Below are 55660 nucleotides of genomic sequence, written 5' to 3'. Positions count from 1 at the left end.
TCGTACGTCGCCGCGGTGACCGGAACAGCCTGGCGGGTGACCGAGTCACGCGGCACACCGGCGTCGTCGAGCGCGAAGTTGAGCATCTTCTCGCTCGTGCCGCCGACGGAACCCATGCCGATGGTCTTGCCCTCCATGTCCTCCGCGGACTCGATGGCGTTGCCCTCGGTCGAGATGATGCGGAGGTTGGAGCGGTAGGCCTGGGTGCCGATCGCGACGATCGGCTGCCCCGACTCCATGCCCGGCATGACATCGACGGTGCTCACGCGCGTGATCGGCGTCGCGCCGCCGAGGAGGGTCTGGATGGCGGCGGAGGTGCCCTGCACGGGCTGCAGCTGCACGTCGAGGCCGTGCTCTTCGAAGATGCCCGACGAGTAGGCGTACATCTCCGGGGTGAAGGTGAACGACTGGAGCGGAAGGAACGAGACGACGACGATGTCGGTGAGGTCGGCCGGCGTGTCGCCGTCGCCGTCCGGACCCGTCGTGTCGCCGGTGCAGCCCGCGAGGGCGAGGGCGGTCGCCGCGGCGAGCGCAGCCGCGCCGAATCGCAGGCGTGTGGAGGAACTCTTCACTGCTGTGACCATGTCGACTCCTATGTCGGGGTGATCCGCCCGCCGCGTCTTCGCGGACGGTTCCTTGAGTCTGCCGACGGGTGCCCAGGTCGCCTACGGCTCTTTTCACTCGCTGAAAGCGCTGCCCCTCAACCCTACGTGCATAGTGGTTTTGAGCACCGTGACCGTGCCCGAATCACCGTCGACGCGCACCAGATCGCCCGTGCGGACGACGTCGAGCGGAGCCGGGAACGCCTCGACGACGGTCGGGATGCGGGTGACGATCGCCCCGAGCACCGCCTTCGTCGTGACGACGTCGAAGACGAACGCGGCGGGCGCCGTGCCCATGAGCCGCGTGCTCTGGAAGAAGCCCGACCACCCCGAGGAGCCCTTCGCGCCCGGGAAGACGAGCACTTTGCCGGTGAAGCACACGCCGAACAACTCGTGACGCGGCTCGATGACGGTGCCGGTGGCCACGTCGATGCCGCCGAACCCCGAGATCGGGTCGCGCGTCACGAGCGCCTCCGCCTCGACGACGCCGGGCACGATTCCGCGGCCGCGCAGCACGAGGCCGGTGCGATCGTCGGTCGAGCTCATGCCAGCCCGCCCGTCCAGCGGCCGGTGACCGCGGCATCCAGGCATTCGTCGAGCGTGCCGAACCAGGCCTCGATGCCCAGGATGGCGGGGAGGTAGTGCGCCTGCTTCGCCGAGTCGGTCGCGAACACCTTCGTGCCGGGCGGCGCCGCCTTCGACATCGCCGGGCACGAGTCGGTGAGAACATAGCCGCCGGCCCGGGTGATCGCGCGCGTGTACCCGTTGCGCGCCGACATCGAGGCGAGCGCGCGCGGCGTCATCACCCAGAGCTGCACGCTCTCGTGCAGCCGTCGACCCTCGAGCCGATAGGCGATCTGCGCGAGCTGGTCGAGGGACGCGTGCGGGCAGCCGAGCAGGATGAAGTCGACGTCGGTGCTCGAGCCCTGCGCGTTGAGGGTCTCGTACACCCAGCGCCGCTCGGCGGCGCCGTAGACGATCGGCTCCGGGATCGCTCCGCCGTCGAACGCCGCCTCGAGGGTCGGCGCCTCGGGGGTGATGCCCGGCAGGTGGTAGAGCTCGACCCCGCCCGACGTCGCCGTCGCCGCCCCGAAGTGCTTGAGGTCGGTGAGATCGGGCTGCGCGAGGTCGCCGATCACCGCGGGCCGGGCCTCCTGAACGGCCTCGCCGACGAAGTAGCCGAACATCCCCCAGTCCTGGAAGGTCTCGACGCGGGTGTCGGCGCGGACGACGTGGGTCGCGAGCCGGTTCTCGGGCAGGTGGAGCCCCCAGTACGGGATCTTCCCCGTCAGGCCCGCGGCACCCGTGGAGGCGCCGCCCTCGCAGTTGGTGCGGGCCCCGAGCACCGAGTTGGCGTACACGACCGCCGAGGACTCCATCCAGGCGCAGTGCTCGCCGCGGACGGGCAGGTTGCCGACCTGGTACGGCGTGCAGGTCGCGAGGATGTTGACGCCCCGCTCCGAGAAGTACGACTCCGCGTCGCCCTGTAGCTCGATCGACTGCTTCGCGTACCCCGTCAGGCCGTCGGCATCATCGGAGAACCCGTGCTGCAGCTGACACGTCGGCACCTTCATCCGCGGGATGTCGAACTCCTCGTCGGAGTCGAGGTTGATGACGGCGTACGCCTTCGCCCAGCCGCCCTCGCGCACGAGCTGCGCCTTCGCGGGTGACGGCTGCGTCATCGTGCCGGCGACGTTGCGCGTCTCGACGAGGCGCTCGGCGCCGAGCGCCTCGCCGTAGCGCACGAGCAGGTCCATCGCGGCGGCGACGGCACCACCCTCGGCGCCGTCGCGCATCCGCTTCTCCTCGTCGGTGAGGCGCATGATGCCTGCCGGCTACCGCACCTTCGACTGCGAGAACGGGATCGGCCGCGGCGGGTTCAGCGTGAACACCTCGACGACGGCGGAGACTCCCGCATTGTCGGCACCCGCGACCACGATCTGCACGCTCGACGGGTGACTCAGCACACGCACGACGTCGGGCGCGTCGGAACTGCTCGCGGTGTCGGGCGTCGAGTCGGGGTGGCTCGACGCCAGGCGCCAGCGCGTCTTGTTCGAGAGTGCGTCCTTGCCGACGCGCGCGAGGTCGGCGCGTGAGCGGGTCGCGTTGTCGAAGATGAAGTTCCGCAGGTCGTCCTTGCTCCAGCCCGCGCCCGCGAAGAGGGCGGCGTGCTCGGGGGTGAGCACGAGCAGGGTCGACGTGTACTCGTGGATGAGCGCACCCGAGCGGGCGATCGTGTCGACGAAGTCGAGAGCGAGCTGCTCGGGAGTCATCGTGTGCCGGGCCTCGATGTGCACGACCGAGCGGATGACGAACGCCGTCACGACGCTCTCGTCGGCCGCGTGGCCGTGCTCGACGGCGAACGACGGCCATGGGCTCTGCTCCTCGTTCTCGCCGAAGGCGGCCGAGAACTTCGAGGGGTTGCCCTGCGTGGCCTGGTCGAGCTTGTGCGGGTGCAGGCCGAAGACGTTGATGCAGCCGAGGCGGATGGCCCGCCCGATGGTCGCGTTCGCGCGGTGGCCCGAGCCGAAGATGTTGCCGGTGCTGTTGAGCTCGATCGCGGTGCGGATCGGGCCGTTGACGACGAGGAACGGCGCGGTGCCCGTGGTCGACTGCCAGATGCCGCGCGCCGGGTGCGGCTCGAGGGCGATCGCCTCCCACGCGGCGAGCACGACCGGGAGGTACTCGGCCTTGCAGCCGGCGAGCGCGGCGTTGATCGCGGCGGTGCGCACGGTGAGCGAGCGGTTGAGGTGCGGGATCGTGAACAGCACCTCGTCTGGGTCGCGATCGACGGCCGCGAGGAACTCCGCGAGGACCGACTCGGTGACCGGCACGACCGGCAGGCCGTCGGTCCACTCCTGGTCGAAGTAGTACTCGAGCGTCTCGCGGATGCCCGCCACCTCGACCTCGGGCGCCGTCGCCTCTGTCACCGTCATGTCGCACTCACTCCTTCGTCGGGATGCCGCTTGCGACGATGACACGGGGTGTCTGAGGCCCGCGCCGGCGATTTCACCCTCCGAAAAGCCGCGCGTCGTCGGCGAGCCGACACCGGCAGGATACGGAAGCATTGATCCCGGCAAGGAAGCCTTCCGATGACAGACACCGCATACGCCCACACGACGATCGACGAGGTGGCCTCGCTCAAGGGCACCGCGTTCGGGCCGTCGACCTGGCGACCGATCCCGCAAGAGGACATCGACCTCTACGCGCAACTCTCGGGCGACGACAATCCCATCCACGTGGATGCCGAGGCCGCCGCGCGCTCACCGTTCGGAGGCCGCATCGCCCACGGGATGCTGACGCTCAGCATGGTCGTGCCGCACCTGCGCGAGATCTACAAGGTGGCGGGCACCTCGACCGGCATCGTCTACGGCTTCAACAGGATCCGCTTCCCCTCCCCCGTGCGGTCCGGCGCGAATGTACGCGTGCGCGGCACGGTCGCCGAGGTCGAGGAGGTCCCGGGCGGCTACCAGGTGACCCTCGCGCTCGTGTTCGAGACGGAGGGCTCGGAGAAGCCCGCCGTCGTGGCCGAGCTCGTGCTGAGGCACTACCGATGACCGGGACGCGGCTCGAGGGCAAGGTCGCGATCGTCACCGGCTCCGGCGGCGGTCTGGGGCGGGCCTACGCGCTCGCGATCGCCGACGCGGGGGGCTCCGTCGTGGTCAACGACGTGGATGCCGCGGCCGCCACGAGCACCGTCGCCGAGATCGAGGCGCGCGGCGGACGGGCGATCGCCACGATCGGCCCCGTCGGCCCGAGCGCCACGGCCGAGCAGCTCGTAGCCGACGCGGTCTCCGCCTTCGGCCGGCTCGACGTGCTCGTCGCGAACGCGGGCGTGCTGCGCGACAAGGTGCTGTGGAAGATGGGCGACGACGACTTCGACGCCGTCGTCGCGACCCACCTGCGGGGAACCTTCACGACCGGCCGCGCGGCGGCGATCCGCATGAAGGAGCAGGGCGACGGCGGCCGCATCGTCGTCATCGGCTCGCCCGCGGGCCAATACGGCAGCTTCGGCCAGACGAACTACGCGGCCGTCAAGGCGGGTCTCGTCGCGATGGCCCGCACCTGGTCGCTCGAGCTCGCGCGAGACCGCATCACCGCGAACGCCGTCATCCCGGTGGCGCTCTCCCCGATGACCGCGACGATCCCCGACCTCGCGGAGGCCTACGAGCGCTTCCGCGCCGGCGACCCGATCCCGCACGAGCTGCGCCACGGCCGCGGCCTCGGCAGCCCCGACGATGTCGCCCCGCTCATCGTGTGGCTCGCCTCCGACGACTCCGCCGACGTGACGGGTCAGGCGATCGGGATCGGCGGCGACCGGCTCACGCTGTTCTCGCACCCCGAGGTCATCGCGACGGACTACGCCGACGGCGGCTGGTCGGCCGACGGCATCGGCGCCGCATGGCGGACGACGTTCGCGGCGAGCGCGCAGCAGTCGGGCCCGCCGTCGCGACGGGCGGGCTGACATGACGGACGACACCCAGCCGGAACGCATCCACTACTCCGACCTCTGGCAGGGCATCGCCGGGGCCGTGCCCCATCGGCCCGCGATCGTCGCGGGCGACGACACGCTCAGCTGGGGGCGTCTCGCGGCGGAAGCGGGGGCGCTCGCGCGGCACCTCGCCGATCGCGGGCTCAGCGTCGGGGATGCCGCGGCCACGCTGCTCTACAACCGGCCCGAGTTCCTCGCCTTCATGTGGGCGTGCTTCGGTCTCGGCGTCGCTCCCGTCGCCCTCAACTACCGCTATCGCGCGGCCGAGGTGCGGGCGCTCCTGCTCGACTCCGACGCGCGGGTCTTCCTCGTGCCGGCGTCGCTCGGCGCGATCGCCGCCGAGGCCGCCGAGGGTCTCGACGTCGAGCTCGTCGTCGTCGACGACGGCGGGCCCGCCGTACCCGGCGCGACGCGCTACGCCGACGTCGTCGCGGCCGGCGGCGAGCTGCCCGTCGCTGCTCCGGCGGGTGGCGACCTGCGCCTCTACACGGGCGGCACGACGGGTGCTCCGAAAGCCGTCGTCTGGGATCTCGACAGCCTCCTCGTCGCGCGACGTGCGTCGACGTGGGGTCTCATCGGCCTGACGCCTCCCGAGACGCTCGCGGACGCCGTCGCGATCGCCGTCGACCCGGCGACGCCCCCGACCGTCACCTTGCCGATGAGCCCGCTGCTGCACGGAACGGCGCAGTCGATGACGCTCGGCACCCTCGCCGTCGGCGGCACCGTCGTGCTGCAGCCGAGCGCGAGCGTCGACGTCGGCGACGCCTACCGCCTCATCCTCGAGCACCGCGTGACGCGCGTCATCGTCGCGGGCGACGCCCTCGCCCTCCCCCTGGCCGACGTCGCGGAGGCGTCCGGCGGCCTGCCGACCGTGCGCTGGATCTACAGTTCCGGCATGCGGTTCACCGATCCCGTGAAGCGGCGCCTGCACGCGCTCGGCGACCTCACGATCATCGACATGCTCGCCGCGAGCGAGGGCGGCCCGTTCGCGCTCGGTGTCTCACGCTCCGCCGCCGACATCCCCGCACCGCTGCAGCTCACGCCGGGCGCCGTGCTGCTCGACGAGGAGCACCGCGAGCTCGAGCCCACGGCCGGAACCCTCGGCATCCTCGGCTTCCGCGGCATCCTCCCCCGCGGCTACTACGGCGACCCGCAGAAGACCGCCGAGACGTTCCTCGAGATCGGCGAGCACCGCTACATCGTTCCCGGCGACTGGGCGCGCGCGAACGGCGACGGCACGATCGAGCTGCTCGGGCGGCTCTCCGCCGTCGTCAACACGGGAGGCGAGAAGGTGTTCCCGGCCGAGGTCGAGGAGGCGCTGCTCGCGCATCCCGATGTCGCCGATGCCGTCGTGTTCGGGCTGCCGGATCCGCGGTTCGGCGAGGTCGTCAGCGCGACAGTCGCCCCGGCCGACGGCCGCGAGATCGACCGCGACGCGGTGCTGGCTTTCGTCGCCGAGCGGCTCGCCGGGTTCAAGAAGCCGCGCCACCTGTTCGTGCGGCCGAGCCTCGAGCGCACGCCGACCGGCAAGGTCGAGCTCGCCCGAGTGAAAGAGGATGCCCTCCGCGAGCTGCAGGGAGCAGTCTCGTGATTCGGTGGTCGAGTAGCGGGCGGAGCCCGCGTGTCGAGACCCCCGCGCTCGGTCTCGACACGCGCCTCCGGCGCTACTCGACCACCGAGAGAAAGGTGACCTCGTGACCTTCGACCCCGCGGCGGTGCGCGCGATCGACATGCACGTGCACGTGTCGATCGACTCCACGGGACGCACGGCGTCGCCACCCGCCCTCCGCGAGGCCCTCGCGGCGTACTTCAAGAGCACCCAGGAGCCGCTCACCGTCGACGAGACCGCCCAGTACTACCGCGAGCGCGGGATCGCGGCGGTCGTGTTCACGGTCGACGCGACGACGAATCTCGGGCACGCGCCCAACAGCGTCGACGAGATCGTCGAGGGAGCGCTCCGTCACGCCGACGTGCTCATCCCGTTCGGCAGCGTCGACCCGCTCCAGGGCGCCGCGGCCGTCGACGAGGCGCGACGACAGGCGGCGCTCGGGGTGCGCGGGTTCAAGTTCCACCCGTCGGTGCAGGCATTCGACCCGTCCGACCCGGCATACATTCCGCTCTGGGCATGCATCGAGGAGCTCGGCCTTCCGGTGCTCGTGCACACCGGGCAGACGGGCGCCGGTGCGCGGCTCCCGGGCGGCTGGGGGTTCCGGCTCTCGCTGTCGAATCCGATGCTGCTCGACGACGTGGCGGCGCGGCATCCCGACCTGCAGGTGATCATGGCGCACCCGAGCGTGCCGTGGCAGGACGAGGCGATCTCGGTCGCGACCCACAAGGGCAACGCGTGGATCGACCTGTCGGGCTGGTCGGCGAAGTACTTCGCGCCGAACCTCGTGCGCGCCGCCCGCACCTACCTCAACGACAAGATGCTCTTCGGCTCCGACTTCCCGGCGCTGACGCCGGAGCGGTGGCTCGACGACTTCGCCGCGCTCGAGTTCCCCGAGGACGCCACGCAGGCGATCCTCAAGGACAACGCCGTGAGACTCTTGGGCCTGTGACCGGCGAACCTCCCACCGACGTGCTCGGCTACTACGCCGAGCTGCTCACCGACGCCGAACGCGCGAAGCTGCAGGCGCTGCGCGACACCCTCGAGGAGCACGCGCGGCCGCACCTCGCCGACTGGTGGGAGGACGCCCACTGCCCCGAGCACCTCCGCCCGCTGCTCGTCGACCTCGACCTCGAGCTCGACGGCGCGAGCGACTACTACACGGGGTTCAAGCACTTCGAGTTCTCGCGTTTCGATTCGTCGATCGCGGTGCTCTACGGGGGCCAGGCGGGCATGTTCCGCACGGTCGTGCGCGAGGGCGGGTCGCCCGAGCAGGTGCAGGCGATGGATGCCGACATCCGCTCGTTCACGCTCACCGGGTGTTTCGCGCTCACCGAGCCGGGGCACGGGTCGGACGTCGCCGCGGGCATGGAGACCGTCGCCACGCGCGACGGCGACGACTGGGTGATCTCGGGTCACAAGCGCTGGAACGGCAACGCCGCGATCGCCGACGTGCTGCTCGTCGTGGCGAAGGATGCCGCCGACGGCGCGGCGAAGATCTTCGTCGTGCCGCGCACCGCGCCCGGGGTGACGATCGACGACATCCGCGGCAAGATCGCGCTGCGCATGGTGCGCAACGGCGACATCCGGCTCGACGGCGTGCGCGTGCCCGAATCGGCGCGGCTGCAACGCATCGACTCGTTCCGCGACGTCTCGCGCATCCTCGCGCAGCTGCGGTACGTCGTCGGCTGGAACGCCGCGGGCATGCAGACCGGCGCGTACGAGGCGGCGCTGCGCTATGCCCTCGCGCGCGAGCAGTTCGGGCGGCCGATCGCGGGGTTCCAGCTCGTGCAGGAGAAGCTCGCCCGCATGCTCGGCAACGCCTCGGCGACGCTCGCCCTCGCCGTGCGGCTCACCGACCTCAAGGGCCGCGGTGAGCTCACGGATGCGGTCGCCGCGATGGCGAAGTCGTGGGCGGCCGACCGCGTGCGCGAGACGGTCGCCCTCGGTCGCGAGATCGCCGGTGCCGAGGGCATCCGCGTGCAGCACGACGTCGCGCGGTACTTCGCCGACGCCGAGGCGGTCTACACCTACGAGGGCACCCACGAGATGAACTCGCTCATCGTCGGCCGGGCGATCACGGGCCACTCCGCCTTCACCCGCTGAGCACTCGGTGGTCGAGTAGCCGCCGAAGGCGGCGTGTCGGCACTCGGTGGTCGAGTAGCCGCCGAAGGCGGCGTGTCGAGACCCCTACGACGCCGCGTCGAAGCCGGCGGCGGTGAGCGCTCGCGACACCGAGGTCGCGGTGATGCGCACGATGTCGATCATGCCCTTCACATGCGGGTCGCCATCGGTGAGCGCGACGGAGACGGCGGCGACGACGCGGCCGTCCATCCCGCGGATCGGCGCCGCGACGCCGACGTGGGCGGCATCCACCTGGCGGTCGCTCACCGCGTAGCCGGTGCGGCGGATGTCGGCGAGCACGCGCTCGAGGGTCGCGCGATCGGTGTAGGTCTTCGGGGTGTAGGCCGTCAGCGGCCCGCTGAGCACCTCTTCGCGGACGTCGTCGGGCGCGTGCGCGAGCAGCACCTGCCCGATCGCCGTCACGTGCAGCTGGTAGCGACCGCCCATGACGGGGCGTCGCACGCTGCGACGGGGATTGCAGAAGCGTTCGATCGACACGAGCTCGGTGCCTTCGCGGATGGCGAGGTGGGCGGCGTACCCGGTCGTCTCGTAGAGGTCGAGCAGGTACGGCCGGGCGATGCGCTGGAGTCCGACGGAGCGCGGCGCACGGGACGCCACCTCCCAGAGTCGCAGCCCGATGCGGTAGCGGTTCTCGCCGTCGCGCTCGAGCGCTCCCCATTCGACGAGGCGTTGCACGATGCGGTAGCAGGTCGCGATCGGCAGCCCGCTGTTGCGGCTGATGTCGGAGAGCGCCTGTCGAGATCGGTTGCCCTGGAACGTGCCCAGGATCGAGAGTGCGCGATCGACCACCGAGCGTGAGTTCGCTTCGGAATCGAGGACCTTGACCGACGCCATCGTCATGTTCGTCACGCTACTCCGCGTGTACGCACTGTCAACCAGGCGTACGCTCTGCGTCCCGCTTGGGGAGTCAGGCTCCCGCGAGCACGAAGAAACCGAGCACGGCGACGGCACCGGCGAGCGCGAAGAGTCCCATGTTCAGGTACGGCTTCTCGCCGCGGCGGGCGTGCACGACGAATGCGCCGGCCTGCAGCAGGGCGATCCCGACGGCGGCGATCGGCGAGAGCACGGGCGCGAGGCCTGTCGCCATCGGCACCACGACGCCGAGCGCTCCGAGCACCTCGAGCGCCCCGATCCCCCGGATCTGCAGTTGCGTGAAGTCGTTCGCCCACGCGAACGGCGCCCCCATCTCGAGCAGCTTCTCCTTCGGCCGCACGAGCTTCATGAGCCCCGTGGCGAGGGAGAGCACGGCGAGCAGTCCGGCGAGGATGAAGTAGACGACGATCATGGTGCACACGCTAGACCCGGGCCTCACCGCGGGTTGAGTAGCGCGCCGCGCAGCGGCACGCGTATCGAAACCCATGTCGATCGGGCGGGACCTCGCTCGTCACCTCTGTGTCAGACGATCACGACCAGGAAGGATGACACCATGCGTTACACGCTGCTGCTGCACTACCCCGAGATGAGCGCCGCCGAGCTGGGCGAGGAGGCCCTCGCCGAGGGGATGCGCGCGTTCGACGAGTACGCGAAGGCGCTCGACGCCGCGGGCGTGCTGCTCTCGGCCGAGGTGCTCGCCCCGTCGAGCTCGACGACGACGATCACGCTCGCGTCCGGCGACCTCGTCGTGCAGGACGGCCCGTTCGCCGACACGAAGGAGCAGCTCGGCGGCACCTTCGTCATCGACGTCGCCGACCTGGATGCTGCCCTCACCTGGGCGCAGCGGGCACCGTCGGCGTACTACGGCCACGTCGAGATCCGCCCCGGCGCGACGCATTTCGCGAACGGCGCGTGGACGAGCTACCCGCACCACTGAGCATCCACATGACCGACGCCGACGAGTCCCGTGCCGCCGCCGAGCGCGCCGCGCGGGACTCGTACGGCCGCCTCGTGGCGCTGCTCGCGGCGCCGACCCGCGACCTCGCCCTCGCCGAGGACGCCCTCGCCGACGCGTTCGAGCAGGCGCTCCGCACCTGGCCGACGTCGGGCATCCCCGACAACCCGGAGGGATGGTTGCTCACCGTGGCCCGCAACCGTCAACGCGACGTGCTCAAGTCGTCGGCGCACCGCACCGGCACCGTGCTCGACGAGGCCCGGGAGATCGTCGGCGGGGTGGATGTCGCGCGCCTGGCCGAGGGGGCCGACGGCATCCCGGACCAGCGGCTCGCGCTGCTGTTCGCGTGCGCGCATCCGGCGATCGATGCCGGCATCCGCACGCCCCTCATGCTGCAGGTGGTGCTCGGTTTCGACGCCGCGCGCATCGCGGAGGCGTTCGCGGTGGAACCTGCGGCGATGGCGCAGCGACTCGTGCGCGCCAAGCGCAAGGTGAGGGATGCCGGCATCCCGTTCGCCGTGCCGACGCGCGCCGACCTGCCGGCCCGGCTGCCCGCCGTGCTCGAGGCGATCTACGGCGCCTACGCGATCGACTGGCTCGCCCCCGCCGATGACATCCGGATGACGGTCGCCGATGAGGCGCGCTGGCTCGCCGTGCTGCTCGCCACCCTGCTCGAGTCCGAACCCGAGGCGTGGGGGCTCGCCGCGCTGCTGACGCTCGCGCAGTCCCGGGCACCGGCGCGCGTCGGCGACCCGTGGCCGCCCCTCGACGAGCAGGACACCTCCCTGTGGTCGCGCGAGCTCATCGCGGAGGGCGAGGCACTGCTGCGGCGGGCCGCCGGATTCGGGATGCCGCTGGGCCGGTTCCAGCTCGAGGCCGCCATCCAGTCGGTGCACTGCGATCGCGCCCGCACCGGCGTCGTCGACCGCGACGCCCTCGTGAAGCTCTACCGCGGCCTCGTCGCCCTCCACCCCACCGAAGGCGCCCGCCGCGCCCTCGCCGCCGCCCTCGCGGGTTGAGTAGCGCGCCGCGCAGCGGCACGCGTATCGAAACCGCGGCCGAGTAGCGGCGAGGCCGCGTGTCGAGACCCTCGACGCGAGCCTCGCGTCCCGCTTGACTGACGGGATGTCGTCGAAGCTCGTCTACTTCAACACCGCGTCCCTCGACGGCTACATCGCCGGGCCCGACGGCACGTGGGAGTGGGGCTACCCCGACACCGCCGTGCACACCTTCGTGAATCAGCTGTTCGCGTCGTCGAAGACCCAGCTTCTCGGTCGCAAGACGTACGAGATCATGACCTACTGGGACGAGCAGTCGACCGACGAGATGGACGCCGCCGAGCGCGAGTTCGCCGATCAGTGGGCGCACACCGACAAGATCGTCTACTCCCGCACCCTCACCGAGGTGACGGCGAAACGCACCGAGCTGCGCAGCGACTTCGACGTCGACGAGGTGCGTGGGCTGAAGGCATCCCTCGACCACCCGATCTCGATCGGCGGCGGTGAGCTCGCGTCGATGGCGGCGCGCGCCGGCGTGCTCGACGAGGTGCACGTCCTCGTCGCGCCGGCGATCGTCGGCGGCGGCACGCGGTTCCTCGCCGACGGCCTGCGGCTCGACCTCGAGCTGTTCGACGAGCGTCGCTTCGGCAACGGGATGGTCTACCTCGCCTACCGCGTGCGCTGACTCGGTGGTCGAGTAGCGGCCGAGGCCGCGTGTCGAGACCCAGCGCGCACGATCATTGCGCCCACCTTGAACAAGTGTTTAGGATGCTGAACATGCGTTCAACCAGCGTCGACGATGTGACGACGCGTGCGCGCATCCGTGACGCCGCCGTGCTGCTCTTCGGACGCGACGGCTTCGCCGCGACGACGGTGCGGGCCGTGGCCGCCGAGGCCGCGGTGAGCCCGGCCCTCGTGCTGCACCACTTCGGATCGAAGGACGGGCTGCGCGACGCCTGCGACGCCCACATCGTCGACGCCTTCATGGATCGCAAGGGCGAACTCGCGGGCGATCGCGCGTCGAGCGTCAGCGCGATGCAGCGCTGGCTCGCCGATGTCGACCAGTTCCGGCCCGAACTCGACTACATGGCGCGGATGCTCACCGATGACAGCCCGGGTGCCGACCGCCTCTTCGACCTGCTCGTGGACAGCACGTCGGCCATGATCCGCGAGCAGGTCGCGGCGGGGATCATGCGGCAGACCGACGATCCCGAGACGATCGCGCTGTATCTCACGGTGCACGGGATCGCCCCGATCATCCTCGGGCGCCAGCTCGGCCGACGGATGGGCGCCGAGGGCATGACGCGCGAGGTCATCCGCCGCTCCACGCTGCCGATCCTCGACCTCTACACGCACGGCTTATACGCCGACGACCGCTACCTGCTCGCCGCCCGCGAAGCGCTCGAGCGCACCCAGGTACCGCGCTCCGACAAGGGCGACAACGACCCGAACCAGGATCCCGACCCGCCCGCGGCGTCGGCATCCTGACCTTCTTCACCACACCATCCATCCGAAAGGAGCATGGGCAATGACCCCTGCCATCCGCACCTCGGAGCTGAGCAAACGCTACGGCTCCCGCACCGCCCTCCACGGGCTCGACCTCACGATCGAACCCGGCACCGTGTTCGGTCTCATCGGCCCGAACGGCGCCGGCAAGACCACCACCCTCAGGATGCTGCTCGACATCATCCGCCCCACCTCGGGCACGGCTCGCGTGCTCGGCGCCGACCCGCGCACGGGCGGACCGGCCCTGCGCCGACGCATCGGGTTCGTCCCCGGCGAGCTGCGCCTCGAGGGGCGGGTGAAGGGACGCGCGCTGCTGAACCACTACGCCGACATCTCCGGACCCGTGAAGCCCGGCGCGATCGACGCGCTCGCGGAGCGCCTCGGGCTCGACCTGAGCCGGCCCGTGCGCACGCTCTCGAAGGGCAACAAGCAGAAGCTCGGGCTCGTGCAGGCGTTCATGCACACCCCCGAACTGCTCGTACTCGACGAGCCGACGTCGGGGCTCGACCCGCTCGTGCAGCGCGAGTTCCTCACGATGGTGCGCGAGGCTCGCGACAACGGTCAGACGGTGCTGCTGTCGTCGCACGTGCTGAGCGAGATCCAACAGACCGCGGATGCCGTGGCCGTGCTGAGCGCGGGACGTGTCGTCGCCGAGGGGGCCGTCGAGTCGCTGCGGCTCGCGAGCATCCGCCGGGTGCGCGCCGGTCTCGCCGACACGACCGTGGATGCCGTCCGCACCGCGCTCGGGAAGCTCGCCCACCTGCGCGACCTCGACGTCGTCGCGGCCGGCGAGGTCGTGCGGCTCACCGCGACGGTGAACGGCGATATCGACGCCGTCGTCAAGGAGATCGCGCGACACCGGGTCGTCGACCTCGCCGTCGAAGAACCCGACCTCGAGGAGTCGGTGCTCGGCCTCTACGGCGGCAGCACGGCATCCCACGAGGACGAGACCACCGAGGAGGCCGGGCGATGAGCGCTCCCCTGCCCGTGTTCCGCCGCTCCCTCGCCGACTCGTGGCGCTCGCTCATCGGCTGGACGATCGGAATCGTCGGCGCGATCAGCCTGTACCTGCCGCTGTACCCGAGCATCGGGGGCAACGGCCAGATGCAGCAGATCATCGACAGCATGCCGCCCGAGCTCACCAAGACCCTCGGCTTCGAAGACATCGCGACCGGCGCGGGCTACGCGCAGAGCACGATCTTCGGCCTCATCGGCTTTCTGCTGCTCACCATCGCGGCGACCGCATGGGGTTCGGCGGCGATCGCCGGCGCCGAAGAGTCGGGTCGTCTCGAGCTCGCCCTCGCCCACGGCGTCAGCCGCGTGCAGTACGCCCTCGAGTCGGCACTCGCCATCCTCGTGCGGCTGCTCTGGCTCGGCGGCGTCGCTCTCGGGCTCGTGCTCGTGCTGAACGAGCCATCGGAGCTCGGGCTCGAACCCGCCCACGTGGTGGCGGCATCCGCCTCGCTCGTGTTGGTCACCCTGCTGTCGGCGGCGTTCGCCCTCGCCGCGGGTGCGCTCACTGGGCGCGCGTCGATCGCGACCGGAGCCGGTGCCGCCGTCGCGGTCGCCGGGTACGTGCTCAACGCCCTCGCCAACCAGTCGGAAGACCTGGAGGGGCTGCGCGCGGTGTCGCCGTACTCGTGGGCGTACCACGGGCGTCCGCTGCTCGACGGTGCCGACTGGGCGGGTCTCGGCCTGCTCGGCGGTCTCGCCGTCGTGCTCATCGCCGTCGCCGCCTTGGCCCTCCGCCGCCGAGACATCGTGGGTTGAGTAGCGCCCCCGCGGGGTGAGTGCCGTGTTTCGCGCACCACCCCGCGGGTTGAGTAGCGCCCGGCGAAGCCGGACGCGTATCGAAACCCCCCAACAGCAAGCGGGTCGGTCAGACCTTCGAGACGACGGTCGTGACAGGCGTAGCGTTCTCGAACAGGTCGAGCACCGGGCAATGCGCATCCACCGCGGCGCGCAACTCGTCGTACCGCTCCGCCGCCTCCGGCCCCGAGATCGCGATGTCGAGCCGCACCGCGCCGAAGCCGGCCCGCACCGACTCGTCGATGCCGAACAGGCGGCGCGCATCCAGATCGCCTTCGGCCTTCACGTCGATGTCGTCGACCTGGATGCCGAGCGCCTGCGCGTACAGGCGGTAGACGACGACCTGGCACGCGGCGAGCGCCCCGAGGGCGTACTCGACGGGGCTCGCCGCGACGTCGTCGCCGGCGAGCGCGGCGGGCTCGTCGACGACGAACTCGTGCTTTCCGGCGCGGACGTTGGTGGCCACGGAGCCCCGCCCCGACCCGTGGACGGTATAGGTGAGGTGCGCGGCGAACGTGTCGGCGGCGGTCCGCTCGCCCCACGCGGAGCCCGCAGAGGTGAGCCTTTCGGCGCGCTCGGCGGCGGTGGAGGACGGGATGCTGGGGCTGTCGAGAAGTGTCATGCGGGCGACGTTAGGCACCCGCTCCCGGCCACGGAACGATCGTGACGAAGGTGGTCGGAGTGTGACGCAACACTCCGACAACCTTCGTCACATCCGCCCTCTCCCCCGAGGATCCGCGGTCTCGGCTGCGGCGACCAACTGCGCGAGGAGTCCCGTCCCCACCTGCGAGTTGATGCGATAGTGCGAACGCTGCAGTCGTTCGCCGGCCTTGTTTGCTTGGGACGCCCCTCCCAGCACCCCCTCCGCGGCGACGCACGGGATGAGCGCATCCAGGCTCTCACCAGCCGCGCTCGCCCATTCCGGCGCCAGGAGTTCGTCGCGTGCGCCGAGTGCCCACGCTGCAGCGATGCCGGCCGAGCCCGAGGTCTCGAATGGCGTGGCCTTCTCATCGACGAATGTGTGCCAGAGCCTGTCTTCGGAGCGCCACGACCGCGACGCTTCTGCGACCTCGACGAACTCGGATCGCAGGTCGTCGATCGCAAGGCCAGCAGCCTCGAGGATCGGCAGCGTGCGCGCCAAGCCGAGGAGGTACCACGTCCAGGCACGCACCCAGTCGCGGAACTCCACTCGCCCGTCCTCGTAGCGCCGTAACAGGATGCCGCCGTCGCGCAGCGCGGCAACGCGGAGCCGCAACTGGAGTGCCGAGTCTTCGACGAGATCTTGGCGGCCGGTGAGCCTTCCGATGAGCGCGAGCGGGTAGGCGACCGTGTACATCCCTTCTGTCGAGAGCATCTCGTGGTCCCGCAGTGCTCCGTCGGCGCGACGGTAATCGAGCAGGAATCTCTCGCTCATCTCGAGCGCACGCCGCGGTTCACCGAGACGGGCCACCGCCGCGAGCGGAAGGAGCCCCTCGATGCCGTAGATCTCGCCCTTCACAGCCCGACCCCAGGGATCCAGGTAGGCGAGGTCGCCCTGCGCGTCGAAGAACTCGCCGAGGTGCGCGCGGGCGCGATGCTCGAAGCGGGTCTCTCGCGTCGATGCCGCCAAGTCGAGAAGCCCATCGAGGACGCAACCGAGCTTCCATCCGAACGCCTGGAGAGAAGCGGGAGAGGCGATCCCGTCGAGAAGCCGAGCGCGCGTCCCGGCGGACCGCGAGTCTGCGTCGAGCAAACGTGGGCCGAAGAAGCCGCTCTCGCCGACGCCGACCCCGAACACGTCGACCGTCTCGCGCCCGTCGAGATGCACCAGGATCCCGTCGGCGAGATCTTCAGGTTCGCTCGGCCTCAACCCCACGTCGACGTGCTCGAAGGCGTCGACATGGTCGACCATCGCGCGGCCCACCTCGCCGCGGTGGGTCCTCACGACGAGGTCGGCTGTCCCCCAGAGTTCACGGGCGATAGTGACGCGCAGGCGCAGCGGCCGACCCAGAGCGCGAGTGTCGGACCAGAAAAGCCTGAGCGCACCGGCGCCGGTCGTCGCACCTAGCGAGTACGCGGTGCCGACCGCCGCCGGATGCTGTGATACGGAGCCCTCGGCTCGATCGGCTCGGTGACCCCCACCCCGTGCTGCGTCAGCGCGACGCAGCAACCGACTCCCACTTCCCCGTCGCGATCGAGCGATAGCAAGCGTCGAGAATCTCGTTGACGATGACGCCGTCGGCGAAGTTCTCGCTCGGCAGACTTCCGGAAGCGAACGACTGCACGAAGTGCCTCATCTCCTGGCTGAATCCGTAGGATCGGGGTTCTTCGGGCACGGGGAACACCCAGCCGGTCGCCAGGTCGGCCTTCTCGACGAGATAGCCGCCCGGGTTCTCGACGAAGCCCCACACCGAGGTCGACATCGTGTCGGTCACGAAGCGGCCTTCGGATGCCGTGATCTCGTGCCGGAGTTGCATCCCGCCTTTCTCGATCCACGACGTCTCGAGCGTCGCGTACTCACCCCCGGCGAACCGGAGGATGGCGACGGCGGAGTCCTCCCCCGAGGTCTTGTCCGCATGCAGGAGCGTGGCCCCCCAGGCGAAGACTTCGGTCACCGGGTTGTCCTTGCCGAACACGATCCGCGCCACCTCGACCATGTGGCAACCCATGTCGAGCAGCGCGCCGCCTCCCGCCGTCTCGGCATCCCAGAAGTGGGGCGCATGCGGCCCCGAGTGCGCCTCGCGCGCCCGCAGGGTGAGCGGCCGACCGGCCGATCCGCTCGCGAGCATGTCGAACACCTTCACGAGGTTCGGCGCGAACGCCGAGTTCTCGGCATAGCCGTGCCACACGCCACTGTCTTCGACGAGGGCGAGAATCTCTCGCGCCTCCTTCCCGTTGCGGGCGAGAGGCTTCGTACAGATCACGCCCTTGCCTGCCGCCGCCACGATCCTCACCGCCTCGACGTGAACCTCGTTGGGCAGCGCGATCACGACGAGATCGACGTCTGGATCCGCGGCGAGCGCCGCCATGTCGTCATACGCCGTCGCCGCCGGAGCGCGACGCGACGCGAGTTCGACGGCACGTTCCTTGCGCGACGAGAAGATCGCGGTGACTTCGGAGCCCTTCACATCATCGAGGGCGGCCAGGTACCGGTCGGAGATGAAGCCGGCGCCGAGCATACCGATGCGTACAGTCATGGGTCTTTTCCTTCGTTGGTCTGCTCAGCCCTTGAGGCCGGCACGGGTGAGGCTCTCGACGAACTGACGCTGCGCGAACATGAACACCAGCAGCACCGGGAGCACGGTCAGCGAGGTCGCCCCGAGTTGGGCGTTGTACAGCGGGTCGCCGTACTGGTCTTGGTAGCGCGTCAGGCCGATCCCCACGGTCATGAGCTCGGGTGAGCGGATGAACACGAGGGGCTCGATGTACATGTTGAACGCGTTGAGGAACGTGAGGATGACGACGGTCGCCGTCGCCGGTCCCGCGAGTGGCATCACGATCCGCCAGAAGATCGCGAAGCGGTTCATGCCGTCGAGCATCGCCGCCTCCTCCAGTTCCCGCGGAAGGCTGAGAAAGAACTGGCGGAAGATGAAGACCGCGACCGCGAGCTTCGGGCCGAGCGCCATCGGCACGATGAGCGGCCAGTGCGTGTTCAGCAGGTCGAGATCCGCCGTCCAACGGAAGATCGGGATGATCGTCACTTCCACCGGCAGGAAGATCGTGCTCAGCACGAGGAAGAACACCTTGTTCGCGTGGGGGAACCGCAGTCGTGCGAAGGCGTAGCCGGCCATCGCGGCGAGCAGCACCGTGACCGCCGTGATCACGACCGACGTGTAGAGGGAGTTCCAGTACTGCTGCAGCAGCGGGTTGACCGTGAAGATCTTCCCGAGCGCGTCGGTGGTCCACGTGTTCGGCCAGAGGTTGGCCGCCCCATAGATCTCGGAGATGGGCTTGAACGTCGAGAAGACCATCCAGAGCAGCGGGTAGACGAAGGGGATGGCGAGCACGGCCATCGAGCCGAAGAGCACGACCCGGCCGAGGACGCGCCGCCCGCTGGGGCGTCGGCGCTGCGCACTCACGTCAGTGCTCATCGTGCACCCACCGCTTCCGCAGCCCCCACTGTGCGAGCGTCAGCGACAGCACGACGGCGAAAAGTACGATGCCCACGGCGCTTCCCATGCCGAACTCCTGCTGCCGGAAGGCGACCTCGTACAGGTAATAGGAGATGACGTTGGTGGACCCGCCGGGTCCGCCGTGCGTGAGGAGTTGGATCGGCACGAAGATGTTGAGCGCCCCGACCGTCGTCAGGATGAGCACCATCATGACGGTCGGCGTGATGAGCGGGAACGTGATGTGGCGGAATCGTCCGAAGGGAGAGGCGCCGTCGAGCTCACCGGCCTCCGAGAGCTCACGCGGCACGCCCTGAAGAGCGGCCAGGAACAGGATCATGTTCTGACCCACCCCCTTGAAGAGCACGATGAGGATGACGCTCCCGAGAGCTGTCGACGGATTGTTGAGCCAGTCCGGCCCCTGGATACCGAAGATCGCGAGGAAGGTGTTGACTACGCCGTTCGACGCGAGGAGGTAGTCCCAGACGAGCGCCCAGGCAGCGTAGGCGATCACGACCGGAGCGAAGTATGCCGCCCGGAAGAACCCGATGCCCCGCATCCTGCGATTGAGGAGCGACGCGAGCAGGAGGGCGATGACCGTCTCGGCGACCACCACACCGACCACGAAAGCACCGGTCACGAGGAGTGACTGATGGAAGCTCCTACTGGTCGCGAGCTCCTCGAAGTTGCCGAGTCCGACGAAGTCGAAGCGTCCCGTGAGCGGCGCCCAGTCGTGGAGGCTGTACCACGCGATGAAGAGCAGCGGTGCGACCCCGAAGACGAGGGCGCCGAGTACCGGCCCCGCGACCATGGCCGCACCGAGGGCGGCCTCCCGCCTTGCCGGGGCAAGGCGGGAGGCGCGCCGTGGTGCGACACCGCGCGGGTGATCCGTCAGCTGTGCCACGAGAACTGTTGTACCGCTCAGCCGAAGTACTGCGAGATCGACTCCTGCAGGTCGCGCAGGATTCCCTCGACATCGGCTCCGGGCTGACTGATCAATTCGAGCGAACTCGCGACCGTGCTCGCGAACTGGCTGTAGTTGGGGTGCACGGGAAGCGGAACGGCATCCTGCGCCGGCTCGATGATCGTGCCGACGATCTGCTCTTCGCTCATCTTCGTGGCGGCTGCCGAGAGCGCCTCATAGGTCAGCAGCGACTCGCGCGGCTGCGGGAAGAAGGCGGACAGCTTCTGCGCATTCGACTTGTTGGTGAAGAACGACAGGAACTCCGCCGCGACCTCCGGGTGCGCCGACTGCGACAACACCCCGATCGCCGCCTGGTTGATGACGTTCTTCTGGCCGCCCGGCCCCTCGGGAAGCGGCACGTAGTCCCACCCGAAGCTCCCGTCGAGCGATCCCGACGTGCTCAGCAGGTGGATCTTGAACGCCGCAGTGCCCGCGGTGAAGTCGAAGGTCTCGCCCGGGCGGATGATGCCCCGACGCTCGAACATGTTCTCGTTCGCCCAGGTCATGAACTCGACCATCTCCGGCGAGTCAAACTGGGGCGTTGAACCGTCCGCCGACCACGGCGAGGCGCCGAAGCTCTCCCAGATCGTCGCGAGCTCGATCCAGACGTTCCAGGACTGGAACTGGAGCCCGCCCTGACCCGTGGCGTTCGCGGCGGCGTCGGCCATCTCCATGACGCGGTCCCAGTTCCAGTCACCGCTCGCGATCAGGTCGCGAGGGTTGGGCTGGCCGGCGGCCTCGAGCAGGTCGAGGTTGACGTACATCCCGAACGGCTGCGTCGAGAACGGGTAGGCGTAGATGCCGCCGTCCTTCGACCAGGCGGTGAGCGATCCGTCGACCACGTCGCCGAGATCGAAGTCGGCGTCGGCCTCGAGGATGGGGCTGATGTCGGCGAGCACGCCCTGTTCGATGTACTCGCGCGAGTTCGAGTTCAGCACCCAGGCGATGTCCGGAGCTTCTCCGCCCGACACCTGGGTGACGAGAGCCTGCGTGTACTCGTCGAGCGGGTAGGCGTCGAATGTGACGGAGCTGACCTTGTCCGGGTTCGCCGCGATGTACTCGTCGGCGATCTCGTTGAAGACCGCGTGGTGCGCCTCGTTGGCCGACCAGAGCGTGACGCGGAGATCGACGGGGCCTTCCGGCTCGGCCGGCGCGCTGGCACAGCCGGCCAGGACGATACCGGTCGCGGCGAGTCCGGCAATGGCAGTGGCGAGTCGTCGAGCGCCCCCGCGCTTGAAGTTGAACAGTGACATGTGGGTTGTCCTCCTTTGGACACTCACTAGGGGTGAGGTTTCGGTGCGGGTGTCACGATATAACACATAGTGTCATTGTGTGCAGTGGCGCGAGGCTAGCACGGGAGAAGTCGGACGGTCAACGAATCCGCTTCTTGAGCGCGGCGCACGCGACTTCAGTGCGTGAGTCCCCAGTCGATCTGGGAGGCGACAGGCGGAATCGCCGAGGCTCCGAGCTCTTGCGAGAGATCGTGGGCGGCCGCGACGAGGCTCGTGCGGATGAGCTCCTCGAGGCTCTCGTCGACGAGGTAAGTGGGCGCGGAGACGCCGATGGCGCACGCGACGATGTCACCGGCGGTCCACACAGGCACCGCGACCGCCGTCTGGCCGTGAGCTTCGGTGGATCGGCGCCCGCACACACTCGTGGCAGCGACGCGCTCCAGTTCATCCCAGAGCTCGGTGGCGGAGACCGTGCCGTCGGAATGGTCGACGCAGTCCGCGACGAAGGCATCCCACTCGTTGCGTCGCGAGAGTGCCACGAGAACGGTGCCTGTGGGGAGGTCGAGGGCACGACGATCGGAACGCGGCGGCGGAGTGCCGACGGGTCCCCGCCCCTGCTCGAACGCGACGACGCGCGCATCCATGCCCGTGAGGATCGTCGCGACCGACGCTTGGCCGGTCGTCTCCGTCAGAGCCTCGAGCGCAGGGACGACGATCTCGGGCAGGGCCAGCATCGGATTCCACCTCGTCGCCAAGAGGCTGAATGCCGGGCCGACGCGGTACTGCCCTCGTCGACCGACGAGGTAGCCGCGATCGGCCATCGTGCGGCACAGGTTGTTGACCGTCGACACCGAGAGCCCCAGATCGTTGGCGATGCGAGTCGCGCCGACGACATCGAAACGCGCCACGAACTCCAGGATGTCGAACGCGCGATGGAGCGACTGGATGCCGCCACGGTCGCGCTGATCGCCGCTTTTGCCTCGCTCGTCCACGCCCCGAGATTAGCCCGCCGCTGCTGCCCCGCAGGCCCCGGACGCGCCGCCGCCGCGCGGGCGACCCGTCCGACGTCACTCGCCCCGACGATCCAGGCTGACGCTGACCGCGCGCTCGAGGGTTTCACCGGGATCGAACGTCACGTGGGTCCCGGTCAACTGCCGCACCCGCGAGAGCCCCCCTGTCGGGTAGCTCGTACACGGTTCCAGGCCGAGGACGTACTCGGACCCGAACCATGGGAAGCCTCGACGTCCGCCGGCCTCGAGCCAATACCAGGCGTAGGGAAGTCCATCGGCATCCCATTCGACTCGCACCTCGAGATCGAGACCGGGATTGCTGATGCCCACCATCGCGCGGCCCTCGGCGAAGTCGGCGAGGAAGGCCCGCCTGCTCGTCCCGTCGCGGACCGATGGCACGATGGAGAGGTCGACGGTTCCGCCTGCCGGAAGGTTGCCGGTCGGCCAGGCGGCACTTTCGCGTCCGACGCCGATCCGCGGGTCTCCGATGTCGGAGTGAACAGTGCGCGCCGTCGTCACGATGTGCGCGGCCGAGTCGAGCAGTGGCGCTCCGAACGCCGGGTGCTGGTTCCAGATCGCGTCGATCGGTTCGGCTCCCAGGTTCGTGGCCGACTCGGCGACCACGACCCGTGTCCCGTCGAGTGTGATGCGTCGAGTGAACGAGAAGGGGCTCCGAATGAGCATCCCGCGCGCGACGATCCCGTCGGTGACGGGCTCGACCTCGAGCGGGGTCAACCAGACCTCCCCGTGCATCGGCCACTCGACGCCGTGCTCGACCGTCGCGGCGCCCGCGTTCGGGAACAGCGTGTTCCAGCCGCCCGGATAGCGCCCCATCGCGACGGCCTCGCTCGATCCGGGAAGATCGACGCGGTCACGGTGCGGGATTCCCCATCGCGGCTGCCACAGCACGTCGACGCCGGTTCTCAGATCGCGGAGGGAAGTGATCGTCGCACCTCGCTCTGCGAGCAACTCGACCCGCACATGGTCGTTCTCCATCACGTGCAGGCGCCAACCGCGCTCGTCGCGGAAGCCGTGTCGCATCAGACGAGGACGAGCACGCGGCCGTCATCGACCCTGGTCTGGAACACACGGAGCCTCGGCCGTCGTATCGGAGCAGTACAGGCACCGGTTCCGAGGTCGAAACCCCAGTGGTGCCAGGGGCAGCGGATCTCGGGTTTGTCGTAGTCGACGTCGACGGGTGCCCCCGGCGCCGAGCTCGAGATCGCCGGGTAGATCTCGCCGTAGGCCATCGGCGCGCCGGCGTGCCCGCAGCGGTTGACGACGGCGAACACCTTATCTCGCCACACGCGGATACCGATCGTCTGATCGGCGATCGTCACGATCAGCGGTCGCTCGGGGACCAGTTCGTCGAACGCGGCGACGTCATGCCATTCAGGCATTCGCCGTCGACCGAGCCTCGGTCCCGGTGAACGCGGGGTGGCCGGCGCACTCGAGGTTCAGATACTCGCAGGCGTTGTCGTGCAGGAGCTTCTGCATCATCCCGCTGCCGAGCTTGCTCTCGATGTAGGAGGGCTCGTCGAAGTCCCAGTGCGGGAAGTCGCTCGCGTACATGACGGTGTTCTCGGCGTCGACCATCTCCATGATCTGCTGCAGATGCCGCAGATCGCCCGGGTCCTCGATCGGCTGCGTCGTAAGACGGATGTTGTCGCGGACGTAGGCGCTCGGCAGACGCTTGAGGAACGGGACCTCGTGTTTGAGCCCCTTGTACTCGGCGTCCATGCGCCACAGCACATGTGGAAGCCAGCTGATCCCCCCCTCGACGAGGATCACACGCAGGTTCGGGAACTGCTCGAAGACGCCGCGGAGTACGAGGCTCGCCGTCTGCGCCATGTAGTAGGTCGGCAGCGTGACGTGCGACTCGAAGTACGTCGCAGCCTCGCCCGCAGGCGTGTGTGCGTGGTTCGCGATGACCCCCGTGGTCGACGGATGCATGTGGATCGGCAGGCCGAACTTCTCGCACTCCGCGTAGATCGGCCAGTAGTAGCGGTCACCGAAGGGGATCCGATTCGCGGTGGCGAACATCGAGACGGTCTTGACGCGCGGATGATCCCCGAGCCGTCGGATCTCCGCGACCGCCGCGTTGACGTCCTGAAGCGGGATGAGGATCGACATCCCGAGTCGGTCGTCGACCGGAAGCCAGACATCCATCGTGCGGTCGTTGAGCCCGGCGGCGATCGCTGCCGCGTAGTCGGGATCGGGGATGCCGGAGATCGTGCCGACGTTCCCGGTCAGCAGACCGAATCGGTGGTCGTAGCGGTCGAGGAGGTTCTCGATGAAGAACCCGGGCTCGTCCAGCGCCTTGCCGTTGACCTCCCCACGGAGATCCCAGCGCATTCCGCCATCTTCGAATCGATGCCCTGAGAAGAGCTTTCGAGGGCCGAAGGTCGCGATCTCGGTCTTGTAGGGCTCTGGCAGATACTCTGCGAACTCCTCGTTGAGCGGGTCGGGCTGGTGGATGTCGCAGTCCACGATGAATCCGCGGGGCTGCGCCGACGTCGCTGTCATGAGGTTCCTTCTGTGTTCCAGTTTAATGTCGTATTGTGGCACTTGATGTTACATCGCGCGGTTTCATGATACGGTTTCGCCCGAGCTGCTGTCAACCGACGCAGCGACGATCGCCGGGCGCTCGCCCGAGCCGACGACGGACGAGGAGTGTCCGACCCGATGAGGACGGAAGCGCTGGATACGACAGGGATCGACGGGCTCGGTCAACGCACGCGTGTTCGCGTCGCCCGCCGAGAGGAGCTCACGCCGCGAGTGGTGACGTTGGACCTCGAGCCGACCGGTGATGACCCGATCCGTGTCGGAACGGCGGGATCCCACATCACGCTGCATCTACCCTCGGGCCTCGCGCGCCAGTACTCCTTGTGCGGCACACCCGGAGACGGATATCGCATCGCGATCCTGCGCGAAGAAGCGGGCCGCGGCGGCTCTCGAGAGGCGCACCTCCTCGGCGAAGGCGACGAACTCGAGATCAGCGGCCCGCGCAACAGCTTTCCGCTCGCCGACGCCGAACTGCACCTTCTCGTGGCCGGCGGCATCGGCATCACCCCGCTCGCGGCGATGGCGCACGAGTTGCACCAACGGGGCGTCGCCTTCCGCGTCGTCGTCGCTCTCCGCGACGTGCACGACGCGCCGCTCGCCCGGCTGCTTCCGCCCGGCTGCGACGTCGAGGTCCACGTCTCGGGCGAGGGAGATCGGCTCGACCTCGGCGCCCTGTTCCGGTCCGTGGAGCCCCGCACCGCCGTCTACGTCTGCGGTCCGCGTCGGATGCTCGAGGAGGCGACGTCGTGGAACTTCGCCTTGCAGCGCTCGCAGTCGAGTCTTCACGTCGAGCACTTCGAGGCGTCCGAAGACACCCTCGCCGGGATCCACGCGGATGGCGATCGCCCGTTCCGCGTCACGTTCGCACGCTCCGGAGACGAGCTCACCGTCCAGGAGGGAAGCACCATCCTCGCCGCGGCCCGAACGCTCGGCAAACTCGTCGAGTCCTCGTGCGAGGAGGGGTACTGCGGCACCTGTGAGACGCGCGTCATCTCGGGGACGCCCGATCACCGCGACGACTTCCTCACGCCGGAGGAGAGGGAGAGCGGCGATACGATGATGATCTGCGTCAGTCGCTGCACCGACGGCGACCTCATCCTCGACCTCTAATCTCTCATCTCACATCAACCCTCTCGGTGGTCGAGTAGCGCCGGCGGCGCGTGTCGTCGGGCATTCGGTGGTCGAGTAGCGCCGAAGGCGCGTGTCGAGACCCCACCCCGGAGTAGAGTCCGACCACTCACCGTCGAGTCCCCTGAGGAGCCGCCATGACCGTTCCCGAGATCAACTACATCGCCGTCATCCTCGCGACCCTGTCGAGCATGATCGTCGGCAGCATCTGGTACACCCCGAAGGTGTTCGGCAACCTCTGGATGAAGGAGGCCGGCATCACGCCGTCGGGCAACGCGAAGGATGCCATCCGCCCCATCGTCGTCACGCTCATCGTGTCGTTCGTCACCGCGTGGGTGCTCGCGGGCGCCGTCTGGATCTCGTTCGACTTCTACGGCGGCTCGTTCCTCGTGAACGCCCTCGTCACCGCGGCGATCCTGTGGGCGGGGTTCACTGCCGCCCGGTTCATCACGCACGACCAGTTCGACCGGAGGACCGCGAAGCTCACCGTGCTCAACTGCGCGCACGAGCTCGTGACGGTGCTCATCATGGCGCTCATCATCGGAGTCTGGCCCCCGGCCTGACCCATCCCTCGTGGGTTGAGCTCGAGGGGGTCTGCCGCGATGAGGAGGAACTGGGTTACTTCGCGCTCCTTAGGTTCGTACCAGAGCCATCCGGGCTAATGCTCCGGCGCGGGGGTCCCCATGTCGTACCTAAGTGGCGGTCATGGATACCTTGAGGTCGAGATGCATCCACCGGCGAGCCCCGAGACGGTTGCCTCCCCGCCTGAAATGATTCCGGTATGTCAGGGAATGGAACCGCAGAATTCTCGGAGGAGCTAGAACTCCTAGATCGCACCATTCGTGAAGGCGACCGGCCAGTTGGGCTCCTGTTGGGCGCTGGCTGCTCGGCATCGCTGAGGGGCGCGACGGGCCGCCCTCTCATTCCAACGATTGCCGGCCTCACCGAAGAAGTCAGCAAGCGCCTAGACGACGAAACCGCGAGCGCGCTCGCGAAGCTCAAGTCGACGCTCGAAACGGATGGCCTCGAATCCGCAACGGTCGAGACGTGGCTTGGGCGCGTTCGGATGATGCGTGAAGTTGTCGGCGCATCTGAAGTTCGAGGTTTGTCCGGGGCCCAACTCGAAGCGCTCGAGAGCGCAATGACCAAGAGCATTGCAGAGATAGTCGCTCAAGACCTCCCGGAAAACGGCGAGGGGTACGACGCTCTGGGCAAGTGGGCTTCCATGTGGGACTCGGAGCGTGTCAGCCCGCTGCACATCTTCTCGCTGAACTACGACCTACTCGTGGAGCAAGCGTTCGAGCGATACTCAGTTCCATTCTTTGACGGCTTCGTCGGATCTAGGTATCCGTTTCTTGACCACCGGTCGGTGGAGAGCGAGGCGCTTCCGAACTATTGGGCTCGCGTCTGGAAAATGCACGGCTCGGTGAACTGGGAGATCGTCGACAAGCGCGTGACGCGTTCCACGAGGCCCGTGGTGAGCGGTGCCAGCCTTATCCATCCTTCACACTTGAAGTACGAGCAGAGTAGGCGTATGCCCTTCCTGCTGATGCAGGATCAACTCAAGCGTTTCCTCGCGATGCCGTCCGCGACCCTAGTAATCGCCGGCTATTCATTCGGCGACGAACATGTCAACGAGCGCGTGTTCGAGGGCCTTCGAGCAAACCCATCTGCAACGGCCTTCGCCCTCCAGTACCAAGAGATCTCGGCATACTCAAAGTCCGTCACCGAGGCGGCCCGGGTGAGCAACATCCGCTTCCTGGGGCCGGACGCACTCGCAATCGCAGGTGCCTCTCTGACGTGGGCCGCCACAGATCCCGATACGCGCAGCGGTATTAGTCCTAGCGCCATCGGGGACTTCGCTTCGCTAGGTAAGCTCTTTGAGCGTCAGGCCGATTCGTGAAGGTTAGTGACGCCAGCAGGATCGGCAAAGTAGTTGACGTGGATGGATCGGCCGTAAACGTCGAGATCGCTAACCACGTACCATCAGGGCTTATCTTCGTGGATGGCGAGCCGCACTCTGTCGGCCAGGTCGGTAGTTTCGTTCGCTTTCCAATCGGGTTCACCAACCTCGTCGGAGTGGTAACCAAGTCGGGCGCTGGCGCTACGCCTCAGCGCCAGGGCGATGCAGCTGACCACCCGAGCTGGTCGCGCTGGATGACCGTGCAGTTGGTCGGAGAGTCGACCCCAAATGCCCCGTTCGCACGAGGCGTCGCTCGGCTGCCTTCCGTCGGCGAGAGCGCGCACGTAGTGACGCGAGCAGACCTTCGGTCGCTATATGGAGATCAGGATGCCTCAGCTGGTTGGCTCAAGATTGGCAGGGTCGCTGCGGCCGAGGGGATCGACGCGCGCATCGACGCCAATCGGCTTGTCAATCGGCACGCCGCTGTCGTTGGATCAACCGGTTCAGGGAAGTCAACCACGGTCGCGCGAATCGTCGAGAGTCTTTCGAATCCCGCGATATTTCCGTCTTCCCGGGTAATACTCTTCGACCTTCACGGTGAGTACCTTCGGACATTTGACGCCAACGGCACTATCCGCGGCGTCACCGTGACCCAGACTTCGGCTTCTCTCTACGTTCCATATTGGGCCTTGTCGTTTGACGAACTTGTGCCTTTGACGTTCGGTTTCCTGGGCGATGCGCCTGGCAGGGCATTTGTCAGAGACGAGATCGTGCGCTTGAAGAGGGAGGCTCTCACCCTCTGCCCGATCCCTGGTGTCAGCGAAGCAGATGTCACCGTTGATACACCTGTGCCGTTCAGTCTTAGGAGGTTGTGGTTCGACCTGCACGTCTATCTGAATGCAACTCATACTGCCCAGTCCACAGCGCAAGGTCGTGACACGTGGGCTCTTGAGAAGGACGCACACGGCAACCCACTCGACGAAGGTAGCGCTGAGGACATTCGACCCCCGCGATTCCAAGCACAGAATCTGGCAGCCGGGTCCGACAAGGTCTATCTCAGTGGTGCGCCGCTCAACATTCGACGCAACATCGACGTACTCGCATCGCGGCTCCGCGACCGTCGATGGTCGTTCATCCTCGACCCGGGGCCATGGGCCCCAGACTCGGAGGGCAGAACATCGAAAGACCTCGATGAGCTCCTCGAGGATTGGCTAGACCCACGCCAGAGCCCTCTCGTCGTAGACCTATCGAGTGCTCCTCCGACCGTGATCCCCGACGTGATCGGCTCGATGACACGCCTGATCTACGACGCGCTCTACTGGTCGCGCAAGCTGTCGGAAGGCGGAAGGGAACGCCCAGTGCTTCTAGTTTTCGAAGAGGCTCACGTGTATCTCGGCGCCACCTCGCAATCGGGCGCGAAAGTATCGATTCAGCGGATAGTGCGGGAGGGACGCAAGTACGGAGTCGGCGCGATGATTGTGAGCCAGCGCCCCTCCGAGATTGACGAGACCGTACTGTCTCAGTGCGGGAGTCTTGTGGCGATGCGACTGACGAACCCCAGCGACCGGCAGATCGTGACTCGTTCCGCGGCAGACAGTCTCGATGGGATGTTCGCGCTACTGCCCATCCTTCGGACTGGTGAAGCCCTGATGGTCGGAGAGTTCGTCAACTTTCCAACTCGCGCCCGAATAGATCTTCCACACACCACACCCGACAGCCTCGACCCTCTGCTTATTGGTGACACCGAACGCCCCGGAGGGTGGGACCGGTCCCGAGAACCTGGCAACTACAGAGATGTGACGACTGCATGGCGGCGACAGATGATTGATTCCACACGAGTGAAGGTCGAAGGTGAGGACGCATGATCAGGCAACCCGTCGAGTCATCAAACCTAATGTCGGTCGGATACGACGCCGGGACGATGACCCTCGAACTCGAGTTCCGCAACGGCGGCGTCTATCAATACTTCGACGTCCCCGAGTCGGAGTACATCACACTGTTGGCTGCACCGAGTGCCGGGTCGTACTTCGCAAGAGTCATCCGGGGGGGATATCGCTACGCGAAGCTCTAAGGCGTCAGTCCCGCAGCCCTCCGCCCGTGGGACGGGGCTTCGAAGCCTAAAGCGTCTCTGCCCCAGCGCCTTTCGAACACCTGACGAGCGCGACGGTCGGTGCGTTCGAGCCGCAGTCGCACGGCGAAACCGCTCGCAAGCGCCGCCACACCGCACTTCCGAATCGCGCTTCCTCGCGCCGGGCGCCCATCAATGTCACGATAGGCCGAGAATGTCCGCACTTTTGAGCCGGAGCCATCCATGACGAGCATCGAGCGCCCCCTGCCCGAAGAGGTCTTCAGCGGGCTCGATCGCGAGGGGCCCGTTCCGCTGTACGCGCAGGTGGCCGAGCGGTTCGAGTCGCTCATCGCCGACGGCACGCTGCCTTCCGGCACGCGGCTCGAGAACGAGATCGCCATGGGTGAGCGTTTCGGTCTGTCGCGGCCCACGATGCGGCGGGCGATCCAGGTGCTCGTCGACAAGGGGCTGCTCGTGCGGCGGCGCGGGGTCGGCACGCAGATCGTGCACGGCTCGATCACACGCCGGGCGGAGCTCAGCAGCCTCTGGGACGACCTCGCCCAGGAGGGTCGCGCGCCCACCACCGAGGTGCTGCTCTACGAGACGCTGCCGCCCACCCCGGCGCTGGCCGAGAAGCTCGGCGTCGAGCTCGACAAGCCGGTGCTGCACCTGCGGCGTCTGCGGTCGGCCGATGACGCGCCGATCGCCATCATGGAGAACCACCTGCTCGAGGCGCCGACCATCCTGCGCGAAGAGCTCGAGCACCGCGGCCTGTACGAGATGATGCGCGAGCGCGGCACCACGATGCGGGTGGCCCGGCAGTTCGTGAGCGCGCGGGCGGCATCCAAAGACGAGGCGCGACTGCTCGACGTGCCGGTGGGCAGCCCGATCCTGACGCTCGAGCGCACCGCGTACGACCAGTCGGGGCGCGTCGTCGAGGTGGGGCGTACCCACTACCGGCCCGATCGCTACACGATCGAGTTCACGCTCGTCGAGAAGTAGCCAGCAGCTCGTCGACCTCGGCGAGCGTCGGCATCGCGGTCGAGCATCCCCGCCTCGACGCGACGAGGGCACCGGATGCGTTGGCGAACGCGAGCAGGCGCGGCAACTCCCAGCCGGCCAGCATCCCGTGACAGAGCGCAGCCCCGAACGCGTCGCCGGAACCCAGACCGTTGACCACCCGCACGCGGATCGGTGGCACGGTGATCCGCTCCGTCGGCGTCGCGGCGAGCACGCCGTCGCCGCCGAGCTTCACCACGGCGAGGCGGGCGCCGAGCTCGAGCAGACGGTCGGCGGCAGCATCCGCCTCGGTCGCCCCGGTGACGATGCGGCACTCGTCGAGGTTGCCGATCAGCACGGTCGCTCGGGATGCCGTCGCCCGCGCGGCGTCCCGCGCCTGCTGCTCCGACGCCCAGAACGCCGGGCGGTAGTCGAGGTCGAGCACGAGTTCCGACGCCGCTGCGCGCAGCTCGGCCGCGCGGGCGTGTGCGGAACGACCGGGGTCGGCGGCGAGGCCGCTCAGCGACATCCAGAGGATCTTGGCCGACCCGATCGCCGCCTCGTCGAGTTCCTCGGCGCGGAGGGCGACATCCACGGGCGGGTCGGGGCGGTAGATCGTCACCGGGAACCGATCGGGCGGCGAGATCTCGGCGATCGCGACCGGGGTCACCCCGCCGGGCACCGTGAGCACCTGCGCGACGTCGACGCCGAGCGCCGCGAGTTCCGCGCGCACGTAGCGGCCGAACGCGTCGTCGCCGACCCGCGAGACGACCCCCGACCGGCGACCGAGGCGGGCGGCCGCGATCGCGACGTTCGTGGGACTGCCGCCGACGGCCTTGTCGAACGAGGTCACCGCCTCGAGCGGCCCGTCGTGCGCGGGATACAGGTCGACGAGCGAGCGTCCGAGGGCGAGAACGTCGAGAGCGGAGGGCGCGGTCACCCGGCAGCCGCATCGAGCCGGGGGTCGAGCACGATCTTCATCCCCTCGCCCGAGCGCAGCTTGCCGATCACCGACTCCCAGTTGCGCAGCGGCTCACGACCCGTCACGAGCGGGGCGAGGTCGACGAGCCCCTGGTCGAGCAGGCGCATCGCCCGTCGCCACGACTCGGCCGTCGCCGCGAAGCCCGACGTCATCGTGAGCTCCTTGTAGAGCAGCAGATCGAGCGGCACCGTGACGTCGCCGCCCGAGATGCCGACCGCGACGTAGCGCCCGCCCTTGCGCACGGCCTCGAGCGCCGTGCGGGCTCCCCCGCCGCTGCCCGAGCACTCGACCACGACGTCGAACCCCGGTGCGGGCCGGGTCTGCGACGTCTCGAACCCGAGCTCGGCGGCGAGCGCGAGGCGCGGGGCGTCGGCGGGAAGCCCGGCGACGAGCACGCGCGCACCCATCGACCGCGCCACCTGGGCGCAGAGCAGACCCATCGGACCCGGGCCGGTGACGAGCACGCGATCCCCCGCGTTGATGACGGGCGGATCGAGCAGCAGGTGCGCGACGCACGCGAGCGGCTCCGAGAGCGCGGCCTGGTCGAGCGGCACGTGATCCGGCACGCGGTGCAGCAGCCGCACCGGCACCTTCACCCGCTCGGCGAACCCGCCATCCACGAACGAACCCATCGACGTTTTGTTGTCGCAGAGGTTGCGCCGCCCGCTGCGGCACAGGTCGCAGTCGCACACCTGGTGGTGGGTCTCGCACGCGACGCGAGCCCCCATCCACTCGGGGTCGACCGACTCCCCCAGCTCGACGACGACGCCCGCGACCTCGTGCCCCATGACGACCGGCGGGCGCGACGGGTAGCCGTCTTCGAGCAGGTGGAGGTCAGTGCCGCAGACGCCGGCGGCGTGCACCTCGACGATCACGTCGGTAGGGCCGGCGGTCGGAAGCGGCACCGTGCCGACCGCGACCCCGCCTTCGCCGAGCCGGCTCTTGACCACGGCGATCATCTGCTCGCTCATGCGAAACGCACCTTTCCGTCGCGCCCGACCCCGGTGACCGCGGCACCGGTGTTCTCGAAGAGGGCGATCGTGTACCAGGCCGAGAGGGTCTCGCCGGGCGTCAGGCGGTGGGCCATGTTGCGGCGACGTGCGCCCGCGAGCCCGTCGTAGGGCCACGCGGTCTGACTCTCGATCGCAATGCAGCGCGCGCGGCCGTAGAACGGGAAGCCGGGATCGTCGCGCTGGATCCAGAGCCAGGAGTAGGGGAAGGCCGCGAGGTCCCAGGCGAGTCCGACGCTCACGCCGCCCGCGGGCTGCCGCAGCGCCGCCCATCCTTCGGTCAGCGCGTCGACGTAGGCGAAGCGGTGCACGGGCTCGTCGGGGATCACCGACAGGTCGATCTCGCCGCCCGCCGCGAGGGGAACGATCGGCCACTCGGCCGGCTCGAGGGCGACGCCGACCGCGCGCTCGATGTCGGGGCGGATGCGCGCTCCCGCCGGGTAGTCGATGCGCGCTCCCGCCGTGGCCGGGAACGCCGGGTGGTGGCCCCACACGAAGTCGACGGGGACTTCGCCGACGTTGGTGACGACCTCGTCGAGCCGCAGCACCGCGTGCTCGGGGTCGAGCGACATCGTGCGTCGCAGCTCGAGCGGCGAGCGCACCGGCACGTGGAGCACGCACCGGTCGGCGCTGCGTTCCAGCACGGTCCATCGGGATGTCGTCGCCTCGCCGTGGAACGGATGCGGCACGCCGTCGACCACCGAGGTCTGCCCGGCGTTGGGGAAGGTCTCCTGCCAGCCGCCGCGGAAGCCGGCGTGGAAGTCGAGGTCGTCGTTGCCGTAGGAGAGCCCGCGGGAGGGAAGGATCGGCGTCTCCCAGTCGTAGTGGGCGATGGCGTTGCGGCCGCTCGCGTCACGCACCGCCGTGATCACCGCGCCGTGTTCCTCGTCGACGTCGACTTCGATCGCGGGAGCGGTCAGGGTGATCACAGGTCCTCCTCGACGTGTCATCCGAATCGGGGTCATGCGAAACGGGGTCATCCGAAACGTTGGTCAGCATAATGTATTTACAACTGGCCGAATGTACTGACAATATCGAACCATGACCGAAGACGGCCAGGTGTCGATCGAACAGCTCGCGCGCAGCATCCGCCGCCGAGCGGTCGAGATGATCCGGCCGCAGGGCTTCGGCTATCTCGGCCAGGCGCTGTCGAGCGCAGAGACGATCGCCACCCTCTACGCCCGCTACCTCCGCCCCGACGTCGACCGGTTCGTCTGCTCCCCCGGCCACTACGTCATCGCGGCCTACGCGGCGGCGGCCGAGCTCGGACTGCTGACCGACGACGACCTCGCGACCTACGGGCAAGACGGCTCCTCGCTCGAGGCGATCGGCACCGAGCGCACGCCGCTCGTGGCGCTCACCTGCGGCTCCCTCGGCCAGGGGCTGAGCGGAGCGGCCGGATTCGCACTCGCCGACGCGCTCCGCGGCGACACCGAGCGTCGCGTCTACGTGCTCGTGAGCGACGGCGAACTCGAAGAGGGACAGGTGTGGGAGGCGGCGATGTTCGCCGCGCACCGCCGCCTCGACCGCATCACGGTGCTGCTGGATGCCAACAACTCGCAGGTCGACGGACCCGTCGACACGATCACGACGCTCGAGCCGATCGCCGACAAGTGGACGGCGTTCGGCTGGCACGCCCAAGACGTCGACGGCCACGACCCGGATGCCCTCGTCGCGGCGTTCGACCGCGCCCTCGAGAGCGCGCTGCCCTCCGTCATCATCGCGAGGACATCGACCGCGCACGGTCTCGCGGCGCTCCCGTCCGACGCCGACGGCCACTTCATCAAACTCCCGCCCGAGCTCGCCGCGGCGGCACTGAAGGAACTCGACCATGCGTAACCCGCCCTATCCGGTCGAGCTGAAGCCCTACGGGCGGGCACTCGTCGCCCTCGCCGAACAGCGCGACGACGTGCTGTGCCTGTCGGGAGACCTGTCGCGCCAGACCGAGATCGACCTCTTCCAGGAGCGGTTCCCCGACCGGTTCATCCACGCCGCGATGGCGGAGGCGAACATGATCGGCCTCGCCGGGGCGCTCGCCCGGTCGGGTTACCAGCCGTTCGTGCACACGTTCGGGGTCTTCGCCACCCGGCGCCCGTACGACCAGCTCGTGAACGCCGTCGCCTACCCCAACCTCCCGGTGCGCATCATCGGCTTCATGCCGGGGGTCTCGAGCCCCGGCGGGCCGAGCCATCAGGCGATCGAGGATGTCGCGATCACCCGGGTGCTGCCCAACTTCACCGTGATCGACGTGGCGGACGCCGTCGAGACCGCGCAGGTCGTGCCGCTGCTGGCGACGATCGACGGTCCCGTGTACCTGCGCCTCAAGCGCGGCGAGATCCCGGTCATCTTCGGCGACGACCACCAGCTGTCGCTCACGACGGCGCAGGTGCTCACCGAGGGCGACGACGTCACGCTCGTCACCAACGGCATGATGCTCGCGGCCGGTCTCGAGGCCGAGCGCACCCTGCGGTCGGCCGGCATCTCAGTGCAGGTCGTGAACGTTCCGGTGATCAAGCCGCTCGACACCGCGACCATCCTCGGCGCGATCGCCCGGGCACCCTTCGTGGTGACGGCCGAGAACCACCTCGTCACGGGCGGTCTCGGCTCCGCCGTCGCGGAGGCGATTGCGGAGGCCGGACTGGCACGCCCGCTGCGGCGCGTCGGTCTCGCCGACACCTTCGCCGAGGGATCGCGCACGGCGCCCTACCTCTTCGAGAAGTACGGCCTGTCGACGCAGTCGCTCGTCGAGGCCATCTGGCGGCACCTCGGCCGGGACGGAGCCGCGCCCGTCGCGGAGCGCGTTCCCGCCGTCGAGGGCGAGTACCAGCCCGTCTGAGCCACGGGATGACAAGGAGGCGGAAGTGTTCGATCTGAGCGGCAAGGTGGCCGTCGTGACCGGAGCGTCGAGCGGGATCGGTCAGGCGCTCGCGCGCGGGCTGGCGGAGGCCGGGGCCGACATCGCGACGCTGTATCTCACCGAGGACGACATCGCGAGCACCCGGTCGTCGGTCGAGGGCGCCGGTCGGCGGTTCCTCGCCCGGCAGGGCGACGTGTCGGTGCGCGCCTCGGTGGAGGAGTTCGGCGCGGCCGTCGAAGACGAACTCGGCCCGATCGACATCTGGGTCAACAACGCCGGCCGCCTCATGGTGAAACCCTTCCTCGAGACCGGCGACGACCACTGGCGAGCCCAGCTGGGGTCCAACCTCGACGGCTACTTCTACGGCGCGCAGGTCGCGGCGCGCTCGATGCGTCGACGGGATGCCGCGGGCCGCATCATCAACGTGTCGTCGGTCTCGCTCGTGCAGCCCTTCACGAACGGCTCGGCGTACGTCACGAGCAAGGGCGGCGTGTACGGACTGACGCGTGCGCTCGCGGTCGAGCTCGGCCCCCACGGCATCACGGTCAACGCGATCGCGCCGGGCGCCGTGCACTCGCGGCTCAACTCCGACGTCTACACGCCCGACGTCGTCGGCCAGTACGAGGCGCGCATCCCGGTGGGACGCATCGGCGTGCCCGACGATCTGGCCGCGGCAGTCGTCTTCCTCGCCTCCGACGAGGCCTCGTACGTCACCGGCGTGCAGCTTCCCGTCGACGGCGGCCTGATCGTCGGCGGTGACGTCGGCATGAACGACAAGGGCTGACCGCGATGACGATCCAGCGCACGGCCACCGTCGCCGCCGAGGGCTTCACGCTGCTCGAGGGCCCGCGGTGGCACGACGGGATGCTGTGGGCCAGCGACTTCTACACGCACCGGGTGCTGCGCTTCGACGTCTCGCGCCCCGGGCCGCTCACGGCCGAGACGGTGTGCATCGTCGAGGGCAGGCCGTCGGGCCTCGGCTTCATGCCCGACGGCGAGCTGCGCATCTCGTCGATGCTCGACCGGCGGCTGCTCGCCTGGGACGGCACCCGCACGGAGGTCGTCGCCGACTTCGCCGACCTCGTGTCGGGCCCCTCGAACGACCTCGCGATCGACTCGGCCGGCATCGCGATCATCGGCGACTTCGGGATGAATCCCGCAAACGATCGGGAGGCCCTGCCGACCTCGCTGCTGCGCGTCATGCCGGACGGCGCGGTCTCGGTCGCCGCCGACGACGTCGTGTTCCCCAACGGGATGGCCATCGACGAGCCCGCGGGCGTGCTCTACGCGGTCGAGAGCTTCCGCAGCCGCATCACCGCCTGGGACTACGACGCCGGCACGCTCAGCAATCGTCGCGTGTGGGTCGCCTTCGACGACGACCCGGGCTCCTACGACATCCCGGAGCTCACCGAGTCGCTCGCGCTGCTGCCCGACGGGATCGCCCGCGACGCCGAGGGCATGATCTGGGTCGCTGACGCGAAGGGCCACGGCGCGAGCCGGGTCGCGGCCGACGGCACCGTCGTCGAGTTCGTCGAGACCGGGCTGAGCGTCTACGCCGTCGCCCTCGGCGGCGACGACCGGCGCGATCTGTTCCTGTGCTGCGCACCGCCGGCCGAGAGCTGGAACCGGCTCGGGTCGCCGCGCTCGGTGCTCATGCGCTGCCGGGTCGACGTGCCCGGCGCCTGACCACCGCATCCACCCCTCGAGTCGAGAAGAGAGAACCATGTCGCTCACCCACAAGCTGCTGCCGAGCCACGGAAGCCTCACGCCCACCGTTCCCAAGCCGGACGAGAAGCAGGAGGCGGTCGTGCTGACCGTGCAGGACGGCCTGCCGATCTACTACAGCGACGACACGTCGCCGGTCTCGGCCGTGCGCGTCGTGCACCCGACCAACCCCAAGGCCCCGTCGGTGAACCACAGCATCGTCATGCTCTACGTGCCGCCGCACGCCGAGATGGAGCTGCACTCGCACGAGACCGAAGAGACGTACGTGATCATCTCGGGCACTGGCCTGATGCTGCGCAACGGCGGCGATCGCGAGGTCGGTCCGGGCTCGTTCATCTACATGCCCGCGTGGTGCGACCACGGCATCCGTAACACGGGCACCGAGATGCTCACGGTGCTGCTGGCGACGTCGCCGCCGAACCCGTGACCCTCTCCGAGATTAAATGTCCTGACAAATCTTGACAGCGGTCCGCGGCTCTTCGTAGGCTGCCCGAAACGTCGTATTTGTACTGACATTCAACCCCACCTTCGCTCGGGAAAGGGGAGTCATCGTGGACTCCAGCCAGCAGGTCATGAGGGGCGCGCCCTCCCGAGCCCGGCTGCTCGAGATCTCGCTCCGCCTGCTCGGCGCGGGGCCGATCGTGATCCTGGTCGTGCTGTGCGTGGCGATCGGCCTCGCCCGTCCCGTGTTCTTCTCGGTGGTCAACCTCCAGAACGTGCTGCTGCAGAGCTCGGCGGTGGCCGTGCTCGCGATCGGCTCGCTCGTCGTGATCGTGACCGGCGGCATCGACCTCTCCATCGGCTCGACCATGGCCCTCGCCACCGTCATCGGCTGGCTCGTCTTCTCGCCGCTCGGAGCCGCCAGCGGGGTGCTCGTCGTGCTGGCGATGATCGGCACCGGGCTGCTCGTCGGCCTGGTCAACGGACTCGCCTACGTGCTCGGCAAGATCCCCCATCCGTTCATCGTCACGCTCGCGATGCTCTCCATCGCGCAGAGCATCGGCACCGTCATCACGCGCGGTCAGCCGCTGCCCGGGATGCCCGACCTCGTCAACTTCCTCGGACGCGGCTTCCTCGGCATCATCCCGGTGCCCGCGGTGCTCGTCGCCGTCGTGGCGATCGTCGCGAGCATCTTCCTCAAGCGCACCCAGTGGGGCCGCTGGATCTTCGCCGTCGGAGGCGACACCGAGGCCGCCAAGCGCATGAGCATCCCCGTGCCGGGCGTGCTCGTGTCGGCCTACGTGATCTGCGGCGGCATGGCCGGTCTCGCCGGAGTGCTGCTGGCCGGCAACATCGGAGGGGCCAGCGCGACGGTCGGGCAGGCCGCAGGCGGGCTGCTGGATGCCATCGCCGCCGTCATCATCGGCGGCGCGAGCATCCTGGGCGGACGCGGCACCGTGGCCAACTGCCTCATCGGAGCGTTGCTCATCGGCGTGATCCGCAACGGCCTCGCGCTCATGGGCTTCTCGCCGTTCCTCCAGGGCCTGCTGGTGGGCGCGACCATCCTGCTCGCCGTCCAACTGGATGTCGTGCGCACCGGCGTCGAGCGACGCATCCGCACCATCCAGGCGAATGCGGGGACCCTGTGAGCGGCGCACGCACCGACGCCTCGCCGGTGCTCGAGGTCGAGGGCCTGTTCAAGAGCTTCGGAGCCGTGCGCGCCCTCGGCGGCATCAGCTTCACCCTCGGGCGCGGAGAGGTGCTCGCCGTGCTCGGCGACAACGGTGCCGGAAAGTCCACCCTCGTGAAGTGCATCGCCGGCACCCACGTGCCCGACGCGGGCCGGATCGTGGTCGACGGCGCCGACGTGCACTTCCGCACCCCGCGAGACGCGCGCGACCACGGGATCGAGATGGTCTACCAAGACCTCGCACTCTTCGGCAATCTGTCGGCCGCGCAGAACTTCTACGCGGGTCGGGAGCTCGTCTGGCCGCGCTGGGCGGGCCGACTGGGGATCCTGCGCGAGCGCACGATGCTCGCCGAGACCCGCGCCACCCTCGACCGGCTCGGCGTCGGCATCCCCGACATCAAGGCCGACCTCGCGCAGATGTCGGGCGGTCAGCGCCAGGCGATCGCCGTCGCCCGCGCCGTGGCCTTCGTCTCGAAGATCGTCATCCTCGACGAGCCCACCGCGGCCCTCGGCCTGCGCGAGGGCGCGCGCGTGCACGACCTCGTGCGGCTGCTCGTCGACAACGGCGTCTCGGTGATCCTCATCTCGCACAACATGCAGGAGGTCAGCGACCTCGCCGACCGGGCCATCGTCATCCGCCGCGGCCAGGTCGTCGGCGAAGAGGTGCCGACCCCGCAGAACCACGCCCGGCTCGTGTCGCTCATCGTCGGCGCGACGCCCACCGAACCGCCATCACCCTGATCCACCCACCCACGCAAGGAGAGACAATGACGTCACGCAGCATCCCCCTCGCGATCGCCGCCGTCGCGACGATCGCCCTCGCCGGCTGCACGACCGGCGGAGGAGGCACCGGGCAAGACGACGAGATCACCATCGGCTTCTCGGTGCCGGCCGTCGACGACTACTACGGCGTCGTGCGCGACTCCTTCGTCGCGGCCGCCGAAGAGCAGGGCATCGCCTACCTCGAAGGCAACGGCGACGGCGCCGGCGACCCCACGCAGCAGATCGCCAGGATCGAGACGATGCTCGCCCAGGGCATCGACGTGCTCGCGATCGCCCCTCCCGGCGACGCGTTCATCCCGGTGCTCGACCGCGCCGTCGAGCTCGGCGTCGAGGTGATCTTCATCGACCAGCAGGTGCCGAACTGGGGCAAGCAGACCACCTTCATCGCGACCGACAACCCGGCCGCGAGCCAGGCCATGGGCGAGTACCTCGTGAGCCAGCTCGAGCCGGGCGACCAGGTCGGCATCATGATCGGCATCCCGGGCATCCCGCTGCTGCTCGACCGCTATGAGAACCTGCAGGCCGAGCTCGAGGCGAACGGCATCACCGTGACCCTCTCCTCCGAGGCCGACGGCTGCCAGCTCGACACCGCGGTGAACGTCGCGCGCAACTTCATCGTCGCCAACCCCGACCTCGACGCCATCTACTCGACCTGCGGACCCACCGGGCTCGCGGTCAACCAGGTGCTCGACGAGCAGGGCAACGAGGCGCTGAGCGTGACGTTCGACGTGCTCGTGCAGCAGATCAACGACATCCTCGAGGGACGGTCGGATGCCGCGGTCGCGCAGTTCCCGGCACAGCTCGCCGAGAACGCCATCGAGTACGCCCTCAAGGTGTACGCCGGCGAGGAGGTGCCCGAGTACATCGACAACGGCACCGAGATCGTCACGATCGACAACGCCGAGACGTTCTTCCACGAGGGCTCGACCGGCTACTCGTACAAGATCGACGGATGAGTTCTCCCGACCACCGCGTGGCCCTCGTCACCGGCGCCAGCTCCGGCCTCGGCGCCGAGTCGGCGAGGGCCCTCGCGCGGCACGGCATGAGCGTCGTGGCGACCGGTCGCTCCGTCGAGCACCTCGGCGAGCTGACCCGCGACTGGCCCGGGCCCGACGGCTCGCTGCTCACCCTCGTCGCCGACGTCACCGACGAGCAGGCGGTGCGCGACGTCGTGGCGCGCGCGCTCGACGAGTACGGCCGCATCGACGCCCTCGTCAACAGCGCCGGCACGAGCGACGGCACCTCCCCGTTCAGCGAGGTCGCCTCGGTGGAGAAGTTCCGCCGGGTGATGGAGACGAACGTCACCGGCACCTTCCTGTTCTGCCGCGAGGTGGGGGCGCACATGCTGCAGCGCGGCTCGGGGTCGATCATCAACATCAGCTCGATGTCGGCCGACGGCGGCATGGAGTGGGGGCCGTTGTCGTACACCGCGTCGAAGGCGGCGGTCGAGGGGATGACGAAGCAGCTCGCCATCGAATGGGCCGACCGCAACGTGCGGGTGAACGCCATCGCGCCCAACCACTTCGTCACCCGTATGACCGAGAGCTTCCTGCGCGACCCCGGCTTCCGGGGATGGGTGGAGAGCCGCACGCCGATGCGGCGGATCGGCCGGCTCGAGGAGTGGGGCGGCGCCGTCGTCTTCCTGGCGACCGACGCCTCGTCGTACGTGACCGGAGAGATCCTTCACGTCGACGGCGGCTTCACGGCGGCGCGCGGCACCTACCAGACGACACCGAGCTGGTTGCAGCGCGGCGACGCATGAGCGCGATCGTCGTGCTCGGCAGCGCGAGCATCGATCACGTGGTGCGGCAGGCAGGGCTCCCCCGCGCCGGCGAGACGGTGTTCGCGACGGAGTTCACCACGGTCCCTGGAGGGAAGGGTCTCAATCAGGCGATCGCGGCCGCGCGGGCGGGAGGTGACGTCGGGTTCCTCGGGGCGGTCGGCGACGACGACTTCGGCGTGCGCGTGCGCGCCTGCCTGCGGGAGGCGGGCGTCGCGACCGACGGACTGCAGACCGTCTCGGGAGCGACCGGGACGGCCCACATCACCGTGATCGACGGCGGCGAGAACGCCATCGCGATCGTGCCCGCCGCCAACTCCGCGATCACGTCGTTCTCCGACCACGACGCTCTCGACGGCGCCCGGTTCCTGGTCGCGCAGTTCGAACGCCCCGTGCCGCTCATCCGCGAGGCCTTCGCGGCCGCCCGCGCGTCAGGCGTCCGCACCGTGCTCACTCCCGCTCCCGTGCTCGCGACGGGACCCGAGCTGCTCGATCTGGTCGACATCCTCGTGCCCAACGAGATCGAGGCGTGCGAGCTCGCCGCCTCCGACACCGCGCACGAGGCCGCCGTCGCGCTCAGCCGGCGGGTCGGACTCGTCATCATGACGCGCGGCGAGCGGGGAGCCCTGGTGGTGCGGGAGGGCGTGGTCACGCACGACATCCCGGCCCGCGCGGTCGAGGCCGTCGACACCACCGCGGCCGGCGACGCGTTCGTCGGGGCCCTCGTCGCCTGGCTCGCCGACGGTGCGGCGCTCGACGACGCCCTCCGTGCCGCAACGGTCGCCGCGTCGATCTGCGTCACCCGCCCCGGGACGAGCACCGCGATCGCCACGCGTGCCGAGATCGTCGCCGCACTCGGTCGATGACGACGCGAGTGGGATAGTGGAGGGGACGGACGCGCGGGCGTCTCGAGAGGGTGCTGGGATGCGGGCTGTGCGCTACGACAGCATCCGCACGCCCGTCGTCCGCGAGATGGCCGACGTGCCGCTGGGGCAGGGCGAACTGCGCCTGCGGGTGCTCGCCTCGGGCGTCTGCCCGGAAGACCTGAGAATCCACAACGGCGGATTCGGCGCCGAGTACCCCCTCACCCCCGGCCACGAGATGGTCGGCGAGGTCATCGAGATCGGGCGTGGGGCCGGCAACTTCTCGCTCGGCGACCGCGTGGTCGTCGACACCGCGGTGCCGTGCGGGTGGTGCACGATGTGCCAGTCCGGTCGCGGCACCCAGTGCGTGCGGCTCTGGGGCTACGGACTCTCGCTGCCGGGCAGCGCGGCCGAGCACATCGTCGTGGAGTCGGCGCGCACCGTCGGGATCGGCGCCATGGATGTCGACACCGCCGTGCTGGCCGAGCCGACCGCGTGCGCCGTGCACGCCCTCGACGTGCTGTCGATGCGCCCCGGGTCGAGCGTGCTGGTCGTGGGGGGCGGGCCGACCGCGCAGATCCTCTCCCAACTCCTGGCGAGGGGCGGGGCCTCGTCGGTCACGATGGCCGCGCCGTCGCCGCACAACCTCGACATCGCCGTGCGCAACGGGGCGACCCGCGCCGTGATCACCGACCCCGACGACCTCACCGCGAGCTTCGAGGAACTGCTCGACGACGAGCCGGAGGGGTTCGATGTCGTCATCGACACCACGTCGCATCCCGCCAACTGCCTGCCGCTCGTGCGCAGCGGGGGCACCTACTTCGTCTACGGCATGGCCGACGAGGACATCGTGATCGGCATCCCGCCCTACGAGGTGATGCGGCGGGAGCTGCGGATCACGGGCGCGTTCTCGCAGACCAACTGCATCGCGCGCGCCGTCGACCTGCTGGCAGGCGGCCGCGTCGTACCCGACGGGCTCATCACCCACCGGTTCTCACTCGACCAGTACGCGGAGGCCATCGCCGCCGTGCAAGACCCGCTCTGCCTCAAAGCCGTCGTCTACCCGTAGAAACGACGGCCTCCGCGGCTAGACCACGTCGCGCGTGATGGGGCCGGCCGTGTGACTCAGCCCGCCGTCGACCACGAGGTTGTGGCCCGTGACCCAGGTGGCTTCGTCTCCCCCGAGGTAGAGGATCGCCGACGCGATGTCGTCGGGCGTGCCCACCCGGCCGAGCGGGGTGTGCTCGAGCCAACGGTCGATCACGGCCGGCGTCATGTTGCCGGTGCGCGCCGCCATCGGGGTGTCAACGAGGCCGGGCGAGACGCACGTGACGCGGATGCCGTGCTCGGCCAGCTCGTAAGCCGACGAGCGGGTCAGCATCTCGACACCGGACTTCGCCACCGAGTACGCGGCCGAGCCCCAGGTCGGGATGTTCGCGTTGATCGACGCGACGTTGACGATCGCGCCGCCCGCCCCGAGCCGGATGAGCTCGCGCGCCTCGTGCTTGACCGCGAGGAAGACCCCGGTGAGCACGACGCCCAGCACCTTGTTCCAGGTCTCGAGGTCTTGATCGACGACCGCGCTGCCTTCGCCGATGCCGGCCGCGTTGACGGCGAGCTTCAACCCGCCGAGATCCCGCGCGATCGCCATCATCCGTTCGATGTCGTGCTCGTCGCGCACATCCACCTGAATCGGATGGATGCGCTCGCCCCGCTCAGCGCTCACGGCCTCCAGTGCGGCCGGATCGCGATCCGCCACCACGACGTGCGCACCCGCCTCGTGCAACCGTTCCACGACGCGCAGGCCGATGCCGGATGCGCCGCCCGTGACGACCGCCGTGGCTCCGTCGAATCCCCTCACGTTCCCCGCCTCACACGACCGCGATGGGCGAGACCATCGCTCCGGTCGATCCCGCGCCCTTGATGGGCGTCATGATGAACAGGAATGCGCTGTGACCGCCGGCGGCGAGGTCCGCGGTGCGCACATTCTCGATGATGTAGGTGCCCGTCTCGGCGAGAAGGTGCTGATGCACCACGAAGGCCCGCTCCGGAGTCTCGAACGGGATCACCTCGAAGGCCCAGTTGTCGGCGCCGACGACCGACACCCGGCGCTCCGTGAGCCAGTGCGCCACGTCCCATCCGACACCCGGCTCGCCGTCGAGGAACCGCTCGTTGTCGACCTGCCAGAGCGACATCCATCCGGTGTGCAGCAGCACCGCATCCCCCGGACCGACCTCGACCCCCTGCCGCCGCTCGGCCGCCTCGACGTCGTCGACGGTGATCATGTCGCCGGCCGCGAGCATCGGAACCCCGCGCACCGCGGCGATGTCGAGACAGACGCCGCGCGTGACCCACGGGCCCATGTTCTCGGCGCCCAGGCGTCGGAGACCGTCGCGCGCGAGGAACTCGGAGTAGTGGATGCCGTTGTAGCCGCGGCCCGCGATGCCGTTGTGAGCGAGGCCGTCCACGTGGCAGCCCACGTGGGCCGAGCTCATCATGTACTCCTCGAACCCGGTCCACTCGGAGGGGTCGTCGGTGTGACCGGGCAGCGCGCTCTCGGCGAGGATGATCTGACGCCAGTCGCGCCGGGCCGGCCCGGGCATGTCGCTCTCCAGTACCGGGGCGAGCTCGATGATGCGACCCGAACCGGGGAGCGCGAGCGCCGCCATCGTGCGTTCGGGAGTGATCTCGTTGAGGGAGCCCCGCTCGTCGTCGGCGCCGTAGCGGGAGGGCCACCACTGGGGGCTCCGGCTGCCGGTGCCGTCGTAGGGCGCCGCCGTCATCCGCTCTTCTCCGTCTGCTTCGCGGTGGCGGGCTTCTCGGTGGCGGCTTTCTTCGCGGACGCAACCGATCCCGTCTCCGTGGCCGTCACGGCCTCGGCGGAGGTCTGCACCGCCTCAGCCGACGACGCGGCGGTGATCGTGGCCTCGGTCGCGCCCGTGATGTGCGCGACGACCTCGGCGGGCGAGACATCCGCCTTCGCCAGATCGGCGACCAACCGGCCCCGCCTCAGCACCAGGATGCGGTCGCAGACCCGCCACAGGTGATCGATGTTGTGCGTGACCAGCACCATCGTGAGGCCGCTCTCCTTGAGACCGTCGAGGAGGTGCAGTACCTCCGCCGACTCGCGCACGCCGAGGGCGGCGGTGGGCTCATCCAGCAGCAGCATCTTGGTGCCCCAGTAGGCGCCGCGCGCGATCGCGACCGCCTGACGCTGACCGCCCGACATCTTCGACACCTTGCGGTTCTGGAACGGCACGCGCACGTCGAGTTTCGCGAGCGCCTCATCGGTGAGGCGACGCATCTCGCGCTTCCGCAGGAAGCCCAGACGCCGCAGCTCACGACCGAGGAAGAAGTTCTCGGAGATCGTGAAGCGCCCGACGAGTGCGAGGTCTTGGTAGACCGTCTCGATGCCGATCCGGCGCGGCGACGCGGGGCTGTCGAAGTGCACCTCCTGGCCGTCGACCGCGAGCGCGCCGGTCTCGGGCTCGTGCACTCCCGAGATGGTCTTCAGCAGCGTCGACTTGCCGGCGCCGTTGTCGCCCACGAGCCCGACGGCTTCGCCGGGACGGATCGTGAACGAGATGTCATCGAGTGCGTGCAGCCCGCCGAACCACTTGTGCACGCCCCGCACCTCGAGCACGGGCTGGGTCTGGACGTCGGTCATCGTCTCCTCTTTCATCGCCGCGCTCACAGGTCCGACACGTACTTGCGGCTCAGCGTGCTGAGCGCGACGGCGATGACGAGCAGCCCGCCGGCGAACAGGTACTGGGTGAAGGGCGGGGCACTGAAGATCGCCAGGCCGTTGAAGCCGATGGCGACGGTGAGGCAGCCGAGCAGGGTGCCGATGACGTGGAACTCCCCGTCGCGCAGAGCGGCCGAGCCGAGGAACGCGGCAGCGAAGGCCTGCAGCAGGAACACATCGCCCGCGTTGGCGTCGCCGGAACCGAGCGAGGCCGCGAGCATGATGCCGCCCGCCGTGGCGCAGAAGCCCGTGATCATGAAGGCGTAGATCCGCGTGCGATCGACGCTGATGCCGAGCCGACGGGCGGCTTCGGGGTCGTCCCCCACCGCTTTGATGTGCTGGCCGAGCCGGGTCATGTTGAGCATGAGCCAGACCCCGACGGCGAAGACGACGAGGATGATGATCGGCCACGGCACGACGCCGAACGCCTTGCCGATCGCCATCCGCAGGAACGAGCCGTCGTCGCGCACGCCGTAGGTGACGCCGTTGCCGTAGAGCAGGTTCACCGCGAAGAGGATCGTGCCCGTGCCGAGGGTGGCGATGAGGGCGTTGACGCCGAACTTCGTGACGACGATCCCGTTGATCAACCCGAACACGACGCCGAAGGCCAACACGATGGGGATGGCGATCCAGAGTGGGAGGCCCGAGCCGTCAGCGGGGCTGGGGCCGCTGACACCGAGCACGCCGAGGCCGCTGAGCAGCCCGACGATGAAGACGCCCGCGATCGAGGCCTGATAGCCGATGCTCAGGTCGAAGTCGCCGGCGATGAGGCAGATGGTGAGGCCGAGGGCGACGATCGCGCCGGGCGCGAGGTTGGTGACGACGGCCAGCAGGTTCCCCGGGCTCCCGAACGTGGTCGGGGCCGCGATGAAGAAGGAGATGGTCATCCCCACGAGCACGATCACCGTGCCGTACTTGCCTCCGAAGGAGAGCGCGTGGAGGTGGAAGGGGCGCGAGCGTCGCAGGATGGCGGCGTCGCTCGCGAGGGGGTCGGTGCGATTCGTGGTTGTCATGGCTGCTCCTGGGGACAAGGGGGCGGCGGTGCTCGGGGCCGTGGGGTCCCGAGCACCGCCGGGTGAGGACTAGACGCCTTCTTCGGTGAAGGCCTCGGGGAAGTCCTTCTCGTACTGCTCGACGTTCGCCGTCGTGACGATGAAGAAGGCCGCGGGCACGAACTCGGGGTTCTCGAGCGTGAGCTCACCCGAGGCGACGCGCTCGACGGCATCGATCGCCTGGCCGGCCTGCGCGGCGCGACCGTTCTGCACGTTGGCGACGATGTAGCCCTCCTTGACCAGGGCGAGTCCCGCCGGGGTCGCGTCGTAGCTGTAGATCTTCACGTCGGTGCGTCCCGCCTGCTTCAGCGCGGCGACCGCGCCCTCGGCCGGCTGGTCGAACACCGCGTAGATCGCGAGATCGACGCCCTCGGTCGGCGGGTTGGCGGCGAGCCAGGCGGCGGTGAAGTCGCGCCCACCCTGGACGGCACCGGGGATCGGCACCTCCTTGTCGGTGAGGTTGAACTTCGGGTCTTCGGCGGCGACGTCCTTGATGAGCTGGTTGCGACCCTGACCCGGTGTCGCGAGCAGGTAGGTCAGGTTCAGCACCTCGACCTTCTCGGAGTCGGCGAAGTCGGCCTTGATCTGGTCGCCCATCTCGGGAACGTAGCCGACGTTGCTCGCCCAGACCACGCCCGGTCCGAGGTCGGCCTCGCTCATCGCGAGCACGGGGATGCCGGCCTCCTGGGCGGCCGCCATGCCGGCTCCGAGGGTCCCGGTGTCGAAGGCCATCGTGAGGATGACGTTAACGCCCTTCTGGATCATGACCTGCATGATCGAGTTCGCGCTCGCCGGGTCGCCCGCGGGGTTCGCCGCCTGGTAGTCGGTCTCCCAGCCGTTCTCTTCGGCGAGTCGGACGACCTCCTCGGCGGTCTTGTTGAGCGTCGCATCGGCGGCGCTGTAGCCGATGATGCCCAGCTTGACGTCTTCGATGCCGACGGCGGGGCCGTCGTCTCCGCCGGTGTCGGCCGGCGCCGCGCAGGCGGCGAGAAGAGCCGTCGCAAGGCCAAGCGCTGCGACGGACAGCCAGCGGAACCGCCGGCGGGTAGTGCCTCTGTTCATAACCGATCTCCTTTGATGGGCTGGGATGCGACTGGGGTGATCGCCGTTCGGATTCCCATGTCAGCACATAGTGACATATGTACTTACATTCTGTCGAGAGTGTCCTCGCGAGCCGGCACCCCGCCGCCCCGACGGTCCCTTCGACGCCGGCGCTGCGGGCATTCCATCCTCGCGCCCCCTCGGAATCCACCCCCGCGACACGCGCTCACGGGCCCCGCCGTGGACCCTGAGTTGACAGTTTGTAATGACATTTCCTACCCTGAGGGGCACCTCAACGACAGGACCACATGCCCGACCTCGCGCGCACCCAGCAATTCACGACGATCGCCCGGCCGACCGGCGGCTTCGCGATGGTGGCGCTCGACGCGCGCGAATCGATGCGCGCGCTCTTCCGCGATGCCGGGCGCCCGCACGACGACGCCGACCTCGAGGCGTTCAAGCTCCTCGCCGCCCGCGAACTGGCGGGCGCCGCCTCGGCGGTGCTGTGCGATCCGATGTACGGTTCCGCCGCGATCGACGCGCTGCGCACCGAGCATCCCGAGACCGGCCTCATCGTCGCCGTCGACCGATTCGAAGAACCACGCTTCGGCCCCCTCCACGAGGCGCGTCTCGACGAGGAGTCGATGGAGCGCATCGTCGCCGGCGGGGGGATCAGTGCGCTGAAGCTCTACCTGTTCTGGCGCCCGGAGGCCGACCCGCACGCGCGCCTCGACGACGCTCGGCGATTCGTCGACGCGTGCCGCCGACTCGGAGTGCTCGCCCTGCTCGAAGGGGTCGTGACCGCCACGCCCGACCACCCCGGATTCGACGACGCCCTCGTGCGCGCCGCCGACGAGTTCGGCCGGGTCTCCCCCGACATCTACAAGACCCAGCTGCCGACCTTCGGTCGCGCCGACGACGCGACCATCGAGCGGGAGGCCGCGCGTATCAGCGACGCGGTCGGAGTGCCGTGGGTCGTGCTCTCGAACGGTGTCGCCGACGAGCGATTCCCCTCGGCGGTCGCCGCCGCCTGCCGGGGCGGCGCCTCGGGCGTGCTCGCGGGTCGCGGCGTCTGGCGTGCCGCACTCTCGTCGGCCGACCCCGCCGCGGAACTCGCGACGGGTGGCCGCGAACGCCTCCGCCGCATCATCGACGCGGTCGACGCGCACGCGCGACCGTGGTCGGACGCCCTCGTCTGACCGGCGCGGCGCCTTGGCGCCGACTCAGGCCTGCGCGCCTTCCGACTCAGCCCGCCGCCCGCTCCAACACGAGTTCGCGCACGCGGGCAGCATCCGCCGACCCGCCCATCGCCTTCATGACGGCCCCGATGATCGCCCCGGCCGCCTGAACCTTGCCATCCCGCAGCTTCTCGAGCACATCGGGCTGCGCCGCCAGCGCCTCGTCGATCGCCGCGAGCAGCGCCCCGTCATCCGACACCACCGCGAGGCCGCGTGAGGCGACGACCTCCGCCGGACGCCCCTCCCCAGCCACGACTCCTTCGAGTACTTGACGGGCGAGGCGGTCGGTCAGCTCACCCGACTCGATGAGAGCGATAAGTTCCGACACATGCAGCGGCGAGATGAGCGACGCGGGCTCCACGCCCGACGCGTTGGCGAGCCGCGCGATCTCGCCCGTCCACCACTTGCGCGCCTGCGCAGGAGCCGCACCCGCGGCCACGGTGTCTTCGATCTCGACGAGCAGCCCGGCGTTGGCGACATCCCGGAACTCGAGTTCCGTGAACCCCCACGTCTCGCGCAGCCGCCGCCGACGCACGGCCGGCGCCTCGGGCAGCTCGGAACGCAGACGCGCCACCAGGGCGGCCGGCGGCTCGATCGGCAGCAGGTCGGGCTCGGGGAAGTAGCGGTAGTCGTCGGCATCCGACTTCGGCCGACCCGGCGAGGTCGTGCCCTTGTCTTCGTGCCAGTGACGGGTCTCCTGGGTGATGGTGCCACCGGCGTGCAGGATGGCGGCCTGCCGCTGGATCTCGTGCTTCACCGCCCGCTCCACCGCACGCATCGAGTTGACGTTCTTCGTCTCGGTGCGAGTGCCCAGCTTCTCGGCCCCCCGCGGACGCAGCGACACGTTCGCGTCGCAGCGCAGGTTGCCGCGCTCCATGCGCGCCTCCGAGATGCCGAGCGCGCGCACCATGTCGCGGATCGTCGACACGTACGCCTTCGCCACCTCGCCCGCGTGCGCACCCTCCGGGATGAACACCGGCTTCGTCACGATCTCGACGAGCGGCACGCCCGCGCGGTTGTAGTCGACGAGCGACGCGTCGGCACCCTGGATGCGGCCGGTCGCACCGCCGAGGTGCGTGAGCTTGCCTGCATCCTCTTCCATGTGCGCCCGCTCGATCGGGATGTCGACGGTCGTGCCGTCGTCGAGTTCGACCGTCACCGAGCCCTCGAACGCGATCGGCTCGTCGTACTGGCTGATCTGGTAGTTCTTCGCGAGGTCGGGGTAGAAGTAGTTCTTGCGGGCGAACCGGGATGACGTGGCGATCTCGCAGCCGAGCGCGAGCCCCAGCGAGATGGCGTACTCGACGGCCTTCTCGTTGACGACGGGGAGACTTCCCGGCAGGCCGAGGTCGACGGGCGTGATGAGGGTGTTCGGCGCGGCGTCGTGGTTCTCGGAGTTCGCCGGGTTCGGCGCGTCGGAGAACATCTTCGTCTTCGTCGACAGCTCGACGTGGATCTCCAGGCCGATCACGGGCTCGAAGAGTTCGAGCGCCTTGTCGTAATCCATGAGATCCGCCTTAGCCATGACATCCATCGTATTTGTCGCGGAGCCACCGGGATGCCGCTACCGTGTCTGCCACGGAGAGCACGCTTGTATTGCGCTCCAGCGGTGCGGATGATCACGTCGCGCACTCAGGTGTCGGTGACTGTCAGGCCGCGCGCACCCTTCCCCGGAAGGAGTGCGCACCGTGTGCACCAAGATCAGCTACTTCAGCGAGTCGCGGGCCGAGCAGAAGCTCGCCGGACTCGTGGCTCTCGGGCGACGCGAGAACGGTGTCTACCGCTGCGCGGAATGCCGTCGGTGGCACCTCACGTCTCATGCGACGGGTCGAGCGCGACGATTCCCGACGCCCGAGTTGGCGGTGCAGCGCGGAGCCATGGGCGACCCGCTTGAGTCCTCCACAGACCTCGCGGCGACGATTTATCCTGAGAATGGAGCGTCTACCTAGAACATACGTTCGAAGGTCGCGAGAATGGATGCATGACTCCCCCGCTTCCCGTCAGCCCCTGGTTGGGCGCTGACCCGAGCGCGCTCGACGACGACGCGCTCCTCGCGGGGGCGCGCGAACTGGGTGAGGTCAAGCGCATCGTCGAGTCCGCCCTCGCGGCGTTCGCGGCCGAGATGAAGCACCGGTCACGACCCGAAGACGGGTTCGCGGGGCTCGCCCAGCGGCTCGGGGCGCGCACTCCTGAGAACCTCGTCCAAGAGGTCGCGGGCACATCGAAACGCGAGGCCGGCGCGATGGTGCGTGCCGGAGAGCTGCTCACCGTCGACGGGGCACCGTGGCTCGCACCGGTCGGCGACGGCCTCGCCTCGGGCGCCATCTCGGTCGAGAAGGCCGACGTGATCCGCGCGGGGCTGGGCGCACCGACGTCGGAGGTGGCGGCCGACGACTTGCTCGATGCGGCTACGGAACTCGCCACGCTCGCGCCGACGATGCCCGTCGAGAAGCTCGCGGCGCGTGCACGGGAGTGCCGCGACGAGCTCGACGACGCGCACGTGCGCGACCGGTACCGCGCCCTCCGCGAGAAGCGGTCACTCACCCGCACCCTGCAGGCCGACGGCACCGCTCGGTGGGTCGCCGTGATGGACCCCGATTCCGACGCGATCTTCCTCGCCGCCTACGACGCCGCGACGTCTCCACGCAGGGGCGGCCCGCGCTTCGTCGACCCGGGGGCCGTCGAGGCCGCCGAGCGACTCGTCCGCGACGAGCGCACCACCCGGCAGATCGCCCTCGATACCTTGATCGACCTGATCCGCATCGGCTCCGAAGCCGACCCGAACCGACTCCTCGGCGAGCGGCGGCACGCCGTGCAGGTGCTCGTCACCGAGCGCGACCTCGTCGAGCGCACCGGGGGCGCGTTCTACCGCGACGTCGAGGGCGCCCAGCCCCTCGAGACGGCCGACCGCGTCGCGTGCGACGCCGGCACGCAGCGCGTCACGTTCGACAGCACCGGCCACCGCCCCCTCGACGTCGGACGCACCCGGCGCCTCTTCACCCCCAAGCAGCGACTCGCCCTCGCCGCCCGCGACGGCGGGTGCCGCTTCGTCGGCTGCGATCGCCCCGCCTCCTGGTGCGAAGCCCACCACAGCACCCCCTACGGGAAGGGCGGCCGCACCGACATCGACGATGGCATCCTGCTCTGCCGCCACCACCACATGCTCACCCACCACAACGGTTGGCGCATCGAGAAGGATGCCGTCCACGGCTTCGTCGTGATCCCGCCGCGGTCGAGGGATCCGGAACAACGTCCGATCCCCCTGCCACCCCGATCACGAGTCGCAGCGCGTCTGCGCGCGGGCGCCCCGAGACGTTAGCGTCGACGCGTGTCCGAGAACTTCCCCCGCAGCGTCGAGACCGTGCGCGCCGCCCTCACCGCCGCCGGCGCGACCGGAGCCGACAGCGTCCGCCACATCCCCGACGGCGCCCGCACCGCCGCCGAAGCCGCCGCAGCGCTCGGCGTCGACGTCGGGGCGATCGCCAACTCACTCGTCTTCGTCGCCGACGGTCAGCCGATCCTCGTGATGACGTCCGGCGGCCACCGGGTCGACACCGTCGCGCTCGCCGAACGGATCGGGGTAGCCGAAATCGGCCGCGCCAACCCCGAGATCGTCAAAGCGGCGACCGGACAGGTCATCGGTGGAGTCGCCCCCGTCGGGCATCCCTCACCGCTGCGCACCTACGTCGACGAAGCGCTCGAGCAGTTCCCCGAGATCTGGGCGGCGGCCGGACACTCACACGCCGTGTTCCCGCTCACCTACGCCGAACTCGTGCGCATCACGGGAGGCACCGTCGTCGCCGTCGACTGAACCCGGGCGCGGTCTCGACACGCGGCCGCGCCGCTCCTCGACCACCGAAGACCCCTGCGTGCCACACGGCGGCCGCGGTGACTAGAGCGCCGGCGCCTTCGACAGCAGCGTGCCGCCCCACTGCGACTCGAGCAGCGACTCCAGCGCCGCAGCGACCGTGTAGAGGCGAGCATCCTGACGCACCGGCGCCATGAACTGGATGCCGACCGGCAACCCGTCCTCCGGCGCGAGCCCCGCAGGGATCGAGATGCCCGGCACACCCGCGAGATTCGCCGGGATCGTCGTCAGATCGTTGAGGTACATCGCCAACGGATCGTCGATCTTCGACCCGATCGGGAACGCCGTCGTCGGCGCCGACGGCGTCGCGAGCACATCGACCGTCGAGAACGCGGCGTCGAAGTCGCGCTGGATGAGCGTGCGCACCTTCTGCGCCGACCCGTAATACGCGTCGTAGTAGCCCGCCGACAGTGCATACGTGCCGAGGATGATGCGGCGCTTCACCTCCGCACCGAAGCCCTGCTCACGCGACGCGGCCATGACATCCTCGACCGTCCCACCGGGCACGTCGACGCGGAGACCGAAACGCACCGAGTCGAACTTGGCGAGGTTGCTCGACGCCTCCGCCGGGAGGATCAGGTAATACGCCGAGATCGCGTACTCGAACGATGGCGCCGACACCTCCACGATCTCGGCCCCCTGCGCCTCGAGCAGCGCGAGCGACTCCTGGAACCGCTGCAGCACGCCGGGCTGGAAACCCTGATCTTCGCGCGACATCTCGGCGACGACACCGACCTTCAGACCGCGCAGCCCCTCACCGCGGAGCCCGGCCCGGGCGGCGTCGGCGAACGACGGCCACGCATCCGGGATGGACGTCGAGTCGCGCGGGTCGTGACCGCCGATCACGTCGTGCAGCAGACCGGCGTCGAGCACCGTGCGGGTCACAGGACCGACCTGGTCGAGCGACGAGGCGAGGGCGATGGCACCATACCGCGAGACGCCGCCGTAGGTGGGCTTCATGCCGACCGACCCGGTGACAGCAGCGGGCTGACGGATCGAGCCGCCCGTGTCGGAGCCGAGCGCGAGCGGCGCCTCGAACGCCGACACCGCCGCGGCGGAACCGCCACCCGAACCGCCGGGGATGCGGGTGAGGTCCCACGGGTTGTGCGTGGTGCCGTAGGCCGAGTGCTCCGTCGACGACCCCATCGCGAACTCGTCCATGTTCGTCTTGCCGAGCGGCACGAGCCCCGCGGCACGCATCCGGGCGACGACCGTCGCGTCATACGGCGGCACCCAGCCCTCGAGGATGCGCGACCCTGCCGTCGACGGCATGTCGAGCGTGCAGAGCACATCCTTGATCGCGACCGGGACACCGGCGAGCGGGCCGAGCCTCTCGCCGGCGGCGCGCTGCGCGTCGACCGCTCGCGCAGTATCGAGGGCGGCGTCGCTCACATGCAGGAAGGCGTGCACGTCACCGTCGACGGCGGCGATGCGGTCGAGGTGAGCCTGCGTGATCTCGACGCTCGACGCGTCGCCCGCGGCGAGCAGCTCCGAGAGCTCGGCGGCGGTCTTGTGGATGAGCCCGCTCACTGCTCCTCCCCCAGGATGCTCGCGACCTTGAACTGACCGGCCTCGCTCGCCGGGGCGCCCGAGAGCGCCTCCTCGGTGGTGAGGGTGATACCGACGACATCGTCGCGCGTCACCATCCCGAGCGGGATCGGGTGACTCGTCGCCGGCACGTCGGGCGTCGCGACGGCGGTGACCTTCGCCACCGACTCGACGATCTGCTCCAGCTCCCCCGTGAGGCGGGTGATCTCCTCCTCGATCAGAGTGATACGCGCGAGGTTCGCGAGATGGGAGACGACGTCGGGGGTGATTTCCGGCACCCCCGAAGTCTACGAGTTGCCGGCAGCCCGCCCGACCGGCCCGCGCGGGCGGCCCCGCCCGACCGGCCCGCGCGAGCGGCCCCGCGCGAGCGAGCGCATGCGTGCCGGGATCAGCGCGACGACGACCGGGCGAGGCCCGCGTCGGTGGCGACGAGGCCGCCCTGGCCGATCGAGATGAGCGCGGTGTTGCGCACCGACGCCGTGCCCGGCCAGAAGTCGTACACGTGGCCGCTGATCTCCGCGAGCTTCTCGCCGGTGATCGGGTCGATCATGCCGCGCACCGAGAAGCGGTGCGCGCCGAAGTCGGCGTCGAGCGG

58 protein-coding genes and 1 pseudogene (1 of these 59 cut by a window edge) are annotated in these 55660 nt (G+C 69.3%); 31 read left to right on the top strand and 28 right to left on the bottom strand.

Going from position 1 to position 55660, the window contains the following annotated elements:
• The 4 genes from ACO1X9_RS11905 to ACO1X9_RS11890 all read right to left on the bottom strand — a co-directional run.
• A protein-coding gene (locus tag ACO1X9_RS11905) for an ABC transporter substrate-binding protein (protein ID WP_486351054.1) crosses the window boundary here: on the bottom strand, positions 1–584 show its 5' portion. Its footprint begins 496 nt before the window's first position; the window shows 584 of its 1080 coding nt (coding positions 1–584); its start codon is at positions 582–584; its stop codon lies beyond the left edge, outside the window.
• A 93-nt stretch (positions 585–677) separates the two neighbouring features.
• Positions 678–1148, bottom strand: a complete 471-nt coding sequence (locus tag ACO1X9_RS11900; RefSeq protein ID WP_486351053.1) for an aconitase X swivel domain-containing protein — start codon at positions 1146–1148, stop codon at positions 678–680.
• Positions 1145–2425: an aconitase X gene (locus ACO1X9_RS11895; protein WP_486351052.1), complete on the bottom strand. Its 1281-nt coding sequence runs from the start codon at positions 2423–2425 to the stop codon at positions 1145–1147. The genes ACO1X9_RS11900 and ACO1X9_RS11895 overlap by 4 nt, the downstream gene beginning before the upstream one ends.
• A gap of 12 nt (positions 2426–2437) precedes the next feature.
• Complete coding sequence (locus ACO1X9_RS11890; protein ID WP_486351051.1) at positions 2438–3538, bottom strand: hypothetical protein; 1101 nt, start codon at positions 3536–3538, stop codon at positions 2438–2440.
• A gap of 156 nt (positions 3539–3694) precedes the next feature.
• Between ACO1X9_RS11890 and ACO1X9_RS11885 the strand changes: the two genes are divergently transcribed.
• The 5 genes from ACO1X9_RS11885 to ACO1X9_RS11865 all read left to right on the top strand — a co-directional run bounded on the left by ACO1X9_RS11885 (position 3695) and on the right by ACO1X9_RS11865 (position 8806).
• The gene (locus ACO1X9_RS11885) at positions 3695–4159 is read left to right on the top strand and encodes a MaoC family dehydratase (RefSeq protein ID WP_486351050.1); all 465 of its coding nucleotides are present in this window, start codon (positions 3695–3697) and stop codon (positions 4157–4159) included.
• Entirely contained in the window at positions 4156–5067 is a 912-nt protein-coding gene (locus ACO1X9_RS11880) for an SDR family NAD(P)-dependent oxidoreductase (protein WP_486351049.1), read from the top strand. Before ACO1X9_RS11885 ends, ACO1X9_RS11880 begins: the two co-directional genes overlap by 4 nt.
• A 1-nt stretch (position 5068) precedes the next feature.
• Entirely contained in the window at positions 5069–6685 is a 1617-nt protein-coding gene (locus ACO1X9_RS11875) for an AMP-binding protein (RefSeq protein ID WP_486351048.1), read from the top strand.
• A gap of 139 nt (positions 6686–6824) precedes the next feature.
• Positions 6825–7652 (top strand): amidohydrolase family protein, encoded by an 828-nt coding sequence (locus tag ACO1X9_RS11870; protein WP_486351055.1) that lies wholly within the window; start codon positions 6825–6827, stop codon positions 7650–7652.
• On the top strand, positions 7649–8806 hold the full coding sequence (locus ACO1X9_RS11865; protein ID WP_486351047.1) for an acyl-CoA dehydrogenase family protein: 1158 nt from the start codon (positions 7649–7651) through the stop codon (positions 8804–8806). Before ACO1X9_RS11870 ends, ACO1X9_RS11865 begins: the two co-directional genes overlap by 4 nt.
• Before the next feature lie 84 nt (positions 8807–8890).
• Here the strand turns inward: ACO1X9_RS11865 and ACO1X9_RS11860 are convergent, their stop codons facing one another.
• Both ACO1X9_RS11860 and ACO1X9_RS11855 read right to left on the bottom strand, forming a co-directional pair.
• Entirely contained in the window at positions 8891–9685 is a 795-nt protein-coding gene (locus tag ACO1X9_RS11860; protein ID WP_486351046.1) for an IclR family transcriptional regulator, read from the bottom strand.
• A gap of 67 nt (positions 9686–9752) precedes the next feature.
• Positions 9753–10130, bottom strand: coding sequence for a DoxX family protein (locus ACO1X9_RS11855; RefSeq protein WP_486351045.1), 378 nt, complete (start codon positions 10128–10130; stop codon positions 9753–9755).
• A gap of 141 nt (positions 10131–10271) precedes the next feature.
• Between ACO1X9_RS11855 and ACO1X9_RS11850 the strand changes: the two genes are divergently transcribed.
• From ACO1X9_RS11850 to ACO1X9_RS11825, 6 genes are all read left to right on the top strand, one after another.
• Positions 10272–10655 (top strand): YciI family protein, encoded by a 384-nt coding sequence (locus ACO1X9_RS11850; protein WP_486351044.1) that lies wholly within the window; start codon positions 10272–10274, stop codon positions 10653–10655.
• Positions 10656–10663: 8 nt separating this feature from the next.
• Positions 10664–11692, top strand: coding sequence for an RNA polymerase sigma factor (locus ACO1X9_RS11845; RefSeq protein ID WP_486351043.1), 1029 nt, complete (start codon positions 10664–10666; stop codon positions 11690–11692).
• Between the two features lie 106 nt (positions 11693–11798).
• A complete protein-coding gene (locus ACO1X9_RS11840; protein ID WP_486351042.1) occupies positions 11799–12356 on the top strand; it encodes a dihydrofolate reductase family protein in 558 nt (185 codons plus the stop codon).
• Between the two features lie 92 nt (positions 12357–12448).
• Positions 12449–13159, top strand: coding sequence for a TetR/AcrR family transcriptional regulator (locus ACO1X9_RS11835; protein ID WP_486351041.1), 711 nt, complete (start codon positions 12449–12451; stop codon positions 13157–13159).
• Positions 13160–13199: 40 nt separating this feature from the next.
• Positions 13200–14150 (top strand): ABC transporter ATP-binding protein, encoded by a 951-nt coding sequence (locus ACO1X9_RS11830; RefSeq protein WP_486351040.1) that lies wholly within the window; start codon positions 13200–13202, stop codon positions 14148–14150.
• Positions 14147–14947: an ABC transporter permease subunit gene (locus ACO1X9_RS11825; protein WP_486351039.1), complete on the top strand. Its 801-nt coding sequence runs from the start codon at positions 14147–14149 to the stop codon at positions 14945–14947. The genes ACO1X9_RS11830 and ACO1X9_RS11825 overlap by 4 nt, the downstream gene beginning before the upstream one ends.
• Before the next feature lie 109 nt (positions 14948–15056).
• Here ACO1X9_RS11825 and ACO1X9_RS11820 read toward each other — a convergent pair whose 3' ends face one another.
• The 10 genes from ACO1X9_RS11820 to ACO1X9_RS11775 form a co-directional block, all read right to left on the bottom strand.
• Entirely contained in the window at positions 15057–15608 is a 552-nt protein-coding gene (locus ACO1X9_RS11820; RefSeq protein ID WP_486351038.1) for an OsmC family protein, read from the bottom strand.
• Between the two features lie 87 nt (positions 15609–15695).
• Positions 15696–16910 (bottom strand): glycoside hydrolase family 88 protein, encoded by a 1215-nt coding sequence (locus ACO1X9_RS11815; RefSeq protein WP_486351037.1) that lies wholly within the window; start codon positions 16908–16910, stop codon positions 15696–15698.
• A gap of 208 nt (positions 16911–17118) precedes the next feature.
• The gene (locus ACO1X9_RS11810; protein WP_486351036.1) at positions 17119–18162 is read right to left on the bottom strand and encodes a Gfo/Idh/MocA family protein; all 1044 of its coding nucleotides are present in this window, start codon (positions 18160–18162) and stop codon (positions 17119–17121) included.
• Positions 18163–18186: 24 nt separating this feature from the next.
• Positions 18187–19056: a carbohydrate ABC transporter permease gene (locus ACO1X9_RS11805; protein ID WP_486351035.1), complete on the bottom strand. Its 870-nt coding sequence runs from the start codon at positions 19054–19056 to the stop codon at positions 18187–18189.
• Entirely contained in the window at positions 19046–19978 is a 933-nt protein-coding gene (locus ACO1X9_RS11800; protein ID WP_486351034.1) for a carbohydrate ABC transporter permease, read from the bottom strand. Before ACO1X9_RS11800 ends, ACO1X9_RS11805 begins: the two co-directional genes overlap by 11 nt.
• Before the next feature lie 17 nt (positions 19979–19995).
• A complete protein-coding gene (locus ACO1X9_RS11795) occupies positions 19996–21291 on the bottom strand; it encodes an ABC transporter substrate-binding protein (protein WP_486351033.1) in 1296 nt (431 codons plus the stop codon).
• A 155-nt stretch (positions 21292–21446) separates the two neighbouring features.
• Positions 21447–22262, bottom strand: coding sequence for an IclR family transcriptional regulator (locus tag ACO1X9_RS11790; RefSeq protein WP_486351032.1), 816 nt, complete (start codon positions 22260–22262; stop codon positions 21447–21449).
• 75 nt (positions 22263–22337) lie between these two features.
• On the bottom strand, positions 22338–23321 hold the full coding sequence (locus ACO1X9_RS11785; RefSeq protein ID WP_486351031.1) for an aldose 1-epimerase: 984 nt from the start codon (positions 23319–23321) through the stop codon (positions 22338–22340).
• The gene (locus ACO1X9_RS11780; protein WP_486351030.1) at positions 23321–23680 is read right to left on the bottom strand and encodes a Rieske (2Fe-2S) protein; all 360 of its coding nucleotides are present in this window, start codon (positions 23678–23680) and stop codon (positions 23321–23323) included. The genes ACO1X9_RS11785 and ACO1X9_RS11780 overlap by 1 nt, the downstream gene beginning before the upstream one ends.
• Entirely contained in the window at positions 23673–24806 is a 1134-nt protein-coding gene (locus ACO1X9_RS11775) for an amidohydrolase family protein (RefSeq protein ID WP_486351029.1), read from the bottom strand. The genes ACO1X9_RS11780 and ACO1X9_RS11775 overlap by 8 nt, the downstream gene beginning before the upstream one ends.
• Before the next feature lie 159 nt (positions 24807–24965).
• Between ACO1X9_RS11775 and ACO1X9_RS11770 the strand changes: the two genes are divergently transcribed.
• The 6 genes from ACO1X9_RS11770 to ACO1X9_RS11745 all read left to right on the top strand — a co-directional run bounded on the left by ACO1X9_RS11770 (position 24966) and on the right by ACO1X9_RS11745 (position 30946).
• The gene (locus tag ACO1X9_RS11770; RefSeq protein ID WP_486351028.1) at positions 24966–25955 is read left to right on the top strand and encodes a PDR/VanB family oxidoreductase; all 990 of its coding nucleotides are present in this window, start codon (positions 24966–24968) and stop codon (positions 25953–25955) included.
• Between the two features lie 155 nt (positions 25956–26110).
• Complete coding sequence (locus ACO1X9_RS11765) at positions 26111–26536, top strand: DUF1761 domain-containing protein (RefSeq protein WP_486351027.1); 426 nt, start codon at positions 26111–26113, stop codon at positions 26534–26536.
• Between the two features lie 218 nt (positions 26537–26754).
• Entirely contained in the window at positions 26755–27876 is a 1122-nt protein-coding gene (locus ACO1X9_RS11760) for an SIR2 family protein (protein WP_486351026.1), read from the top strand.
• Between the two features lie 38 nt (positions 27877–27914).
• Positions 27915–29741, top strand: a complete 1827-nt coding sequence (locus ACO1X9_RS11755) for an ATP-binding protein (RefSeq protein WP_486351025.1) — start codon at positions 27915–27917, stop codon at positions 29739–29741.
• Entirely contained in the window at positions 29738–29947 is a 210-nt protein-coding gene (locus tag ACO1X9_RS11750) for a KTSC domain-containing protein (protein ID WP_486351024.1), read from the top strand. Before ACO1X9_RS11755 ends, ACO1X9_RS11750 begins: the two co-directional genes overlap by 4 nt.
• 240 nt (positions 29948–30187) lie before the next feature.
• The gene (locus ACO1X9_RS11745) at positions 30188–30946 is read left to right on the top strand and encodes a GntR family transcriptional regulator (protein WP_486351023.1); all 759 of its coding nucleotides are present in this window, start codon (positions 30188–30190) and stop codon (positions 30944–30946) included.
• On the opposite strand, the gene iolC is transcribed toward ACO1X9_RS11745, so the two are convergent.
• Genes iolC through ACO1X9_RS11730 form a run of 3 tightly spaced genes read right to left on the bottom strand, consistent with a single transcriptional unit; the run spans position 30927 to position 33864 of the window.
• Positions 30927–31883: a 5-dehydro-2-deoxygluconokinase gene (gene iolC, locus ACO1X9_RS11740; RefSeq protein WP_486351022.1), complete on the bottom strand. Its 957-nt coding sequence runs from the start codon at positions 31881–31883 to the stop codon at positions 30927–30929. The two genes, ACO1X9_RS11745 and iolC, sit on opposite strands and share 20 nt — an antisense overlap.
• Complete coding sequence (locus ACO1X9_RS11735; RefSeq protein ID WP_486351021.1) at positions 31880–32896, bottom strand: zinc-dependent alcohol dehydrogenase; 1017 nt, start codon at positions 32894–32896, stop codon at positions 31880–31882. Before ACO1X9_RS11735 ends, iolC begins: the two co-directional genes overlap by 4 nt.
• Entirely contained in the window at positions 32893–33864 is a 972-nt protein-coding gene (locus ACO1X9_RS11730) for a DUF4432 family protein (protein ID WP_486351020.1), read from the bottom strand. The genes ACO1X9_RS11735 and ACO1X9_RS11730 overlap by 4 nt, the downstream gene beginning before the upstream one ends.
• A 112-nt stretch (positions 33865–33976) precedes the next feature.
• Here ACO1X9_RS11730 and ACO1X9_RS11725 point away from each other — a divergent pair, with 112 nt between their 5' ends.
• From ACO1X9_RS11725 to ACO1X9_RS11675, 11 genes are all read left to right on the top strand, one after another.
• The gene (locus ACO1X9_RS11725; protein ID WP_486351019.1) at positions 33977–34774 is read left to right on the top strand and encodes a transketolase; all 798 of its coding nucleotides are present in this window, start codon (positions 33977–33979) and stop codon (positions 34772–34774) included.
• Positions 34767–35771, top strand: coding sequence for a transketolase family protein (locus tag ACO1X9_RS11720; protein ID WP_486351018.1), 1005 nt, complete (start codon positions 34767–34769; stop codon positions 35769–35771). Before ACO1X9_RS11725 ends, ACO1X9_RS11720 begins: the two co-directional genes overlap by 8 nt.
• 25 nt (positions 35772–35796) lie before the next feature.
• A complete protein-coding gene (locus ACO1X9_RS11715) occupies positions 35797–36576 on the top strand; it encodes an SDR family NAD(P)-dependent oxidoreductase (RefSeq protein ID WP_486351017.1) in 780 nt (259 codons plus the stop codon).
• 5 nt (positions 36577–36581) lie between these two features.
• Positions 36582–37478 carry an SMP-30/gluconolactonase/LRE family protein gene (locus ACO1X9_RS11710; RefSeq protein WP_486351016.1) on the top strand — a complete coding sequence of 299 codons (897 nt, stop codon included), beginning with the start codon at positions 36582–36584 and terminating at the stop codon, positions 37476–37478.
• 37 nt (positions 37479–37515) lie between these two features.
• Positions 37516–37944 carry a dimethylsulfonioproprionate lyase family protein gene (locus tag ACO1X9_RS11705; protein ID WP_486351015.1) on the top strand — a complete coding sequence of 143 codons (429 nt, stop codon included), beginning with the start codon at positions 37516–37518 and terminating at the stop codon, positions 37942–37944.
• A gap of 124 nt (positions 37945–38068) precedes the next feature.
• Complete coding sequence (locus ACO1X9_RS11700) at positions 38069–39106, top strand: ABC transporter permease (RefSeq protein ID WP_486351014.1); 1038 nt, start codon at positions 38069–38071, stop codon at positions 39104–39106.
• On the top strand, positions 39103–39888 hold the full coding sequence (locus tag ACO1X9_RS11695; RefSeq protein ID WP_486351013.1) for an ATP-binding cassette domain-containing protein: 786 nt from the start codon (positions 39103–39105) through the stop codon (positions 39886–39888). The genes ACO1X9_RS11700 and ACO1X9_RS11695 overlap by 4 nt, the downstream gene beginning before the upstream one ends.
• Before the next feature lie 26 nt (positions 39889–39914).
• Positions 39915–40886, top strand: coding sequence for a sugar ABC transporter substrate-binding protein (locus ACO1X9_RS11690; protein ID WP_486351012.1), 972 nt, complete (start codon positions 39915–39917; stop codon positions 40884–40886).
• The gene (locus ACO1X9_RS11685) at positions 40883–41692 is read left to right on the top strand and encodes an SDR family NAD(P)-dependent oxidoreductase (protein ID WP_486351011.1); all 810 of its coding nucleotides are present in this window, start codon (positions 40883–40885) and stop codon (positions 41690–41692) included. The genes ACO1X9_RS11690 and ACO1X9_RS11685 overlap by 4 nt, the downstream gene beginning before the upstream one ends.
• The gene (locus ACO1X9_RS11680; protein ID WP_486351010.1) at positions 41689–42576 is read left to right on the top strand and encodes a ribokinase; all 888 of its coding nucleotides are present in this window, start codon (positions 41689–41691) and stop codon (positions 42574–42576) included. The genes ACO1X9_RS11685 and ACO1X9_RS11680 overlap by 4 nt, the downstream gene beginning before the upstream one ends.
• A gap of 58 nt (positions 42577–42634) precedes the next feature.
• Positions 42635–43642 (top strand): alcohol dehydrogenase catalytic domain-containing protein, encoded by a 1008-nt coding sequence (locus ACO1X9_RS11675; protein ID WP_486351009.1) that lies wholly within the window; start codon positions 42635–42637, stop codon positions 43640–43642.
• Positions 43643–43660: 18 nt separating this feature from the next.
• Here ACO1X9_RS11675 and ACO1X9_RS11670 read toward each other — a convergent pair whose 3' ends face one another.
• The 5 genes from ACO1X9_RS11670 to ACO1X9_RS11650 form a co-directional block, all read right to left on the bottom strand.
• A complete protein-coding gene (locus tag ACO1X9_RS11670; protein WP_486351008.1) occupies positions 43661–44434 on the bottom strand; it encodes an SDR family NAD(P)-dependent oxidoreductase in 774 nt (257 codons plus the stop codon).
• Positions 44435–44444: 10 nt separating this feature from the next.
• Positions 44445–45356, bottom strand: a complete 912-nt coding sequence (locus ACO1X9_RS11665) for a cyclase family protein (protein ID WP_486351007.1) — start codon at positions 45354–45356, stop codon at positions 44445–44447.
• Positions 45353–46240, bottom strand: coding sequence for an ATP-binding cassette domain-containing protein (locus ACO1X9_RS11660; protein WP_486351006.1), 888 nt, complete (start codon positions 46238–46240; stop codon positions 45353–45355). Before ACO1X9_RS11660 ends, ACO1X9_RS11665 begins: the two co-directional genes overlap by 4 nt.
• A gap of 23 nt (positions 46241–46263) precedes the next feature.
• Positions 46264–47331, bottom strand: a complete 1068-nt coding sequence (locus ACO1X9_RS11655; protein WP_486351005.1) for an ABC transporter permease — start codon at positions 47329–47331, stop codon at positions 46264–46266.
• Positions 47332–47400: 69 nt separating this feature from the next.
• Entirely contained in the window at positions 47401–48432 is a 1032-nt protein-coding gene (locus ACO1X9_RS11650) for a sugar ABC transporter substrate-binding protein (protein WP_486351004.1), read from the bottom strand.
• 287 nt (positions 48433–48719) lie between these two features.
• Here ACO1X9_RS11650 and ACO1X9_RS11645 point away from each other — a divergent pair, with 287 nt between their 5' ends.
• A complete protein-coding gene (locus ACO1X9_RS11645) occupies positions 48720–49610 on the top strand; it encodes a hypothetical protein (RefSeq protein ID WP_486351003.1) in 891 nt (296 codons plus the stop codon).
• A gap of 46 nt (positions 49611–49656) precedes the next feature.
• Here ACO1X9_RS11645 and gatB read toward each other — a convergent pair whose 3' ends face one another.
• Complete coding sequence (gene gatB, locus ACO1X9_RS11640) at positions 49657–51174, bottom strand: Asp-tRNA(Asn)/Glu-tRNA(Gln) amidotransferase subunit GatB (RefSeq protein WP_486351002.1); 1518 nt, start codon at positions 51172–51174, stop codon at positions 49657–49659.
• A 456-nt stretch (positions 51175–51630) separates the two neighbouring features.
• On the opposite strand from gatB, the gene ACO1X9_RS11635 reads away from it, so the two are divergent.
• Positions 51631–52968, top strand: a complete 1338-nt coding sequence (locus ACO1X9_RS11635) for an HNH endonuclease signature motif containing protein (protein ID WP_486351001.1) — start codon at positions 51631–51633, stop codon at positions 52966–52968.
• Positions 52969–52977: 9 nt separating this feature from the next.
• Entirely contained in the window at positions 52978–53460 is a 483-nt protein-coding gene (locus tag ACO1X9_RS11630) for a YbaK/EbsC family protein (protein ID WP_486351000.1), read from the top strand.
• Positions 53461–53541: 81 nt separating this feature from the next.
• Here the strand turns inward: ACO1X9_RS11630 and gatA are convergent, their stop codons facing one another.
• The 3 genes and pseudogenes from gatA to ACO1X9_RS11615 all read right to left on the bottom strand — a co-directional run.
• Positions 53542–55047, bottom strand: a complete 1506-nt coding sequence (gene gatA, locus ACO1X9_RS11625; RefSeq protein WP_486350999.1) for an Asp-tRNA(Asn)/Glu-tRNA(Gln) amidotransferase subunit GatA — start codon at positions 55045–55047, stop codon at positions 53542–53544.
• The gene (gatC, locus tag ACO1X9_RS11620; protein ID WP_486350998.1) at positions 55044–55343 is read right to left on the bottom strand and encodes an Asp-tRNA(Asn)/Glu-tRNA(Gln) amidotransferase subunit GatC; all 300 of its coding nucleotides are present in this window, start codon (positions 55341–55343) and stop codon (positions 55044–55046) included. The genes gatA and gatC overlap by 4 nt, the downstream gene beginning before the upstream one ends.
• 110 nt (positions 55344–55453) lie before the next feature.
• Positions 55454–55660: pseudogene (locus tag ACO1X9_RS11615) on the bottom strand (hypothetical protein); the annotation flags it as partial.

The sequence above is a fragment of the Pseudolysinimonas sp. genome (assembly GCF_057350545.1).
This window is presented reverse-complemented; position numbering and strand designations above follow the sequence as displayed.

Coding starts and splice junctions, on each gene's coding strand:
- ACO1X9_RS11900 (WP_486351053.1), bottom strand. CDS start 1,148: ATGAGCTCGACCGACGATCGCACCGGCCTCGTGCTGCGCGGCCGCGGA.
- ACO1X9_RS11895 (WP_486351052.1), bottom strand. CDS start 2,425: ATGCGCCTCACCGACGAGGAGAAGCGGATGCGCGACGGCGCCGAGGGT.
- ACO1X9_RS11890 (WP_486351051.1), bottom strand. CDS start 3,538: ATGACGGTGACAGAGGCGACGGCGCCCGAGGTCGAGGTGGCGGGCATC.
- ACO1X9_RS11885 (WP_486351050.1), top strand. CDS start 3,695: ATGACAGACACCGCATACGCCCACACGACGATCGACGAGGTGGCCTCG.
- ACO1X9_RS11880 (WP_486351049.1), top strand. CDS start 4,156: ATGACCGGGACGCGGCTCGAGGGCAAGGTCGCGATCGTCACCGGCTCC.
- ACO1X9_RS11875 (WP_486351048.1), top strand. CDS start 5,069: ATGACGGACGACACCCAGCCGGAACGCATCCACTACTCCGACCTCTGG.
- ACO1X9_RS11870 (WP_486351055.1), top strand. CDS start 6,825: ATGCACGTGCACGTGTCGATCGACTCCACGGGACGCACGGCGTCGCCA.
- ACO1X9_RS11860 (WP_486351046.1), bottom strand. CDS start 9,685: ATGACGATGGCGTCGGTCAAGGTCCTCGATTCCGAAGCGAACTCACGC.
- ACO1X9_RS11855 (WP_486351045.1), bottom strand. CDS start 10,130: ATGATCGTCGTCTACTTCATCCTCGCCGGACTGCTCGCCGTGCTCTCC.
- ACO1X9_RS11850 (WP_486351044.1), top strand. CDS start 10,272: ATGCGTTACACGCTGCTGCTGCACTACCCCGAGATGAGCGCCGCCGAG.
- ACO1X9_RS11845 (WP_486351043.1), top strand. CDS start 10,664: ATGACCGACGCCGACGAGTCCCGTGCCGCCGCCGAGCGCGCCGCGCGG.
- ACO1X9_RS11840 (WP_486351042.1), top strand. CDS start 11,799: ATGTCGTCGAAGCTCGTCTACTTCAACACCGCGTCCCTCGACGGCTAC.
- ACO1X9_RS11835 (WP_486351041.1), top strand. CDS start 12,449: ATGCGTTCAACCAGCGTCGACGATGTGACGACGCGTGCGCGCATCCGT.
- ACO1X9_RS11830 (WP_486351040.1), top strand. CDS start 13,200: ATGACCCCTGCCATCCGCACCTCGGAGCTGAGCAAACGCTACGGCTCC.
- ACO1X9_RS11825 (WP_486351039.1), top strand. CDS start 14,147: ATGAGCGCTCCCCTGCCCGTGTTCCGCCGCTCCCTCGCCGACTCGTGG.
- ACO1X9_RS11820 (WP_486351038.1), bottom strand. CDS start 15,608: ATGACACTTCTCGACAGCCCCAGCATCCCGTCCTCCACCGCCGCCGAG.
- ACO1X9_RS11810 (WP_486351036.1), bottom strand. CDS start 18,162: ATGACTGTACGCATCGGTATGCTCGGCGCCGGCTTCATCTCCGACCGG.
- ACO1X9_RS11805 (WP_486351035.1), bottom strand. CDS start 19,056: ATGAGCACTGACGTGAGTGCGCAGCGCCGACGCCCCAGCGGGCGGCGC.
- ACO1X9_RS11795 (WP_486351033.1), bottom strand. CDS start 21,291: ATGTCACTGTTCAACTTCAAGCGCGGGGGCGCTCGACGACTCGCCACT.
- ACO1X9_RS11785 (WP_486351031.1), bottom strand. CDS start 23,321: ATGCGACACGGCTTCCGCGACGAGCGCGGTTGGCGCCTGCACGTGATG.
- ACO1X9_RS11780 (WP_486351030.1), bottom strand. CDS start 23,680: ATGCCTGAATGGCATGACGTCGCCGCGTTCGACGAACTGGTCCCCGAG.
- ACO1X9_RS11775 (WP_486351029.1), bottom strand. CDS start 24,806: ATGACAGCGACGTCGGCGCAGCCCCGCGGATTCATCGTGGACTGCGAC.
- ACO1X9_RS11770 (WP_486351028.1), top strand. CDS start 24,966: ATGAGGACGGAAGCGCTGGATACGACAGGGATCGACGGGCTCGGTCAA.
- ACO1X9_RS11765 (WP_486351027.1), top strand. CDS start 26,111: ATGACCGTTCCCGAGATCAACTACATCGCCGTCATCCTCGCGACCCTG.
- ACO1X9_RS11760 (WP_486351026.1), top strand. CDS start 26,755: ATGTCAGGGAATGGAACCGCAGAATTCTCGGAGGAGCTAGAACTCCTA.
- ACO1X9_RS11750 (WP_486351024.1), top strand. CDS start 29,738: ATGATCAGGCAACCCGTCGAGTCATCAAACCTAATGTCGGTCGGATAC.
- ACO1X9_RS11745 (WP_486351023.1), top strand. CDS start 30,188: ATGACGAGCATCGAGCGCCCCCTGCCCGAAGAGGTCTTCAGCGGGCTC.
- ACO1X9_RS11735 (WP_486351021.1), bottom strand. CDS start 32,896: ATGAGCGAGCAGATGATCGCCGTGGTCAAGAGCCGGCTCGGCGAAGGC.
- ACO1X9_RS11725 (WP_486351019.1), top strand. CDS start 33,977: ATGACCGAAGACGGCCAGGTGTCGATCGAACAGCTCGCGCGCAGCATC.
- ACO1X9_RS11720 (WP_486351018.1), top strand. CDS start 34,767: ATGCGTAACCCGCCCTATCCGGTCGAGCTGAAGCCCTACGGGCGGGCA.
- ACO1X9_RS11710 (WP_486351016.1), top strand. CDS start 36,582: ATGACGATCCAGCGCACGGCCACCGTCGCCGCCGAGGGCTTCACGCTG.
- ACO1X9_RS11705 (WP_486351015.1), top strand. CDS start 37,516: ATGTCGCTCACCCACAAGCTGCTGCCGAGCCACGGAAGCCTCACGCCC.
- ACO1X9_RS11690 (WP_486351012.1), top strand. CDS start 39,915: ATGACGTCACGCAGCATCCCCCTCGCGATCGCCGCCGTCGCGACGATC.
- ACO1X9_RS11685 (WP_486351011.1), top strand. CDS start 40,883: ATGAGTTCTCCCGACCACCGCGTGGCCCTCGTCACCGGCGCCAGCTCC.
- ACO1X9_RS11680 (WP_486351010.1), top strand. CDS start 41,689: ATGAGCGCGATCGTCGTGCTCGGCAGCGCGAGCATCGATCACGTGGTG.
- ACO1X9_RS11675 (WP_486351009.1), top strand. CDS start 42,635: ATGCGGGCTGTGCGCTACGACAGCATCCGCACGCCCGTCGTCCGCGAG.
- ACO1X9_RS11665 (WP_486351007.1), bottom strand. CDS start 45,356: ATGACGGCGGCGCCCTACGACGGCACCGGCAGCCGGAGCCCCCAGTGG.
- ACO1X9_RS11660 (WP_486351006.1), bottom strand. CDS start 46,240: ATGACCGACGTCCAGACCCAGCCCGTGCTCGAGGTGCGGGGCGTGCAC.
- ACO1X9_RS11655 (WP_486351005.1), bottom strand. CDS start 47,331: ATGACAACCACGAATCGCACCGACCCCCTCGCGAGCGACGCCGCCATC.
- ACO1X9_RS11650 (WP_486351004.1), bottom strand. CDS start 48,432: ATGAACAGAGGCACTACCCGCCGGCGGTTCCGCTGGCTGTCCGTCGCA.
- ACO1X9_RS11645 (WP_486351003.1), top strand. CDS start 48,720: ATGCCCGACCTCGCGCGCACCCAGCAATTCACGACGATCGCCCGGCCG.
- gatB (WP_486351002.1), bottom strand. CDS start 51,174: ATGGCTAAGGCGGATCTCATGGATTACGACAAGGCGCTCGAACTCTTC.
- ACO1X9_RS11635 (WP_486351001.1), top strand. CDS start 51,631: ATGACTCCCCCGCTTCCCGTCAGCCCCTGGTTGGGCGCTGACCCGAGC.